The following is a 57,671-nucleotide window of genomic DNA, read 5'->3' on the forward strand; positions in this document are numbered from 1 at the left end:
TCGTAAAGATGCGTAATGAGAAGAAAGGAATTTTATCCGATTTATACAGTGATATCGAAACGGGAGAAACCATCCGGACCTTTTCATATCCCCTGAATGATAAGGAATATATTTTCTTTGATCTTTCTTATAGTTATTTATATGAAAATGAAGCCCTTTTATAGAAAAACGGTTCATGTATATAATCGCTTGAAGTGTGTAACGATAAGCAGAAATGATGCACTTGGAGGAGACATATTTTGAGCACGTACATCTGGATTTTAATCATAGTCGTTACAGTCATGGCGTTATATCTGCTCTTTTATACTTATTCTGTAGCAAGGGCACAGAAAGTGAAAGCCAGATATGATTCGACTATTGATGATTCGGTTAAAGAACATCCGTATTTAAAGAACCCAGTATTCGTTTCCCTTTTTGTCGGGACGGTTTTGGTTGCCGGTTTTATTTTTTACTATGCTTTTCAATAATTGTAAGAGGGAGATTTCGATTTCATGAAATCTTCTTTTTTTATTGTGAAGGAATGGGCAATGGTATCAAGGTATCCCGGAGAATTTGATTTTGTAGTTTGGCTTTGATTTTGACGGGTATTGAAAGGCATAGGCAAAAATCAGAACCATTAGGAGAAATTCTATAACTAGGAGATGATTGTAATGAGGAAATATCTAGTTGCATGTCTTGCCAGTGTCCTTCTTTTTTTAGGAGGAGGGTTAACAGCTTCAGCGGAGGGCTTACATAGAGAGGAAGTACTATCTTTAGTACAAGATGCCATGGAGAACCAAGGCTCGATCAGTGAGGAAGTACGTACTAAGGAAGCGATTGAAGGGAAGCTGGATAAACATTTCACAGGTGATTTCATCAAGAAGTTTGTCCAAGCGAATGTAGTGAAAGTCGATGGCGGTTATACCACATTTGGATCAGATTTCGCTCCGTATTATATCCCTTTTTTCAGTTATGACAAGAATACGGAAATTGTATATGGGAAAAACGGTGATGTCATTTATGTTCAGGAGGAATTCAAGGGCACTGGGGACGGACCGGTATCGATGGAAAAACATGTTGAATCAGTTACATTGAAAAAGGAGAATGACGTTTGGAAGGTAATGGACGTAAAGTATGAAAGCGAAAAAATGAGATGAAGTATTCAAAAGGAAAGTCTTCCTTCATCTGAAAAATATGGAGCCTGAAAAAGTCTAGAGGAGGGCAGTCTTCTCTAGACTTTTTGCTATATATTCAGTTCTTTTTTTATTTCGTCCAGTTCAAAACCGATAATGGCTTTCCCATCGATGACGACCGTGGGCGTGGAATAGGCGCCATATTTATTCGTTAGTTCTTTACGTGCATGTCCATCTGCATTAATATCCTTTTCTTTGTATACGACATTATTATCATCAAAGAACATTTTCATGATTTTGCAGGGAGGGCAATCAGGTTGGGTATAAAGCGTTACGTCTTTCATTTCATTCCTCCATGTATTCTATATGTAAGATGTACTTATTCATTATAGAGAATCGCAGGACATTTGAATAGGGAAAAACCTTGAAGGAACCTTTTTACTTAACCTTTTCCTGTTTTATAAGATAGTCTATCAGCCCCATGGAACAAACATTTACGTCCATGGCGATGATTTCAAAAACGGGATGATCAGTAATGATTCCTTTTTCACCTAAATGAACCGCGACTTCCGTGAAAATATTTTTACTGGTTGCCGCTACTTGTTCCTCAAAGCTATCATATTCCCTATATGCCGATTTGGCAGTCTCCACAAATTTGGGCAGCCAATAATGAAGTTGTTTATATACTTCCTTAGGGTTTTCCGATACCCCGTAATGACCAAAATATATACGCTCGACGCCGATGCTTTCGTACAATTCCGCTGCAGCAAGCATCGCATCGGGATTAAATTGGTTTGGTGATGTGGATGGTAAATAAAATTCCAAACCTTCTTCATCAAGTTCACGATAAAAAATGCCAACTGTGTCACCTGAAAACATGCCTTTTGATACGGAATCGAAAATGCTTAAATGATGGTTTGCATGCCCTGGGGTGTCATAAAAGGTCAAGGAGGAATTATCACTGGTCTTTAGGGCTTCTCTATCATGTATAGTCAGCATTCTATCAAATGGAATAGGTAAAATCGGATTGAAAAGCTCATTGAATTCTTCACCATAGACAGCTTTAGCCCCAGCGATCAAACGTGTTGGGTCTTCTAGATGCCGTGCACCTTTTGGATGGACGATCACTTTGGCGTTTGGACAATGCTGTAAAAAAAGTCCCGCTCCACCTGCATGGTCCAAATGTATATGGGTAAGAATGATATATGTAATATCCAAAGGGGAGATTCCCAGATCTTCAAGACCCTTCATTAAATGGGGGATGGAAGGGCTGGCGGAAGTTTCGACTAAAGTGATGTCTGTATCGGCAATTACATATGTTCCTGTTCGATTTCTTCTATTCAAATCAAAACCATCAATCAATGAAATGCGATAACCAAGTTCACTAATGTTTTGCAATAGAATCTACCTCCAGAAAATTTTTCATGTACAAAATCCATTCCTTATTTTATTCTGTTAATAGTACCATGTAAAGAATGAAGTTTTAAATTATTCTGAATTTATTTCAGCGTGGCTACTGGATAGAAAAGTATGGTATAGTGAAACCTATCGAAAAGGTTTTATTCAGAAAGGAGAGGGAGTATGTCTCAATTACAGGGCATTCTTACCAGATTGAAAAGTCTTCAAGAGCAAGCGAAGGAATCTGAATCTGCTCAACGTTTTTTTGAAATAGATGGTGTGAAAAAGTGCCAGGTTACATATTTCAGCAAAACAGAAATGTTCGAGCTTGAAGTATACAGTGATAAAGGGAAATCAGCAAAATATCAATTCGATAATATTGATATGATTACCATTGAAATCTTTGATCTTCTTCAATCTTAAAAAATCATTAAAAGTCGCCTTCCCATGGAAGCGGCTTTTTTTATTGTGCATGAAACCGTTCAATTATTACTTTTTGAATGAAGAAGTGATTTTTACGACATCTTATTAATTGGAGGGATAAAAATGAAAAATCCAATGGTAATTTGTCCTGTTTGCGGAGAAGAAAGGGAAATGGAAAATGTATTAACGGCACAATCAAACCAAAATGTGATTTATCAATGCCCGGAATGCGGTTTTAAACAGGTTAACATTAAAACTAGTAAGGGGTAAGGAGCTTTGTCAAAATCCCACAGTTTGGGATTTTATTGATCTAGGAATGAGCCTTTTCTGCTTACATATGTTAAACTGATGAAAGAGCTGTATATAAAAACATATGGTAAGGGGTTTTAACATGATCGGTACTCATGATGGGGATTTATTGGAATCCAGCGTTAAAGACTTAATGATTTCTTCTGAACGCGTGGCCCACGTGCAGGTAACCAATAATTTAGAACATGCACTTTTGGTATTAACAAAGAGCGGTTATACGGCCATTCCTGTGTTAGATCCGATGTATAAACTGCATGGCTTAATCAGCACACCAGTCATTCTTGATTCAATTTTGGGACTGGAACGAATTGAATTCGATAATCTTGAGAATAAAAAAGTTTCTGAAATAATGAATATAGAAATACCTCGCCTGCATATTGAAGATACTTTGACAAAGGGTGTGGAATTGTTAATCGATCATCCGTTTGTCTGTGTAGAGAATGACGAACATGTATTTGAAGGTATCTTAACTAGAAGAGCAATCTTGAAAAAAGTATTTAAACAAAATACAGCTGAATAAAAATGTAAGGCTGAATATGGTTAACCTTAAGACTCGCCAGTTGGCGAGTTTTCTTGTTTTTTACATATTTGTACCAGTTGATGGTAAAATCTAAAAACAGTTATTACTTATTAGGAAAGGATGGCGGAAATTGGGCCAAGCAGTGGATAGTGCAAAAGTGCAGAATAAAAAATTGAAACGTCCCTTCGTTTTAGGTGCCATCATGTTGGCTATGTTTATGAATGCTATTGAAGGAACGATCGTTTCGACGGCTATGCCAGCCATTGTAAGCGATTTAGGTGGTTTTTCACTTTACAGCTGGGTGTTTTCAGGCTATTTGTTAATGAACGCTGTGACAGTCTTGATATATGGAAAGCTCTCAGATATTCTCGGTAGAAAACCTGTCTTATTATTTGGGATCGTTGTTTTCTTAATTGGCTCCCTTCTTTGCGGCTTTGCCAATTCCATGACGGAACTCATCATTTATCGCTTTGTACAAGGTTTTGGGGCAGGGGCTGTAGCTCCAGTAGCTTCAACGATTGTTGGTGATATCTATAAAAATGAGGAGAGGGCACGCGTTCAAGGGTATCTATCGAGCGTTTGGGGCATTTCAGCGGTAATGGGGCCGGCTTTGGGCGGCATGCTCGTTGAATCCCTGACTTGGAAGCTTGTATTTTGGGTTAATATTCCTCTGGGCTTACTATCTTTTATAGGGATTTGGTTTTTCCTTCATGAAAAAATTGAAAAGAAAAAACGTGATATCGATTACCTTGGTGCAACCCTATTGACGTTATCCATATCCACTCTTATGGTGATACTCGTAGAAGGGGGAGTAAAATGGTCATGGGCTTCAGCTCCAGTCATTTCCCTGGCATTAGTGGCCATAATCACCTTTATCTTATTCATTCTTCAGGAAATGAAAGCAACCGAACCGATGATGCCATTTGAAATCTGGCAGGAGCGCTCCATCTTGATTGCGAATCTTGTATCTCTGACGACAGGGGTGATGATGATAGGATTATCAAGTTTCCTCCCAACATTCGTTCAGGGTGTGATGGAACGCTCTCCTACGGTAGCTGGGTTTACATTGACAGCCATGTCAATTGGCTGGCCGATCGCTTCAATGGTATCAGGCAAGTTATTGATGAAAATAGGCTTCAAAGCGACCTCCCTCCTTGGAGGGTGCTCGCTGATCCTTGGGAGTTTGATCCTAGTATGGATGAAGCCAGAAGCAGGGCCCCTTATTGCTGCCATGGGATCCTTCTTTGTCGGTGTAGGGATGGGTTTGACTTCTACCTCATTCATTGTCGTCATTCAAAAAACAGTCAGCTGGGAACGCAGGGGGATTGCGACAGCTTCTAATATGTTCATGCGTAATTTAGGAAATACGGTAGGTGCAGCATTACTTGGAGGAATCATGAATACGAGACTTCAAGCCTATTTAAACGAGCATGCACCATCCGGTTCGGGAGTGACGATAGATACGGCAAATAAACTGTTGAACAGTGAAGAACGTACGAAGCTTCCTGAAAATGTGGTAAAAGTTTTGCAGGAAGGACTTACATTGTCTTTACAAACGATTTATCTCATTGTTCTAGTCTTCTCAGTAATCAGTTTCATGTTACTTACAAGACTAAGAAAGAATAAGAAGGCATATGAGAATAAGGCAGACTCATAATTGGAGCTTGCCTTTAAGTGGAAGGGAAATGCGACTCGGATGATCAATGGAATCAATCATGCGATCGAGACCGTATGTTGAATTTCAGCTGTCGATGTGCCTGCATTGAATGCTGCAAAACTGATGACCAGCAATAATATGATCGTAAAAGGATATTCACTCCATTTCTTTTCCCTTGTAATATATGCGGACTTTGTTGATAATTAAATGTAAATAAATTAAGTCAGCATGATAAGAATTAATTATCAAGAGGTTGGTGTGTATGTCGTTTTCAGAATTTCATTTATTATCTGTACTTGCTCAGGAAATGAATATGAGAAAAGCAGCTGAGCGGTTGTTCGTTTCCCAGCCGGCTTTATCACAGCGTTTACAATCAATAGAAAAGGATTGGGGATCGAAACTGTTTCTGCGTTCACAAAAAGGGCTGTCTCTGACGCCTGCAGGGGAAGCGGTAATCCGTTTGGCCAATGAGGTAATAGAAAAAGAAGAAAAGGTCAGGGAAAGTATCCAAGCTATGGATCATGAAGTATATGGTACTTTGAAAATAGCCTGTGCCTCGATTGTCGGCCAAAATTGGCTTCCGCAAGTATTAAAAAAATTCGTCCAAAAATATCCCTATGCCAAAATTTCATTAATCACTGGCTGGAGCAGTGAGATTTTAAAGTCTTTGTATGAAGGACAAGTACATATTGGAATCATAAGGGGAGCCCCGGATTGGAAAGGGGTTAAACAGCATTTATTTACAGATATGCTTTATTTGGTGGATACTGAAATGAAGGAACTGAATCAAGTGTTTGAAACGGACCGGCCATTCATTCAGTTTAAAAGCGATTCGAATTATTACCAGGAAATTCAGGACTGGTGGCACCGGCAATTTAAAACGACACCCAAAAACACCATAGTCGTGGATCAAATCGAAACATGCAAACAAATGGTATTTAACGGCATTGGATATGCAATCCTGCCTGCCATCACTTTACATGATAAAGATACGAATGTTTTTAAAATCCCTCTTCTAGATGGGCATAATCACTCAATCGAACGGGATACATGGCTTTGCGGCTATGAATCTGCTTTCCAGTTAAAGCAAGTCCAAGCATTCACGGAAGTGGTAAAAGAGCATATTCGCCAACAAGGAATGTTATGAGTCCGATGACGAAAATGTCAATAGGGCAGAATAATATTTAAGAGTGACATTCAACTTGTCTTGCCGGCATTTGTCTGTTAAATTTAAGACGAGTAATGATACATATTTAGGAGGTTTTACCCGGAATGAATAAAATGGATGCAAATGAAATTATTTCTTTTATCTCAAATAGTAAAAAATCGACACCAGTAAAAGTATATGTCAAAGGTGATTTAGAAGGTATGGATTTTGGACCAGCTTCTAAAACCTTCATTACAGGAAATACAGGGGTTGTATTCGGTGAGTGGTCTGAGGTCGAAGAGGCAATCGAGGCAGCGGGGACAAAAATCGAGGATTATGTAGTTGAAAACGATCGCCGTAACTCTGCCATTCCTTTATTGGACCTAAAAGGCATCAAAGCCCGTATCGAGCCTGGAGCAATAATCCGTGACCAAGTATCGATCGGTGACAATGCAGTGATCATGATGGGAGCATCGATCAATATTGGCTCCGTCATTGGTGAAGGCACAATGATTGACATGAATGCAATACTGGGCGGACGTGCAACAGTGGGTAAAAACTGTCACGTTGGTGCAGGTGCAGTATTAGCAGGTGTCATCGAGCCTCCTTCTGCACAACCGGTCATTTTGGAAGACGATGTTTTAATCGGAGCTAATGCGGTGGTTCTTGAAGGTGTGAAAATCGGTCAAGGTTCAGTTGTAGCGGCTGGTGCAATTGTAACGAAAGACGTTCCGCCTTACTCAGTGGCTGCTGGTGTCCCGGCGAAGGTCATTAAACAAATTGATGAAAAAACTAAATCAAAAACAGAGATCATGCAAGAACTTCGCCAACTTTAATTTCTTAAGTGAATATTGCCTTACGCGTGGATATAATTATCCACGCTTTCTGTATAGGAGGGAATAATGTGAAAACAAATCCTTTTGCCGAGATCCGGCGTGATTTGCATCAAATACCGGAGATAGGATTTAAAGAATATAAGACGCAGCAATATCTATTGAATTACATAACGAATCTTGCCTCTGAGCGAATAGAAATAGAAACTTGGCGAACGGGGATATTCGTGAAAGTGAAGGGAAGGAACCCTCGGAAAATAATTGGCTATAGGGCAGATATAGACGGTCTGCCGATAAAAGAGGAAACTGGGCTGCCCTTCGCATCCAAACATGAGGAACATATGCATGCCTGCGGCCATGATTTTCATATGAGCATCGGTTTGGGATTATTGACGTATTTCGCCGAAAATCAAATCGATGATGACTTGCTATTCATTTTCCAACCGGCAGAAGAAGGCCCTGGTGGTGCGGAACCGATGCTTAAATCGGAGACCATGAAAAAATGGAAGCCTGACATGATCCTTGCTTTACATATTGCTCCAGAGTATCAAGTTGGAACGATTGCCGTTAAAGAAGGGCTTCTATTTGCCAATACATCTGAATTGTACATCGATTTGAAAGGTAAAGGAGGGCATGCAGCCTATCCACATGAAACAAAAGACATGGTCATCGCGGCCTGCTCGCTTGTAGGGCAACTGCAAACCATCGTTTCGCGGAATGTAAATCCACTTGATTCAGCTGTCATTACAGTTGGGAAGATTACTGGAGGAACCGTTCAAAATATTATTGCGGAGACAGCGCGGCTAGAAGGCACAATACGAACCCTTAACCCCGAATCGATGGTAAAGGTCAAGTCAAGAATTAAAGCGCTTGTGGATGGTATACAAGTTGGATTTGAGTGCTTGGCAGAAATCGACTATGGTGCGATGTATCACCAGGTGTATAATGAAGAAAGGCTGACCCGGGAATTCATGGAATTTACAGACAAGGCATCGGATGTTCATTTGCATCGCTGTACTGAAGCGATGACCGGTGAAGATTTTGGATATATGTTAAAGGAGATTCCAGGTTTCATGTTCTGGCTAGGGGTTTCATCAGAATACGGATTGCACCATGCTAAGTTGAGTCCGGATGAGAGTGCGATCGAACTCGCGATTAACCATTTGACGGATTATATAACGTTTAAAGGAAACAGAGCTTAAAAAACGCTTTTCAGGACGGAACATTAAAGAGAGAACGAATGATGTTGGAGGGCTTATTGTGAAAAAAGAATTTGCGGTGATTGGACTTGGCCGTTTTGGCGGCAGTATAGTCAAGACATTGGCTGAAGAGGGATTAGGAGTGCTGGCCATTGATGCAGACGAAGATCGAGTGAATGAATTTGCCAAAATAGCTTCTCATGCCGTAGTAGGGGATACGACAGATGAAAATGTGCTGAGAAACATAGGAATTCGTAATTTTGATCACGTAATCGTAGCGATTGGCGAGAATATTCAAGCAAGTATATTGACGACTCTCATGCTTAAGGAATTGGGTGTCGGAAATGTTACGGTAAAAGCGCAAAATGATTATCATGAGAAGGTTCTTCGTAAAATCGGGGCCGACTTCGTTGTGCACCCCGAACGAGATATGGGGAGAAGGATTGCACATAATATCGTCTCCAATAATATTCTCGATTATTTGGAGCTATCTGATGAACATTCCATCGTCGAAATTGTTGCAAGCCAAAAGATGAATGGAAATTCGATATTTGATCTTGATATCCGCGCTCACTATGGGCTGAATATCGTCGCGATTAAAAGAGGGAACGAAATAAATGTCTCCCCACAGGCAAGCGATTTAATACATAAAGGTGATATATTGATCGTCATCGGAGCGGATTCGGACATCAATCGATTCGAAAAAAAGATTGTAGAATAAGCAAGCGTCCTGCTAAATTAGTATCAGGCAGCGTTTCTTTTATCAAAGGAAAACAAAAAGGTTTCGGAATGGTCTCATTCCGAAACCTTTTTGTTGGTTTTGAAGCAGATACCGAGAATAGCCTGCAGCGAAAATTTTTTAAAGTTCCCTTAAAGTAGTCCAACGCATACAATACTTCTTTTGCGTCTTTCGAATACACGCTCTATCGTTTCTTTACGTTTCGCATCTTCATTATGACGCAGATGATCTGCTTCTTCCATAATTCTTGCCAAAAATAGCGTGTCGCCGCTTACTTTCGGAAGCTATCATTAATACCCGATAGAAAATCTGTTCAAACAGGTCAGTATCTTTAAAGCTCCGCCCATTTTTTTTCGCGATCGTAGAGAAGCGTGGCACTTTAACATGGAAACCGTAACCTAAACCAACGGCCATGTTGTTACGCAGACCTTTGAATAAATATCTTTCACCAAGTCATGCCCGGAAAGCAAGTGCCCTACGTTCCAATCACCGGTCAAATTTAGTAAACCTAAAAAAACTGTGGACAAACTCAATTATAATCAAGTTTGTCCACAGTCTGAAAACCCAGCCATCATATGGCTGGGTTTTTTTGTTTATTGGACTTCCATGATGATCGGTAGGATCATAGGACGGCGTTTAGTTTTTTCATATAGGAATGGAGATAAAGTGTCTGTAATTTCATTTTTAATTTCAGACCATTGAGTAGTTTTGCGATCCATCACTTTATTTAAATGCTTAGTGATCAAGGATTGAGCATCACTGATCAGGTCTCCCGATTCCCTCATATAAACAAATCCGCGTGAGATGATGTCAGGGCCGGACGCAATTTTGAATTCCTTCATATTTATGCTGACAACGACAACCACAAGACCTTCTTCGGAAAGAATCCGACGATCGCGTAAGACGATATTACCGATATCCCCGATGCCGCTTCCATCGATATAAACAGAGCCTGAAGGGATTTTACCAGCAATTTGTGCTGTGTTTTCACTTAAGGAAAGAACTTCACCATTATCCATGATAAAGCAATTTTCTTCCGGGACACCGCAATCGACTGCATGACGGGCATGAAGTTTTTGCATGCGATATTCACCATGGATTGGCATGAAGAATTTTGGCTTTATCAAACGAAGCATTAGTTTTTGTTCCTGCTGTCCGCCATGACCTGAAGTATGAATATCATTCAGTGGCCCTGAAATGACGTCTGCACCTGCACGATATAATTGATTAATCGTTCTGGAAACACTGATTGTATTACCAGGAATAGGTGAAGAAGAAAATACGACTGTATCACCAGGAATGATTTGAATTTGACGGTGAGTCCCATTTGCTATCCTTGACAGTGCTGCCATTGGTTCACCTTGGCTGCCTGTACAAAGGATGGTTACTTTGTTCGCAGGCATACGATTTAATTGCTGTACATCTATAAATGTATCTTTAGGCGCTACGATATAACCAAGGTCTTGGCCAATTGATATGGCGGAATCCATACTGCGGCCAAAAACAGCTATTTTACGGCCATTAGCCACGGCTGCTTCTACAACTTGCTGAAGGCGATGGATGTTCGATGCAAACGTTGCAAAAATGATCCGGCCGTCAACCTTACGGAAAATGTCTTGAATGGTATCGCCGACACGGCTTTCAGACATAGTGAAGTTCTGCACTTCACTATTTGTGCTATCCGAGAGTAAGCACAATACGCCTTCTTTGCCAATTTCGGCCATCTTGGTCAAGTTCGCTGGCTCGCCAACAGGTGTGAAGTCGAATTTAAAATCACCAGTATGGACAATTTGCCCAGGTGGCGTTTTTACAACGATTCCATAAGAATCAGGGATACTGTGAGTTGTGCGGAAGAATGAGACGGAAGTCTTCCGGAACTTGATCACTTCATCTTCACTGATTTCAATCATGGTTGTCTGACGTAAAAGGCCATGTTCTTCCAATTTATTCCGAAGTAATCCAAGTGCAAGCTTCCCGCCGTACACAGGGACATTCACTTTTCTAAGTAAATAAGGAATCCCGCCAATATGGTCTTCATGGCCATGCGTGATGAAAACACCTTTAATTTTATCTACATTTTTCTCTAAATAGCTGTAATCCGGAATCACATAGTCAATACCGAGAAGTTCATCTTCAGGAAATTTAATTCCAGCATCAATGACGATGATCTCATCTTGAAACTGAACAGCATATGTGTTCTTACCGATTTCGCCTAAACCGCCCAGGGCGAATACAGCTGTTTGATCATTTTTTACAAATTTCATAAATTATAGCTCCAATACTTTGTAATCTTCATTTTGTTTTTCATATTCTAAATATGCTCCGGTTACCGGTAGTACAATTTCTACGTTATAAGGTTCTTTTTTTAATTTTAAACGGACCTCACGAACAGATTCACCTTCAACAAACACTGTTTTAGTATTCTCCCTGATGGGAACCTCTGCTATGGTTACTTGATAGTATACCTTAAAAACCATTTTAATCTCTCCTCACTTGTTTGCATTGCTTTTTTCATTATATATAAAAACAACAATTTTTTCATGTTTTTCAACATCATGTAAAAATAAACCCAGCTCCGCCATAAAAACGGAAGGGGTTTTGATGAATTAAATATACCAATGTCTAAAAAAGTATATAAAAAAATAGATGGCAGATATCGGGTATCAATCCAATTATAGCTTCCTCTATCATATATCCTATCCGTTTTTACTATGTGTAAAACTTAAATCGCTAAGAAAAGTTTCTGCAAGCTTCTTTTCATGCGAAAATAGTTTACTCACTTTATCTTATTTGAATGGGATCCTTTTTCGCAAACGATTTCTTTCTTAATTATATAGTACCATTGGGTACAGCGTTTCATGAAAAGACAACGGCTAATAATTTGATGAATTATGTAATCACCTTGCATATCAATGCCAAGATAGAAAGAATGCTTAACAAGAACTTTACAACAAGGAAGAAGCCCTCCGCAAGTTTTTGAAGGGCTGTCCGAAAAAAATTCGCATATGGATGACGGCCATGGCAGGATATGAATGGCAAATCATGCGATAGATTTTTTTCTTAAAAGATCATTCCACTGTTTAACAAGCTTTTTACGAAGCTTTTTTAACATGGCGATCACGCTCCCTTAGTTATTATTGTATAGGATTATTCAATAATGTAAATATGTCTTTACAAGTACTTGGCCCATTTTTGAAAAAAAAGGCACATTCATACCGACAACTGTGATTTCAGAGGCAAGAAGGAGGGGAGAAGTGTAAGATGGAAAACCTGAGTTTTAGTTCTATTAAGAATAGTATATGCTCATTTTTGAATACAAACCGTAACTTTGAGTGGAATTCTGTAGAGTTACTTGACTTATCTTGATGACAATTATTAAATGGGTACATATTAAAAAAGGAAAAATGAATGAATTGGAAGTGAATCGTTAGTGAAAATCGTATTTTTTGATATTGACGGAACATTGCTTGATCATGAAAAAAAGTTACCTGCTTCAACGAAAAAAGCCATTAAGCAATTACAGGATAGCGGGGTTTTCGTAGCGATTGCCACTGGAAGGGCACCGTTTATGTTCGAGTCTTTAAGGGAAGAACTGGGCATCGATACATTCGTTAGTTTCAATGGACAATACGTTGTTTTTGAAGGGAAAGTCGTTTATAAAAACCCTTTGAGCATAACTGAGATAAAAAGGCTTCACGAACATGCTGAAAATAATAAAATCCCAATCGTTTTCATGAATGAGGAGACAATGAAATCGAGTGTCCCACATCATAGCAGAATTGAAGAAGCATTAAGCACCTTGAAGTTCCCACACCCTGAACATGTGGCAGACTTTTATGAGGACCATGAAATATACCAGGCCTTATTATTCTGCTCGGAAGATGAAGAAGGGAATTTTGTTGGGAAATATAATGACTTTCACTTTATTAGATGGCATGAATACTCGACGGATGTACTTCCATTCGGGGGTTCAAAAGCTGAAGGTATTAAAATACTAATGGATAAAGTCGGGTTTGCTCTTGAAGATGTTTACGCCTTTGGAGATGGCTTAAATGATATAGAAATGTTAAAAGTAGCGGGATATGGCGTGGCAATGGGGAATGCCGGTCAACTTGTGAAGCAAGAGGCCGACTTTGTAACGAAGGATGTCGATGATGATGGCATACTTTTTGGTTTGAAGGAACTTGAACTGATTTAAATAAAAACTCCCGTCAACCAAAAGACGGGAGTTTTTGTCGCTTATACGTTTACCTTTCCACCGCAATGGAATTTTCCGGAACGGCATAGGGTTCTTCCTGATTGATATGATCATAAAACATGATTCCATTAAGATGGTCGATTTCATGTTGAAAGCAAATGGCTGCGGTGCCTTTAAGGCGGAGCTGAACCGAATTTTCTTCCAGGTCCGTACCCACAACCGTTATTCGAGCATAACGTGGTACATAGCCAGAAACGGGGCGATTAACGGAAAGACAGCCTTCTCCGGATGTCAAGTATGCTTTCTCCACTGAATGACTAATGAGTTTTGGGTTGAAAAGTGCATAGCTATACAGTTGATCATCTTTTTCTTTCAAATGGACCGCAATCATCCTTTTTGAAACATTAACCTGTGGTGCAGCCAAGCCGATTCCTGCCCTTAACCCGTATAAAGCAGCAATATCGGGCTTTTGGCTGTTTTGGACGTATTCCATCAAGCTAGCTAAAAGTTGCTTATCTTCATCTGACGCCGGAAGTGGAACCTCCAGCGCGACTTTCCTTAATATCGGATCGTCTTCCTTAACAAAATCATCCATAGTAAGCATAATCTTTCACCCCATAGAAATTCTTATAATATGTATAGGTTATTTTAACAAAAAAAATGCTGAAAGTTAATGGGAGGGATGGAATCGGTCGACAAATTCCTATCCCAGCCATTATTTGTTGAGGTCTTTTAAAAAAAAATAGAAATTTTTTTGTGAATAGGGTAAATAGATAACATTTTCGGGTAAAGGTAAAAGTAATTATCGGTTTAGCAAAAGCAAGCGCCGACAATGATGAGCAGAATGAACAGGACGATGATTAGGGCGAAGCCGCTTCCAAAGCCGCAGCCTCCACCACATTGACCACCGTAACCAAAGCTGGGTTCAACGGAAACCGGATAACAACAATCCTGGTTGTAACCTCCATACATAATTTCATACCTCCGTTTTTGTATTATTAAAATGTTGACCACTCTGATTTGAAACGGTCCCTACAGCCTATGCAGTATGGTTTAAAGGGTGTAGGCTTGCGCCCAGTAATGAAAAATTCATGTTCGGAATATGATTAGTACAAGTGTCTGTGCTTAAACAGAAATTTAGAGAAATATGAATCTACAAAGAACTATCAGAAGGAGCTGTCTATGTTGAAGCGTTTTGGTCCATATGTTATTTTACTTCTTTTTTTAGCGATCTTGACCGGTTGTTTTAATGGTTCACCGGAAGAAAGAATCCACAAGATCCTAGAGAAAACTGCAGAAAAGGAAAGTGATTTCACCGAGAATCAGGAGCCACTTAATGATTTGGAGAAAAAAGAAAAAGAACAGTATGAGAAAATCATTAAACTTGGCTTGGAAGAGTATGAACAAATCGTCGAGCTTTCAGATGAAGCAACTAAAAATATTGACCAAAGGGAGGAAATAATTGAAAAGGAACAAAGCAGCATGCAATCCTCGAAAGAACAATTTAATAAGATAGATGAACAAATTGGGAAAATAGAGGATGAAGAGGTAAAAAAAGAAGCGACTGAAATGAAAAAGGTCATGAGTGAACGTTATAGCACCTACGACAACTTATATGATGCCTATCAGCAAAGTCTGGAAAATGATCGTGAATTATATGAACTGTTTAAAAAAGAGGATTTGAAAATGGATGAATTACAAGGACAAATCGAGAAAATCAATACTTCCTATACAAAAGTTTTGAAAGCGAATGAGCAATTTAATGCATTAACGGTAAAGTCCAATCAAAAAAAAGAAAGTTTTTATGACAGTTCGGGCATAGAAATGGCTGACTCAACAAAATAATATAAGTAATGATGGGCTGTGATCCTCACTCACAGCCCATTTTTTGTGGATCCAGTTTTCTATAAACTGAAAAATTCTAGAATGATTTTTAAATGCAGATAGCCGAGGGTAAATTTCAGTACCTGTACTAAAAAAAAATGAAAATAGAAAATCTAACAGCAGACTGATATGAAAGCGTTTGAATATTTTTTTAGAATATTATCTTAAAGGCTCAAATGCCTTTAGTTAAAGCGGTTTTTGAATCGATTGGATAGGCTGAGGGATTGAAATATTATCTTTATTCATCCATAAATTGAAAAATGGTGGGGGATTAATAGTACAGTTGTAAAACGAAAACTGATACAGAGAAGAAGTATGAGTATTGTAGATTCTCGTAAATCAAAAAAATAAGGAACTCCAAGTGATTGACTTGATGTTAATTCATCTTGTAAACTAAATCTGTAAAAGTTCTTGTATCATTTTCCTTGATTTTTTTTATGGTACAGAATAAGATTGAGACATATTAAGCATATCCACGTTTGAGGGATTGGTCTTAAGGAAAAAATAAAACAATGAATTGTTGAAGAAACTATAAAGCAAACTATTTTTGCTTTAGAGAATAATAATAGCAAACCTTTTTAATGAAAGGATGAGGTGCCAAATGGCTCAAAAAACTAAACAAGCTAAAATTAATGTTCAAGATCAGCTTAAGAAAGTGGAAGAACAATTTGAAACTTTCCAAATTTTAAATGAAGAGGGAGAAGTCGTTAACGAAGCGGCAATGCCTGATTTAAGTGATGAACAACTGCAGGAATTAATGCAACGTATGGTTTATACCCGCATTTTGGATCAACGTTCTATATCACTGAACCGCCAAGGCAGATTAGGGTTCTATGCACCGACTGCCGGTCAAGAAGCTTCTCAGATCGCTTCCCAGTATGCATTGGAAAAAGAGGATTTCATTCTTCCAGGTTACCGTGACGTGCCGCAAATCGTTTGGCATGGCCTGCCGCTTTGGCAAGCATTTTTATTCTCTCGGGGACATTTTAAAGGAAATCAAATTCCTGAAGATGTCAATGTGATTTCCCCTCAAATCATTATCGGTGCTCAATATATCCAAGCTGCCGGAGTGGCACTTGGTATGAAGAAACGCGGAAAAAAAGCTGTAGCAATCACTTATACCGGTGACGGTGGAACCTCACAAGGTGACTTCTATGAGGGAATTAACTTTGCAGGTGCATTTAAAGCGCCAGCTATCTTCATCGTGCAAAATAACCATTTCGCAATCTCAACTCCGGTTGATTTACAATCAGCATCGAAAACATTGGCCCAAAAGGGTGTGGCTGCAGGTATTCCTGGCATCCAAGTTGATGGTATGGATGCATTGGCTGTTTATACAGCAGTTAAAGAAGCGCGTGAACGTGCAATTAATGGTGAAGGCCCTACATTGATTGAAACATTAACTTACCGTTATGGACCACATACGATGGCTGGTGATGACCCGACACGTTACCGTACTTCAGATATGGATAATGAGTGGGAATTAAAAGATCCATTGGTTCGTTTCCGCAAGTTCTTGGAAAACAAAAAACTCTGGAATGAAGAATTAGAGAACGAAACAATAGAAAAAGCAAAAGACGATATTAAAGAAGCAATCAAAAAGGCTGATGCAGAACCTAAGCAAAAGGTTACAGACCTTATTGAAAACATGTATGAAGAAATGCCTTATAACTTAAAAGAACAATATGAAATTTATAAAGAGAAGGAGTCGAAGTAAGCCATGGCTCAATTGACGATGATTCAAGCAATTACAGAAGCATTACGTACAGAACTTAAAAATGACGAGAATGTACTCGTTTTTGGAGAAGATGTTGGTCTTAATGGAGGAGTTTTCCGTGCAACGGAAAATCTTCAAAAAGAATTCGGCGAAGATCGTGTATTTGATACACCTCTAGCTGAATCCGGAATCGGTGGATTAGCTGTCGGTCTTTCCTTGCAAGGTTTCCGTCCTGTTCCTGAAATACAATTCTTCGGTTTCATATATGAAGTAATGGACTCCGTAAGCGGTCAGCTTGCTCGTATGCGCTACCGTTCAGGCGGACGTTACAGTGCGCCGGTTACAATTCGCTCACCTTTTGGAGGCGGAGTGCATACTCCGGAAATGCACGCTGATAGCTTAGAAGGTTTAATGGCTCAGCAACCTGGGTTAAAGGTAGTTATCCCTTCCACTCCTTACGATGCTAAAGGCTTATTGATTTCGGCGATTCGTGATAATGACCCTGTCATTTTCCTTGAGCACATGAAATTGTACCGCTCTTTCCGTCAGGAAGTTCCTGAGGAAGAATATACAATTCCATTAGGAAAAGCGGATGTGAAAAGAGAAGGAACGGATTTATCCATTATTACGTATGGTGCGATGGTACAGGAATCAATCAAGGCAGCTGAAGAATTGGCTAAGGAAGGTCATTCCGTAGAAGTGGTCGACTTACGGACTGTATCTCCATTGGATATTGATACAATCATTGCTTCTGTAGAAAAAACAGGACGCGCAATCGTTGTTCAAGAAGCACAAAAGCAAGCTGGTATAGCAGCGAATGTTGTCGCGGAAATTAACGAACGTGCCATTTTGAGCTTGGATGCTCCAGTACTGCGAGTGGCGGCTGCTGATACGGTATTCGCGTTTTCACAAGCTGAAACAGTATGGCTCCCTAATTATAAAGACATTATTGAAACGGCGACTAAAGTCTTGAAGTTTTAACAATCTTAAGCAATGGAATGAATGTCCTGCTTGAGAAAGTAATTTCGCATTAACGGTAATGCAAGATAAAGGACTTTATTCAAAGCACTAAGTATGATTTAATATAGGAGGTTGAACTCAGTGGCATTCCAATTTAGACTCCCTGATATCGGAGAAGGTATACACGAAGGTGAAATAGTGAAATGGTTTGTAAAACCAGGAGATAAGATTCAAGAAGATGACGTGCTTTGCGAGGTTCAAAACGATAAGGCCGTTGTTGAAATCCCATCACCAGTGGAAGGTACCGTTGAAGAAATCCTTGTTCAAGAAGGAACGGTTGCCGTTGTAGGTGATGTACTTGTAACATTCGATGCTCCAGGATATGAAGATCTTCAGTTTAAAGGGGATCATGGAGAAGAAGCGAAGGCAGAAGGTGCTAAGAATACGGAGGCCCAGGTTCAAGCTACAGCTGAAGCTGGACAGGAAGTCAAGAAAGAGGCTGCTCCGGTTCAAGAAAATAGTGCAGAAACGGGCGCGGGATCACAACCACAAGTTGAGGCGGATCCTTCACGACGTATTATCGCCATGCCTTCTGTTAGAAAATATGCACGCGAACAAGGGGTAAATATTCGTGAGATTTCTGGTTCTGGGGATAACGGCCGCATCATGAAAGATGACATCGATGCTTTCAAAAACGGCAAAACGGCTCCACAGCAACCAGCAGCTCAAAGTGAAGCTTCACAACAAACTGATACGGAAAAAACCGAAAAACAAAAAGTTTCAATTCCAGAAGGGCAATATCCTGAAACTCGCGAGAAAATGAGCGGTATGAGAAAAGCGATCGCCAAAGCAATGGTTAAATCCAAACAGACAGCTCCACATGTAACATTAATGGATGAAATCGATGTGACGCTATTGGTTGCTCACCGTAAAAAATTCAAGGGAATTGCTGCAGAAAAAGGAATCAAGCTTACTTTCCTACCTTATGTTGTTAAAGCGTTAACAAGTGCATTGCGTGAATTCCCTATGCTAAACACATCATTTGATGATGAGGCTAGTGAGATTATCCATAAACACTATTACAATATCGGAATTGCTGCAGACACAGACAAAGGACTGCTCGTTCCAGTTGTAAAAGATGCAGATCGTAAATCAACTTTTGCTATTTCACAAGAAATTAATGAATTAGCGACGAAAGCCCGTGACGGCAAATTGGCTCCTAACGAAATGAAAGGTGCTTCTTGCTCCATTACGAATATCGGTTCCGCAGGCGGTCAATGGTTCACACCTGTAATCAATCATCCAGAAGTTGCCATTCTAGGGATTGGACGCATTGCCGAAAAAGCAATTGTACGCGACGGGGAAATTATCGCCGCTCCAGTTCTGGCATTATCACTGAGCTTTGATCACCGCATGATTGATGGGGCTACTGCTCAGCATGCATTGAATCATATCAAAAAGTTATTGAACGACCCAGAATTATTGTTAATGGAGGCGTAAACAATGGTAGTAGGAGATTTTCCAATCGAAACAGATACTTTAGTGATCGGTTCAGGCCCAGGGGGATATGTTGCCGCAATTCGCGCAGCGCAGCTTGGACAGAAAGTAACGGTCGTTGAAAAAGGAACAATCGGCGGAGTTTGTTTGAATGTAGGCTGTATCCCATCGAAAGCTTTAATTTCGGCAGGACACCGCTTCCATGAAGCTCAGCATTCAGAAGACATGGGTATCTTTGCAGAAAAAGTTACTGTTGATTTTTCTAAAGTACAAGCTTGGAAAGGTACTGTTGTAAAAAAATTAACTGGCGGTGTAAGCAGCCTGTTAAAAGGTAATAATGTTGATGTTGTAACTGGCGAAGCTTACTTCGTTGATGAAAACAGCATCCGTGTTATGAATGAAGACTCAGCGCAAACATATACATTTAAAAACGCAATCATCGCTACTGGTTCATCGCCAATCGAGATTCCGTCATTTAAATATACGAAACGTGTACTTAATTCCACTGGTGCTCTTGCTCTGGAAGAAGTTCCAAGTTCGATCGTGGTAATCGGCGGAGGTTATATTGGTACTGAGCTTGGCGGAGCGTTCGCAAGTTTTGGCACTAAAGTGACCATCCTTGAAGGTACAGAAGAAATTCTTTCTGCAGGCTTTGAAAAACAAATGGCAGCACTTGTTAAACGTAACCTTAAAAACAAGGGCGCTGAAATTGTTACTAAAGCAAATGCTAAAGGCGTGGAAGAAACTGAAACAGGTGTAACCGTTACTTATGAAGTAAAAGGCGAAGAGAAAAAAGTTGAAGCCGATTACGTTTTAGTAACAGTGGGACGTCGTCCTAATACTGCAGAAATCGGTTTGGAACAAGTCGGAATCAAAATGACTGACCGCGGTTTGGTCGAAACGGATAAACAATGCCGTACAAGCGTGAAAAACATTTATGCAATCGGAGATATCGTTTCTGGACCTCAGTTGGCTCATAAAGCTTCTTATGAAGGTAAAATTGCTGCTGAAGCCATTGCAGGACATTCATCTGAAATCGACTATCTTGCTATTCCGGCTGTTGTATTCTCTGAACCGGAACTTGCTTCTGTCGGTTATAATGAAAAAGAAGCGAAGGAAGCTGGAATCGAAGCTCTTGCTTCTAAATTCCCATTCGCTGCAAATGGACGTGCCCTTTCATTAAATAATACGGACGGATTTGTGAAGCTTATCACTCGCAAAGAAGACGGATTGGTTATAGGAGCACAAATTGCAGGACCAAACGCTTCTGATATGATTGCAGAACTTGGTTTAGCTATCGAAGCGGGAATGACTGCCGAAGATATCGCCATGACAATCCATGCACATCCAACATTAGGGGAAATCACAATGGAAGCTGCTGAAGTTGCCCTTGGAACTCCTATTCATATCATTAAGTAATTATTTTATAAAAGCGTACTGCAAATGCAGTACGCTTTTTCTTATTTGCCAGATAAAATGAAGGATTACCCCAATTCATAAATTTTTCTTTACACTAGTTAAATGAAAAGGACAAAAAGTGCATAAGCTATAAAAAGGACGTCTTACTTTTTTTCCTTGAAAAGGTTTGAATAAGGTAAAAGAGGATAAAAAATAAGAAGAGCGATTTGCTGAACGAATATTTTTTCCAATAAAAAGTTTATTGCTGATATATTCATATTAAAATGGGGTGGATCACTTGAAAAATTATCTGGTAATCCTCTTTCAACTAATCGTTTGGAGTGGGTATACATTAGTTGAATGGCTTTCCGTTAATGATCGATTTGTTTTCAAAGTATTCATGTTTCTGGTCTTCTCTTATTTAGCCATTTACATTGGTAAAATGATTTTAAAATCCAATAAGCGCACCTTGCTTGTTACCGTGATAAGTTTATTATGTTACGGTATTTTGCAAATCCTATTGGAAACGCTTGTACCGGTTTATTGAAATTTTCGTAAGGTAAACAACGACACAAGAATCCACGGGGGAACTATGATTAACAAAGTATTAGTATTATTTACATTTGTATCATTTTTATTTATGGGCTGCAATGAACCCAATCTCGATCAAACTGAACATGAGAATCAAAAAAGTGTGGAAACGACAACTACCGTCCAAGATGAAAGCCAGTACGAGAAAGATCTGAAAGTAGAAACATCAAAAACAAATGGGGAAATGAATGTTAAGGCAGAATATCGGTTGGACAAAGATGATTGGTCATTTAAACCCATTGGGAATGCAAATCCGAAAGTTGTTTTGTTAACCTTTGATGATGCACCTGATAAATATTCGCTAAAGATTGCCAAAACCCTTAAACGACATGAGGTACCTGCGATTTTTTTCGTGAATGGTCACTTTCTTGAAAATGATGAAAATAAAGCGATGCTAAAAGAAATTCATGAAATGGGTTTTCCTATAGGTAATCATACATATTCTCATGTGAATTTAAAAGAGTTGAGTGAAAAGGAACAAGAGAGGGAAATCGTAAAATTGAACAATTTGGTTGAGGGTATTATCGGAGAACGCCCTAAGTATTTCAGGGCGCCTTTTGGATCGAATACAGATCATTCAATAAAAGTCGCTGAGAAAGAAAAAATGTTGGTCATGAATTGGACATATGGATATGACTGGGAAAAAGAATATCAAGATAAAAAAGCTTTAACTGAAATCATGCGGAACAGCCCTTATTTAGGAAATGGCGCGAACTTACTGATGCATGACCGGAAATGGACGAGTGAAGCGATAGAGGATATCGTGAAAGGGTTACAAAAGAAAGGTTATAAGATCCTTGATCCAAAATTAATTGAAACGCCTGCATGAGCTGATTTTCGGCTTCAGCAGGTTTTTTATTTCCTAGAATAGTAATACATCACTCGATTATTGAAGAGATGGAGCTGCGCCCGTAATTTCTTTGCAAGGAACTTGCACAATTCATTTGCTTTTCCTTTATCACCGGAAGTTGCTGTTTCTGGGAGAGTGAATTGGATATAGGATTGAATCCGCTCTAATCCATCTTCATCCCTAACGACTTCTTGGTCAACGCCTATCAATATCATATGGTAACGATCCTCATTGGATTGAAGATATATTGCCTTATCTTTCATTCTTTCAGGTTCTTTCATTTCATAAGGAAATGCTTTCTTTTCATAGTCCCAATCCAGTTGCTTTCCGGTTTTCGCAGTGATCATTTGATAATAATTCAGTAATTCTTTAACGTCTTCGATGGTTACTGTCGCTTTCACGGACTCGGGAACAAGTTTGATATAGGCATTTTCAGTCATTTGGAACCCCCTTAGATCTATAGATGTAAGTATATATTAACATTTTATGTTCGTATTATATACTAATCTATATGTAAATTTATAGGTAAAATTCCATTTTCAATGTTGCTTGGCTGAGATTGGAATGGTGTAATATGTAAAAACAGCCCAGAGAACCCTGTATTGTTTGAACTCAAATGAATTAAATGGGAAAATATATATATGTTATACTTTTTGGCTTGAAATAATAAATGTGTTATATTATAATTCATATAAAGCGGTTACATTACGTTATTAATGCATACAATATAGAGGAAGGGGTTGTAAAAATGGGAACTATCGTATGTCAAACTTGCAATAGCACGATTGAACATTTTGAAGATGAAAAAGTAAGTGTACTTTATACACACAATCACAACTGCCAATGCTGTGATACAGCTGCCTCTGAAAAATAAATGGAAAAAGAACTTAAAGATTAATAGAATTTAAGGGTGTTTCAGGATTGCAACCTGGAGCACCCTTTTTATAGGAGTTAATAAGGGAGTATTCTTCCGTTTTCGACAAGTGCACTTTGCTCAATTACAATTGAAACAATAGAATGGGCAAAAAAACCAGAGCAGGTATCTGCTCCGGTTTGATGAAATTCAATCAGTTTTTAATGATGCGTAAATATTTTATCTCTGGATCCTCTGGACCTTGAACTGGTAGGCCTGCCTCGATGTTCTTCCGGATGTAATTGATATTATCTTCGGTTATCAGTTCACCGGGTATAAAGATCGGGATTCCCGGCGGGTAAACCATGATGAATTCAGCGCTGATTTTGCCAACGGATTCCTCGATGGGAACTACTTCGGTTTCTGCATAAAAAGCTTCCCTGGGAGATAAAGCCAGTGGAGGTGTATCAGGAAGCAGTACTTCAATTTTTTCATGTTCTGCAGCCATTTCCTTAAACTCATTCGATAAGTCTCTAAGGGCAGCAATCAGCAGGTCCGCTTCTGTTTTTGAGTCCCCCGGTGTTATCAGGCAAAGGATATTGTACAAGTCGGAAAGCTCCACTTCGATATTATGCTTTTCACGAAGCCATTTCTCAACGTCGTACCCGGTAATATTCAATTCCTTAATGGAAATGATCAGTTTAGTCGGATCATAACTAAAGGCTGCCTTACTGCTTAGGATTTCGCTGCCGACACATAATAGATAAGGAATCTCATTCACGGCCTCACGGATATATCCTGCAAGATTTATGGCTTCATCGATCATTTCCCTGCCTACCGTCGCAAGTTGTCTTCTAGCTGTATCCAGAGAAGCTAGAAGGATATAGGAGGTTGAGGTAGTAGTGAGCATGCTCAAAATTGATTGAACACGATTTGCAGAAACCAGTCCATTCTTAACATTTAATATGGAACTTCCCGTTAGTGAACCGCCCAGTTTATGAACACTCGTAGCAGCCATATCTGCTCCGGCTTGCATGGCTGACATCGGCAAGTCCTCATGGAAGTGAATATGGACACCGTGTGCTTCATCTACGAGTACTGGGATTTGGTAGGAATGAGCAACTTCCACTATTTTTTGCAAATCAGCCGAAATGCCGAAATAGGTGGGGTTGATTACAAGCAATCCTTTTGCATCACTATGTTCACTTAAAGTTTTTTCAACGGCATCGATGGTTATTCCGTGTGAAATGCCCAAGTCCTTATCTATTTCAGGATTGATGAAAACGGGAACCGCTCCGGAAAATACAATGGCAGACATTACGGATTTATGCACATTCCTCGGAACGATGATTTTGTCCCCAGGGCCGCAGACTGTCATGACCATAGTCATGATTGCTCCGCTTGTTCCTTGAACGGAAAAGAATGTGTGATCTGCACCAAAAGCTTCAGCGGCAAGATCCTGAGCTTGTTTAATGATGCCCTTTGGCTGATGGAGATCATCGAGTGGTGCTATATTGATTAAATCTATGGATAATGCATTTTCTCCAATAAAATCACGGAAATCAGCGTCCATTCCTTTTCCTTTTTTATGACCTGGAATATGAAATTGAACGGGATTTTTTTTTGCGTGCTGCAATAAGGCAGTGTATAAGGGTGTTTCATTCTGTGACAATTCTTTGTAGCCCCTTTTCAATATAATAGGTACGAAATATTGGGGAGATATACTCCCAATTATTAACGATCGCATGTTTCTCCGATTCCATTCAAATGGTCTTTTGGATAGACATAAAACAAATGAATTATAGCACGTCTTATAATAAATGCCTAGCGTGACTTTAATGTACTGACATAAACAATTTCTAAATTTCTTTGATATTATGGGGCCCAATAAAAATAACAGCCGGTTATAATTGTCTATATCCCTAGTATTAACTGGATTGACCCAAGAATTCTTCTTTTATAAATATTGAATGGGTATGAGTTTAAAAATTGAACGGGTAAATTATATTTGCCATAATAAAGCTGTGATATAAATTGCTTATAAGTAAAACAAACCATTAAAAAGGGAGATGAGGAGCTTGGAGTGGAATACGCGTGTGACCGATTTGTTAGGGATTCAATACCCAATCGTACAAGGGGGACTGGCTCATTTAGCATATGCAGACCTGGCTGCGGCAGTTTCGAATGCAGGGGGGCTAGGGCAGGTAACGGCCATGTCCTTGGACAACCCAGAGCAACTGGTAGATGAAATAAGAAAAACTAAATCAATGACGGATAAACCGTTTGGTGTGAACTTTGCAATCGGTCAGCATGGAAGGCCTTATGAACACATGCTTGAAGCAGCCTTGAAAGAGGATATCGCAGTTGTTTCCGTAACAGGCGGTAACCCTTCACCATTTCTTGATTACGTCAAAGGTACTCAGGTGAAAAAACTGGTGCTTGTTGCTGCAAGAAGACAGGCAGTGAAGGCTGAACAGCTTGGTGCAGATGCAGTGATGGTAGTTGGTCAGGAGGGCGGTGGACATTTAGGCCGTGATGATATTGGAACTTCCGTGTTAATTCCTCAAGTTGTGGATTCCGTTAAAATTCCAGTCATCGCCTCGGGTGGTTTTGGCGATGGGCGCGGTTTGATGTCAGCGTTGGCACTTGGTGCCGATGGAATCGAGATGGGAACACGATTCATAGCAGTCAAGGAGTGTGTTCACGCACATGAATTATATAAAAATGCCTTGGTTTCCGGCACAGAAAATGATACCGTTGTCATTAAGCGGTCCATTGGTGCCCCAGCCAGGGTAATTGCAAATAGCTGGACTGAAAAGATCCTTGAAATAGAAAAAGAAAATGGCGGATATGAGCAACTGAAGGATTACATAAGTGGAAAAGCGAACCAGCGTTATATCCATGATGGTGTTGAAGGTGAAGGGTATGCCTGGGCTGGACAAGTGATGGGGCTGATTCATGATGTACCATCGACTGCTGACCTAATCAGCCGGATTATCTACCAGGCGGAAGCAATTCGTTCAAAATGGGCAGACTGATGATGCATGGTCTGCCGGACAGCATGAAAAACTATCTAGAAGGAGCGTGTTTAGGGTATGGATTATCAATATCCAATGGATCTTGATTGGTCTACTGAAGAAATCGTAGATGTGATCAAATTCTTTGAAGCTGTAGAAAAGGCTTATGAAAATAAAATACAAAAGGAAGAATTTATGAAAGCCTACCGAAGGTTCAAGGAAATAGTCCCAGGTAAGGCGGATGAGAAAAAGTATACGGATGAGTTTGAGTCAGTCAGCAACTATTCATCATATCTTGTAATTAAGAAGGCAAAAGGAATAGAAGACGGAGAATGGATAAAAATGAAAAATTAAAAATATAATTTTTAGAGAACTCCATTGACTTACTGAAAAGATTGTTTTAACATAATAATCAAGAAAAAGATAAAGGCAGTGACGAAGAAGAGTACCTTAATGCTGTTCTGCAGAGAGCCAGTGGTTGCTGAAAACTGGTGAACGAATTTAAGCGAATGGACTTCCGAGCCCCAAACCGAAACGGATGGACGGAGTAGGCTTTGGCGATTATCTCATCGTTATTGGAGATAGGCATGTTAATGCCGTAAAGTGAGCTAATTTAGCTAATTAAGGTGGTACCACGGGTTCCTCGTCCTTTGGATGAGGGCCCTTTTTGCGTTTTTATGAAAATGATAATTAAATCTATGAATAAGAGTAGTAATCTTTTTAGATGCGTTACAGAGAGCCGGAATAGGTGGAAACCGGTACGATATAAGAAGATGAATGGACTTATGAGTGGTTTCTTGAAATAAGTAGGGAAACTCGGCTGCCACCGTTAAAGGGTATTGGCAAGAAATTTTGATTTCTTGCTTAAGAGGGAAAAATGATGAGTTTTTCCAACTTGAGGTGGCACCGCGGTATACCGTCCTCTGCAGACACATATTTGTGTTTGCAGGGGATTTTTTTATGGATTTTCAATATACCTTGGAGAACAAAAGGGTTTCATCGGCAGTTTACATGATCGTTTAAGAATCAGGAGGGAATTGGGATGAACAATTTGGATGAAAAAAAAATACTTCGCTTTAAAATGGAAACAATTGAAGGGGATATTCATACACCCATCGCAATATTTCAAAAATTAGATGATGAACAGAAATTTTTATTGGAAAGTTCAAATTCGCATCATGACAACGGCCGCTACTCTTATCTAGGTTCAAACCCATACCTGGAGGTGACTTCACTTGCTGATCAAGTAATTGTGAAAGACCCTGAAACAGGTGACGAATTCGTAAAGAGCATCAATATCATCGAGTTTCTAAAAAGTGAATTGTTAGTGGAGATAGGAGAGGCCCCCGTACATCTTCCTCCATTTAATGGAGGCGCGATCGGATATATGGGTTATGATATCATTCGCCTATATGAAAATATTGGCCCGGTGCCTCCTGATTCTCTGCAGATGCCTGATGCACATTTTCTTTTTTTAAAAGAACTGTATATATTCGACCATGTCCTGCAGAAGATTCATCTGTTGACCGCGGAAGAAGATGGTGAAAAAAGTTTATTGGGGATGAAGGAAAAAATCAATCAGGCAAGCAAACCGTCAAAAGAAATATCGTCGGAATATTTGGAATTCAAGTCGAATTTCAGTCAGGATGAATTCGAGAAAATGGTCCTTGAAATTAAAGCGGCGATTGTGGCTGGTGAGGTGTTCCAAGTTGTTTTATCACAACGATTTAAGGCGGACTTCGATGGGGAGCCTTTCGATGCCTACCGTCGTCTGCGATTAGCTAACCCATCTCCTTATATGTTTTATATTGAATTTGGTGAATATACCATTATAGGGTCGTCTCCAGAAAGTTTGATCAATGTTTCATCAGGAATGGTTCATGTTAATCCCATTGCCGGTACACGGCCGAGAGGGAAAACGGATGAAGAAGATAAAGGCTTCGAAAAAAGCCTGCTGATGGATGAAAAGGAACTTGCCGAGCATAAGATGCTTGTTGATTTGGGTAGGAATGATCTTGGCAGGGTTTGCGAAATCGGTTCAATTCACCTTACCGAGGAAATGGAAATTCAAAGATATCAGCATGTCATGCATATTGCTTCAAAGGTTAGCGGAAAGCTTAGGGAAGGGTTCACGAGTTTAGATGCGCTGACGGTCTGCCTCCCTGCTGGGACAGTTTCGGGTGCTCCTAAAATCAGGGCAATGGAGCTGATTAATGAACTGGAAAATTGTAAACGCGGGATGTATTCGGGATCGATAGGATTCATAGGTTTTGGAGGGGATCTTGATATGGCTTTAGCCATTCGGACGATGATCATAAAAGATGGCAAGGCATATGTACAGGCAGGAGCAGGTATTGTATATGATTCAGATCCAAAAACGGAATATGAAGAAACACAAAATAAAGCACGCGCTCTTATGGAGGTTCACACAAAATGATTTTATTAATTGATAACTATGACTCTTTTACTTACAACTTATACCAATATTTAGGAGAAGTAGAAAATGAAATCTTAGTAAAAAGGAATGACGAAATCACTCTTGCTGAAATTGAGGAATTGAATCCAATGGCAATCGTCATTTCTCCGGGACCTGGCCGGCCGGAAGATGCCGGTATCAGTATGGAGATCATCCGTAATTTTTATGAAAAGGTCCCGCTTTTAGGCATATGTTTGGGGCATCAAGCCATTGGTGCGGTTTTTGGTGCGAATGTGGTTGGGGCAAAACATATCATGCACGGGAAAACATCGGTTATCAAGCATGAGGGAACAGGGGTATTTGCCAAACAGGACTTAGAATTCCCGGTAATGCGATATCATTCCCTCGTAGTTGAAAGGGCGAGTTTGCCAAAGGAACTGACTGTGACGGCAGTAGCATTGGATGATGGGGAAATCATGGCTCTAAAACATCAAGATTACCCGCTATACGGTTTACAATTCCACCCTGAATCAATAGGGACGAAAATCGGCAAGGAATTATTACATCAATTTTATAAGATTGCCGGAACCTTCCAATCAGGGAAGGAAAAATCCGTTTTATAAAAAACGACTGGGGGAGTTAGCGGTGAAGGAGTATTTAGCGAAGTTAGCAGAGCGTCAAACATTGACGGAAGAAGAGATGAGCAGAGCAGCCCAAGCGTTATTTTCTAAAGATATCACCGAAAGCGAAATTTCAGCTTTCATCATAGCCCTAAAATCCAAAGGGGAAACGGCAGGTGAAATAGCAAGCCTTGTCCGAGTCATGAGAAAAGAAGCAAGAAGTGTGCAAACAAGCTCCCTTAATGTAATGGATAATTGCGGGACGGGAGGAGATGGATCACAAAGCTTCAATATAAGTACCGCATCGGCTTTTGTACTGGCAGGGGCAGGTGTCAAGGTTGCCAAACATGGAAACCGGAGCATTTCAAGTAAAACGGGCAGTGCGGATGTATTGGAAGAGCTAGGTGTTAATTTGTACTTGGAGCCTTACATGTTAAAAGAACTGTTGGAGGAAAATGGGATCACATTCCTATTTGCACCATCCGTCCACCCTAATATTGCACGAATCATGAAAGTCAGAAAAGAATTGAAAATCCCGACAATATTTAATCTTATCGGACCTTTGACAAACCCAGTCCAACTTGACACTCAATTATTGGGAATTAATCGACGCGATATGCTCGAGCTATTTGCGGAAGTCCTGCATAAATTAGGCAGGACACGTGCGGTCGTGATCAATGGTGCCGGTTTTATGGATGAAGCAAGCCTCCAGGGTGAAAATTCACTTGTGCTGTTGGAACAAGGGGACATTATCCCATTTACGCTGCATCCTGAAGAAGTGGATCTGCCGGTTTACGGAAATGATGCCATCCGTGGCGGTGACGCCAAACAAAATGCCGATATTATGCTCCGCCTTCTTAAAGGGGAAAAAGGGGCATATCGTGATACCGTTTTATTGAATGCTGGATTGGGATTATACGCACATGGTACGGCAGCAACGATCAAAAAAGGAATCTCCATGGCCAAAGAAAGCATTGATAGCGGATCGGCTCTTGAAAAGTTAGAAAATATAATTGCTTATGGCAAAAGAAATAAGGTGGTCATGTAAATGGAAAATATTTTAACGAAAATCATCGAACAGAAAAAGGTCGAAGTAGCAAAATTAAAAAAAGAAATGGATTTAGATGATTCGGTCATGATCAACATAGTCAGACCATCTCTGGTAGAAAATTTGAAAATGGCAAAATCAATGGCGGTTATCGCTGAAATAAAACGGGCGTCCCCTTCAAAAGGGGACATTAAAATCAATGTAAATCCAATCGAGCAGGCTCTTTCATATGAAAGGGGAGGAGCGGCAGCGATATCCGTATTGACGGATGAGGTTTTCTTTAAAGGATCCATTGCCGATTTGAGAAACGTAAGCGAAGCCATACGGATTCCCAGGTTGTGCAAAGATTTCATCATCGATGAAATCCAAATCGATCGTGCCTATCAAAGTGGTGCAACCATCATTCTATTAATTGTCGCAGCACTTTCTAAAGGACGCCTTCATGAATTATATCAATATGCAAAAAATAAAGGGCTTGAAGTATTAACAGAAGTCCATGATGAAGCCGAACTGGAACGAGCGCTCGAACTAAACGCAGAGCTCATAGGGATCAACAATCGGAATCTAAAGACCTTCAAAGTGGATTTGGCTGTAACGGAACGACTGGCGAATTTACTTGATCCAAAAAGCCACATCATTATCAGTGAAAGTGGAATCAAGACAAAAGAAGACGTAATGCGTGTGAAGGAAGCTGGGGCAAAAGGGATTTTAGTCGGGGAGACGCTTATGACTTCATCAAATCTTCCACATACGATGGCAGAACTGCAAATGAGTATATAAGGAGATTAATATGTTAGTGAAAATCTGTGGGATTAAGACATTGGCAGCTGCTCAGACTGCTGTTAAATCCGGGGCAGACTTTATTGGATTCATTTTTGCCGAGAGTAGCAGGAAAGTCGAGCCAGATTTAGTGGGTGAATTCGGAGCTAATCTACCTGGACATGTGAAAAAAGTCGGAGTGTTTGCCAATCAAACTGAACAAGAAGTGATAAAAAGTGCTGAAATTGCAGGGTTGGATTATATTCAGCTTCATGGCAACGAGTCTGCCAGTTTCGCCCGCAGAATGCCCCTACCGGTGATAAAGGCCTTTGCAATCGAATCAGAGCAAGACCTTGAAAACCTTCATGAGTACCCAGCGGATTTTATTTTAGTGGATCTACCTAAAGGTTCATCTGGTAAGGGGCTGACTTTGGACTGGGAAATGATCCGAAAAGCGGATCTGCCACGGGGAAAGGTGATTCTAGCGGGTGGGCTGACTCCTGGAAATGTCGGAAAAGCGATCAGTGCCGTTTCACCATTCGCAGTTGACGTAGCTAGTGGTGTTGAAACAAACGGATTAAAAGATGCTGTAAAAATAAAAGCATTTATAAATGAGGCGAAATATACAGCCGGAAAAGAGGAATGAATAGATGAGTACTTATACACAGCCTGATAAAACTGGACATTTTGGAGCGTATGGAGGCCGTTTCGTTCCGGAAACTTTAATGTCGGCGATTATGGAGCTTGAAGATGCATATGAACAATCTAAAAAGGATCCGGAATTCCAAAAACAGCTAAGCTATTACCTGAAACAATATATTGGTCGTGAAACACCACTTTATTTTGCGGAGAACTTAACGAAACTAGCGGGTGGTGCAGATATTTATCTGAAGCGTGAGGACTTGAATCATACCGGAGCCCACAAAATTAATAATACGATCGGTCAGGCTTTGCTGACTCAGAAAATGGGCAAGAAAAAGGTGATTGCCGAAACGGGTGCAGGTCAGCATGGCGTTGCAACTGCGACTGTGTGTGCTTTGCTGAAGTTGGAATGCATCATTTTTATGGGAGAAGAAGATATCAGGAGACAGAAATTGAATGTGTTCAGGATGGAGCTTTTGGGAGCCAAGGTCATATCTGTATCACAAGGAAGCGGGACACTGAAGGATGCAGTGAATGAGGCGTTACGTTATTGGGTTGCGAACGTGGATGACACCCATTATATAATGGGATCAGTACTTGGACCGCATCCATTCCCCGTTATTGTACGAGATTTTCAAAGTGTGATAGGGAATGAAACAAAGCGCCAGTATTCGGAGACTGTTCATTCCCTTCCGGATGCAGTAGTCGCTTGCATAGGTGGAGGCAGTAATGCCATGGGGATGTTCTATCCCTTCATTGAGGATGAAACGGTAAAATTATATGGAGTGGAAGCGGCAGGTCATGGACTGGAAACACCATTACATGCTTCAAGTTTGACGAAGGGGAAACCTGGGGTGCTCCACGGGGCATTCATGTATGTATTGCAGAACGAGGACGGTCAGATCCAGGAGGCACATTCAATTTCAGCAGGGTTGGATTATCCGGGGGTAGGGCCTGAACATAGTTATTTAAAGGATACCAATCGGGTGGTGTATACTTCCGTAACCGATGATGAAGCATTGGAAGCTCTAGTGATGCTTTCAAGGGAAGAAGGGATCATCCCTGCTTTGGAAAGTTCACATGCCATTTCCTATGGTTTAAAACTTGCTAAACAAATGGAGAAAGGAACAGGACTGGTGATTTGCCTGTCTGGCCGTGGTGATAAGGATGTAGAAACAGTCCAATCATTAATAGGGGGTAGTGAACATGAATAAATTGACAAAAGCGCTTGAAGAATGTCAAATAAAGCAGGAAAAAGCATTCATTCCTTATATTATGGCAGGTGATGGCGGTCTTGAACGCTTAAGGAGCCAGCTTCTTTTCCTTGAAAGCAACGGGGCGACAGCTGTTGAACTAGGAATACCATTCTCTGACCCTGTCGCAGATGGACCGGTTATCCAACAGGCTGGCATCCGTTCTTTGAATAATGGAACAACGTTAAAAGATGTCCTGAAAAAAGTTATGGAAATCAAAGATGATGTGAACATTCCAATTATTTTAATGGGTTATTCGAATTCAATCCTGGCATATGGACTTAAAGAGTTTACGGATGATTGTCTTCAAGCAGGAATTTCCGGGTGCATCATCCCCGATTTACCGATTGAAGAAGAAGCCATCTTTTCATCAATCAAAACTGCAGGGATCGTTCTTATTCGACTTGTGACACTCACGTCTTCGAAAGAACGTATCACCGAGATTACCGCAGGGGCTGAGGGTTTTATCTACGCAGTTACAGTCAAAGGCATTACAGGCACCCGTGAAGCCTTCGGGGAAGAAGTTGGAGGCTATTTAAAGAAGGTAAAAGAGCTAAGTCCCGTTCCCGTTCTTGCTGGGTTCGGCATATCGACGCCAGATCATGTCCGTGATGCAATGCAATACTGCGATGGTGTCATTGTAGGCAGCAGGATCATCGAATGCTTTGAAACAGGTAAAGAAGATCAAATTAGTGACTTGATACAAGCTAGCAAAGGGTTAGTGCGTAAATAAGGAAAGGAGGGCCTTCAGGGCTCTCCTTTTTTCTTAATCAGTTTAATTCCGATAATTCAATCTGAATACTGCTCAAAGGTGTTTAATTTAATTTATATAAGGGTAAAAGATGTTCAAACGCATCTTGAATGGTTTGAATGAAATCATTATCATTTAACTTAATCGCGTCATCACGGGAAATTCTTATGCCGCATAGGATTTCGGCTTTCTTTACAGTTTGCAGGCGAGTGAACATTGAATTTAAATCATCGACTCCAAGACCATCGTGAGGAATGACATCAGGTTTTGTATGGTCCATTGACCAAACATAATGGGTGGGAATGCTATTCACTAACCGGTCCGCCTGCTGCTCAAGATGCTTTCCGATTTCAATTTTATTAGGTGCTTCATAAATGACGGCGTACCAAATGAACATATGTGTCTCCCACAACCCAATTTGGAAATGCGGCATCATTTTATAACCTCTGTTGTTGGCAGCGAAAGCAACCCATGTATCATTAGGAGGATTCACTTTCCGTCTGGCATGCTTTGCGACGTGAGGGTACATTTCTTCGCCCGTCAAAACTGACAGTTGTTGTGAAAATTGCTCTCCAAGAGCTTGTAGTTTAGGCTGGATATGTTCTTTTAAAGCATCCATTCGGGGTTCCAAACCATCAATTTTAAAAACATTAAAATCATCAGCTGTAAAACTAGCTATATTCATAATCATCTCTCCTACCGTAATATCTGCACATATTGTAGCATAAGTAAAAGTGAAATTTAAAAAATATGATTTGGATGGGCACTTCAAAATTCCTTATAGGTTAAAGCACAAATTAGTTGCTATTTGTGGTAGGAAGTCATATGATAAAATAAAATAAATTCAGAAGATTAAGTTAATTGATGAAGGGAGAATGTTAATTATGAAACAAGTCATGAACCAAGCATTAAAAGCTAAAGAAGTTGAAAGACATAGAGCTGCAGTGTTAAGAATGGAAATGGACTATGAATTAGCAACCCTTTTTGAAGCAATTGGTGAAGAGAATGACCAAAAGAGGTCACAATGTAAGCAAAGGCTTGAACGCATCCGGTTGGAACTGTTGAAACTGAAAGCCTTGTAAATGATTGGCTGCATAGATCTTGAAGGAGAATGAGTGAAAGAAATGAATCAATTTCAATACAAGGAATTTTATTATAGATGAACGGACACTTATTTTATTTAAAAAATAATGTGTCCGTTTTTCATTAAATGTCCAATATATATAAGGCCGCGTATTTTTAATCAAGCATCATTGGGGCGGCTCCATTTAATAAGGAAGGGAACCGGTAGAGTTATTTGAAAGTATTTGTACTGGCTTATTCATGATTGGGAAATCGTAATGGATGGGTGAGGAAGATAACCATCATTCCTCATTTTTGTTTTAATAATGGAAAATTTAAGATGTTAAAAACTTGAAGACAAGCTCTATTTGCTTTAATCTTTAGTAGAGGATCATTTTAATGTAGTTTCTGATCATAAAAGGACGGGGATATTATAATGGTATCGATTAGTGAAATGGATACATATGCTAAGTTATGGATGAAAGAAGCGGGTACGAGGCTAAGGGCGTCCTTTAAAACCAAGTTGAATATTGAAATGAAAACGAATCCCAATGATTTAGTTACAAATATGGATAAAGCGATAGAAAAATTTTTTTGTGAAAAGATTAGCGAAGTCTTTCCTGAACACCGGATTTTTGGTGAAGAGGGAATGGGTAATGATATTAAAGACCTAAAAGGAACTGTATGGATTATTGATCCGATTGATGGAACTTTGAATTTCATTCATCAACAGCGGAATTTTGCAATTTCTCTTGGGGTTTATGAGGATGGCATCGGAAAAATTGGTATGGTTTATGATGTGGTTACCGATGAATTATATCATGCGATTAAGGGGCAGGGAGCATTCATGAATGATCAAAGGCTTCCATCCCTTGAAGAGGCATCAGTAAGCAAAGCCATCGTTTCCATTAATGCAAGCTGGGTAACGGAAAACCGTAGGATTGATCCGAGCCTTCTTGCACCACTTGTTCGGGATGCAAGAGGGACCCGTTCCTATGGCTCGGCAGCATTGGAGCTTGCATTCGTGGCAGCTGGAAGGATCGATGCATACATAACCATGAGACTCATGCCCTGGGACTTTGCCGGGGGAGTTATCCTGGTTGAGGAAGTGGGCGGGGAAGTTAGTAATATTAAGGGTGACAAATTGGATTTTTTAGAAGGTGACTCACTTTTCGTTTCTAAACCAAGGCTGCATAAAGAAGTATTCGATAAATACTTATCAGGTACTTCCGGCAATTAGTGCCATGGCCAAAGTTAATGGTAAGCCGAAAAGGTTATGGTTTTTCCAGGTTCCGGCAAGTATGGGGTGAAAAACTAAATTTCAAATAATTAACAAAAAAAACTCGCTGTCCGACAGCGAGTTTTAATATTATAACTTTCCTGCTTCGCGTAATTTCTTCTTTTGAGTGAAACCGAACCCCATAACTCCGCAAAGTATAACGATTGCAGCTAATATTCCAAGCAAGCTTTTTTCAGCAATGAAGATGCCAATGGAGCCAATGCTGGATGCTGCCAATACCGCTAATATTAAGAAATTCCATTTAATATTCATTAATATCACCCCTAATATATCTATTGTACATAATTTCTGTATTTGTTTCTAGTATGTTTGTGATATAATATGTAAGTTAATACTAGTGATACGTTAAACACAAACTTTTTTAGGAGTGAATTTTTTGAAATTAAGAGAAAATATTCGTAATATAGCCATCATTGCCCACGTTGACCATGGTAAAACGACATTAGTGGATCAGTTGCTTAAGCAATCTGGTACTTTCCGTGAAAATGAACATGTGGAAGAACGTGCGATGGATTCTAATGCTATTGAAAAAGAACGCGGAATTACGATTCTTGCGAAAAATACAGCAGTTCAATACCAAGATACAAGAATCAATATTTTGGATACACCTGGTCATGCCGACTTTGGTGGTGAAGTAGAACGGATCATGAAAATGGTTGATGGTGTTTTACTTGTTGTTGATGCATATGAAGGATGTATGCCGCAAACTCGTTTCGTGTTGAAAAAAGCATTGGAACAAAAGATCACGCCAATCGTTGTCGTGAATAAAATTGATAAAGACTCTGCCCGTCCAAACGAAGTTGTAGATGAAGTAATTGACTTATTCATCGAACTTGGAGCTGAAGAAGAACAATTAGAATTCCCTGTTGTCTTTACTTCAGGTATTGCTGGTACAGCAAGCTTGGATTCAGATCCTGCCAAACAAGAAAAAGACATGACCCCATTATTCGAAACAATCGTCGAAACGATTCCTGCACCAATTGATAACACTGATGAACCACTTCAATTCCAAGTGGCTTTACTTGATTACAATGATTATGTAGGACGTATTGGTGTTGGCCGTGTATTCCGTGGGAAAATGCATGTAGGTCAACAAGTTTCATTAATGAAACTTGATGGATCGGTTAAGCAATTCCGTGTAACGAAAATCTTTGGTTATATTGGCTTGAAAAAAGTTGAAATCCAAGAAGCTGTTGCCGGTGATTTAATTGCTGTTTCTGGTATGGAAGATATTAACGTTGGGGAAACAGTTTGTCCTATTGAACATCCTGATGCCCTTCCAATTCTACGTATCGATGAGCCAACATTACAAATGACTTTCCTTGTAAACAACAGCCCATTCGCAGGCCGTGAAGGTAAATTTGTAACAGCTCGTAAAATTGAAGAGCGTTTGAAAAGCCAATTGCAAACTGATGTTAGCTTAAGAGTTGAAAATACAGATTCTCCAGATGTCTGGATTGTTTCAGGTCGTGGAGAGCTTCACCTTTCTATCTTAATTGAAAACATGAGACGTGAAGGTTATGAACTGCAAGTTTCTAAACCTGAAGTTATCGTTCGTTTGATTGATGGAGTGCGTTGTGAGCCAGTTGAACGTGTTCAAATCGATGTTCCTGAAGAGCACACTGGTTCCATCATGGAATCCATGGGAGCACGTAAAGGTGAATTGTTGGATATGATTAATAGCGGAAGCGGTCAAGTTCGTTTACTATTCACGATCCCAGCTCGCGGACTTATTGGTTATTCTACTGAGTTCTTAACAATCACACGTGGTTATGGTATCATGAACCACTCATTTGACAGCTACCAACCAATGGCCCAAGGTCAAGTCGGCGGAAGACGTCAAGGTGTACTTGTTTCAATGGAATCTGGAAAAACTACACAATATGGTACGATGCAAGTAGAAGACCGCGGCGTCATTTTCATTGAGCCAGGTACTGATATTTATGAAGGTATGATTGTCGGGGAACATAACCGTGATAGCGATTTGACTGTTAATATCGTAAAAGCGAAACAAATGACAAATATGCGTTCAGCTAATAAAGACCAAACTTCTTCAATGAAGAAACCAAGAATTTTGTCTCTTGAAGAAGCTCTAGAGTATTTGAACGACGATGAGTACTGTGAAGTAACTCCGGAGTCAATCCGTCTTCGTAAAAAAATTCTTGATAAAAACGAACGTGAAAGAGCAGCTAAAAGAAAAAAAGTTGCTGTTGAAGAAAAATAAATAGCAAGAGGAGGAGAAAAGATTGGATATCCAAGAGCGATTATCATTTTTTGCAGCATTGTACAGAGTGGATGAAAATCCTGAAGCAGGAATGTGGTATCTATATTTGACGATCTTTGGATTATGCATCCTTGTCTATCAGTTAGGTTTTGCCAAAAAGTTACCTTTGCTAAAAAATGTGATCATTTATGCGGTAATGGCACTTGGATGTACCCTTCTTTCTTTCTTTGCGGTGTTTCTTCCTATGGGGGAAGCATTAGTCATCGCTTCACTTGTTCTTGGGATTTATAGAATCCGTCTTCATAATTCGAGAAAAGAAGAACAGGCTTAAGACGATGAAATCATTACAGGATGCTTTATACAATTGGTTGACAATCAAAGTTGTCTGTGATGCAAGGCCTGATGATACAGCTGCCCGCGATACAGAAATGTTTTTCATGCAGATGTTGAAAGCCCATCATCAGGTAATCATCGATTCAGTTTCAAAAACGGAACCTTTTTATTTCGTCGAGTATCTATTGGGAGACGAAATGAAAAAGCAGCGTTTTCCGATCGAATTGATTGATATCATGCTAGACCAAATTCAGCTTGAGCCAGAAAAGTATAAAAATATCGAGTGATGATAAAAAGAACCGTGCGATTTCCCGCACGGTTCTTTTTATATTGCTTTAGGGAGGAATAGTCCATAAAAAAGATGTAAGAGTGACCACAAAAAGAAGGCTGTCAAATCAGAAGGAAGGACAACTTCTGTTATGGACAGCGCCGATAATGGAAAGTAAAGCATGATGGCAGGAATAATCGTGAGAAAAGCAAGTGTGTATTTGTTCCATTCCCTGAAAAATTTCAAGGGATGAAGGATATAAACGTAACTAAACGTAATTGCCAGTGAGAATAGAAGATGGAAAAAGTACAATGATGCCTCACTCCAGGGAACAGCTCCGATTACAGGAAGGAAATCCACATTCAATAACAGTTTATAGACTTGTTTACCAGAAAACATTTCAACCAACTTCATTGCAAATCCAAGCATGATTCCATTTATGAGACCAATCAGGGAAACTTTATAAAATGTTTTACCATTCATCTTCATTTTTGATTGTCCGGTAAAGACGGAAGTTCCCAGTTGCAATCCGTTCGTTCGTACGCTTTTCTATGCGTTGATTGCATGCATTGCACATATAGGTATGTATAGGACGGTTACGAAGTTTCTTTGCTTCTGGGCTATCGTCAGGTATAGATTCGATTTGATCGCATATTACACATTTAACCTTCATATAATTTGAACCCCACTTCAATTTGAATATGCTTTTAAGTATACCAATAATTTTATGGTAAAACGAGGATAAAGTGAAACTACATTTTATCGTAGACAAAAACCCGAAGATTCACTTCGGGTTGGGAAAATTCATTCTTTATAGTGATTGGATTGATCATCTTGCTCTTTATCAAGTTTTTTCCTTTCCGAATTATCAAGTTTATTTTTTTCCTTATCGATGGCCTTTGAAGGCGTTGGGGTTAAAATATCACCAGGAACCTCAGGAATGACTCGACTTGTGATATCAGCCAATTCATTTAGTATCCCTGTTACCGGTTTACCGTCTTTAATATCTTTGGCTACCTCCCTGATCCGTTCATTTAAATCCGGGTCCGCAACGATGATGGCATTTGCACCGTTAGGATCGTGTTTTAAAGTTTCTCCAACTGAATACTTAATCGTTCCTACCTGTGAACGCTCAATATCTTGGTCAATATCTATTCCGACAATGGCATATTTGCCAAGTACGACTGCCGTGGCATCGTTCACCTCCGGAATGGATTTAGCCAAACCTGTGAGTCTCTGTGCTGTTTCCTGACCTGTAGTTCTGTCTGTTTCCTGGATGGTCGAGTTATTGACTTTTGTTATATTATTTTTAGCATTATTTTCAGACGCTCCATTTTTATTATTCATTGAGCAACCTGTCATCAGCAGAAAAGCAGCGAGTGACAATATGATTTTTTGCAATGTACAACCTCCTTAATGTTTATCATTAGTTACAGCCTGTCCACACCGGCTAAGTCTGATGCATATAAGTATAAAATGAAGCGAAGCAGGATGTAATCCATGTTGAGTAAAGCATTCTTTGCTGGAAGTTTTCTTTATAGTCTGTAAATGTTCTTCTATCTTTATGCAAAGGAACATATATTTTATCAACAGTCTCGTCCGCTACATAACTGCTTAGTGTAGTAAATGGTAAGGCATATCCTAAAGAGCAGGCAGGAGGCGTCATATTGGGGAAAAAAATCTATGTTTTAGATACGAATGTCCTGTTGCAGGATCCATATTCGATTTATTCATTCGGAGATAATGAAGTTGTCATTCCAGCAGTCGTACTAGAAGAATTGGATTCGAAGAAAAGGTATATGGATGAAATCGGAAGGAATGCCAGGCAAGTATCGAAATTGATCGACAGCTTCCGTGAAAAAGGGAAGCTTCATCAAAGCATTCCGCTTCATAATGGGGGCAGCCTAAGAATTGAACTCAATCACCGTTCATTTCATAAGCTTCAGGAAATTTTCGTGGAGAAAACGAATGATAACAGAATATTGGCTGTCGCAAAAAATTTATCTTTGGAAGAAGAGACAAAGGAAAATGGGAAAACGGTCATTTTGGTTAGCAAAGATACTCTCGTCAGGGTAAAAGCCGATGCAATCGGACTCGAGGCAGAGGACTTTTTAAATGATCGTGTCGTAGAAATGGATCATATATACGGTGGCCATAAAGAAGTATTTGTATCAATTGATAATCTGAATAAGTTTTATGAGAAAAGTTTTTTGGCACTTGAAGAACTTACAAAAGATTCCTATTATCCAAATCAATTCCTTTTGATGAAGGACACGCTGGGCAGTTCAGCTTCTGCGATTGGGATTGTGGATGAGAATTGCAGGTTGGTTAAGAAATTGATGTATGAAGGGGAACATATTTGGGGAATTAAACCGAGAAACGTCCAGCAGACGATGGCCCTCGATTTGCTGCTTCGTTCGGATATTCAACTTGTGACGCTTATTGGTAAGGCAGGGACAGGTAAGACTTTATTGGCATTGGCAACAGGATTAATGCAAACTGAAGATTTGTCACAATATAAGAAACTTCTGGTCGCCAGGCCAATTGTGCCGGTTGGTAAGGATATTGGTTATCTGCCAGGGGAAAAAGAAGAAAAGTTAAGACCGTGGATGCAGCCTATTTTTGATAATCTTCAATTTTTGTTCAATACGAAAAAACCAGGGGAATTGGATGCCATTTTAGCTGGCATGAGTTCGATTGAAGTGGAAGCCCTGACATATATCAGGGGAAGGAGCATCCCAGATCAGTTCATCATCATCGATGAAGCCCAGAATTTAACAAAACATGAGGTTAAGACCATATTGACGAGAGTCGGGGAGCGGAGCAAAATTGTATTAATGGGAGATCCTGAGCAAATAGATCATCCTTATTTAGATGAATATAATAATGGGTTGACCTATGTGGTTGAAAAATTCAAGACCGAGCGTATTGCAGGCCATGTTAAATTGATAAAAGGGGAAAGATCGGGATTGGCCCAACTCGCTGCAACACTTTTATAATACAATCGGCAAGGGAGTCCCCCTTGCCGATTGCCTTAAAGTTTTGTGATCATTATGGGCTAAGTCTTATTTAACAGTGAAAGACCGTACATTTTTTATCGGATCATTGATGTTGGAAGCATCTCCGAAATAAATTTCCAAAGGACCACCCTCGGATACTTTAAGCGGCTTTCCATTCTTTGAAAAGCCAAGGAAAAATTCAAGTGCAACTTCCAACGGGAATGTAAGTTCCTTATCATCGGTCGTAACGATGACTTCAGTTACCCCATTTTCAAGTTCCGCATTTTTTAAAAAAGGTTCAAACGGAATGCCGAAGGTCCCTTCCAGCAATCTTTGCTTCTCGAATTTTCGTTCCGTTTTTAATGTGGGTGGCATTGTTGCGCCTTCCTGTATTTCTTTTTGCCAGTGTTTGGAGGCGGCAATCGTATATTCTTCTAATTCATTGACTTGGACTCTTTCAGCGTGGAAATATGTATCAATTTCAACTTTACGATCATCAAAAATCCACACTCCAGGATCTAGCGTAATTGGATATTTCACTTTTCCATTAATAAATACGATGGGTTCCAAATATCTCATTCCTTTCTGTTGCTCTTTAATAATTATAATCAATTATAATTGAAATGTCACATCTGCACGATGGTGAACAATTTCTATATCTGGCTATTTTCAGCTGAGGGGTGTGTGTGCTATCTCGATGGTAAATTGTTTGTCAATGTCCTTGCTTTTTCATAAAACTAAAGGTAGAATTTAAGGATAAGATTTAATCGCTCTGAGCGGGGGGATTTAACATGGCATCTGATATGCTTGTCAATCATCGAGAAAAAGCTTATGCTTTATTAAAAGCAGATGCTGACAAGATTCTAAAACTGATAAAAGTTCAAATGGAAAATCTCACTATGCCTCAATGTCCTTTATATGAAGAGGTACTTGATACACAAATGTTCGGCCTATCACGAGAAATTGATTTTGCCGTACGCTTAGGCTTGGTAGAGGAAACCGAGGGCAAATCTCTTTTGGAAACCCTTGAACAGGAATTGTCAGTTTTGCATGAAGCATCATTAAAAAAATAATAAATAAAACATACTAACTCAAACAAATCTCGATGATTGTTTGAGTTTTTTATTTATGTACATCTATTAGTTGAAAGTGTTATACTATATTAAATAATGTCATACTAATTAAATGTGCATATGTTTAATGGGGCTTTTTTATTTTTTGTTTTTTGAATTTTCAATGTACGGTTTAATCCCATCGACTCTTTCATTCTAGCATTTAAACCTGGTGGTGGCATTGTTGAATTAACAATCGATCCGTTAGGCGGAAGAACAGCGAATTCCTTGTGTTTACCTACGAATGTTCGTAATTTTTCATTTTTTTATTGTATTCAGTTTATTTTAGTATTATGGTTATATTAATTGTATTTTAAATCCAACTGATTACCTTTTGATAATATATTATAATAACTAAATTTTCTTTTGCTAATTTGGTAAGGTTCCTATTTTGTATTTATGGATGAAAAAACGAAAATATTAATATATATCGAAATAATTACATTAGCAAGAAAAAGAGCCTTATCAGATCGGTCTCCCTTTTGGGGAAATAAACTTATGAATAAAAAGTGGTGAATCTATCACGCTTTTTTTCTATATATTCAATAAAAATACATATTGATTAGGGTGGTAGCAATGGGGAAACGTATAGAAAAAGTACTTGCGGCAAATCGTGGAGAAATAGCGATACGAATTTTTCGGGCATGTACGGAATTAGACATTCATACAGTTGCAATCTATTCGAAGGAAGATTATGGTTCTTATCACCGATATAAAGCGGATGAGGCATATTTGGTTGGGGAAGGCAAAAAGCCGATTGATGCATACCTGGATATTGAAGGCATAATCGCGATTGCCAAAATGAGCGGAGTTGATGCGATTCATCCCGGTTATGGTTTCCTTTCAGAAAATATTGACTTTGCGAAACGTTGTGAGGAAGAAGGAATCATCTTCATCGGACCAGAATCAAGACACCTAGATATGTTTGGTGACAAAGTGAAAGCTAGAACACAAGCTGAACTAGCTGATATTCCGGTCATCCCTGGTAGCGAGGGACCGGTGACCAATGTTGAAGAAGTAAAGGAATTTGGAAAACAATACGGTTTTCCAATTATTATAAAAGCATCTTTGGGCGGCGGCGGACGTGGAATGCGGATTGTCGAAAAAATCGAAGAAGTTGAAGAGGCATATGATCGCGCAAAATCAGAAGCTAAAGCAGCCTTTGGTAACGATGAAGTCTATGTAGAGAGATTCATACAGAATCCAAAGCATATCGAAGTTCAGATTTTGGCTGATACTCATGGGAATATCGTCCATCTGTATGAACGTGACTGTTCTGTTCAAAGAAGGCATCAAAAAGTTGTGGAAGTGGCACCTTCCGTATCCCTTTCCGAGGATTTAAGGGAAAGGATTTGTGAGGCAGCGGTCAAGTTGGCGAAGAATATTGATTATGTAAATGCTGGTACGGTCGAGTTCCTTGTGGCAAATGGCGAATTTTACTTTATTGAAGTCAATCCACGGGTGCAGGTTGAACATACCATTACTGAAATGATTACGGGCATTGATATCGTTCAATCTCAAATCATGGTAGCCGAAGGGCATGAGCTCCATGGCAAAAAGATCGGGATCCCCGAACAAGCAGGGATTAAAACGCATGGATACGCAATTCAATCACGGGTGACCACTGAGGACCCGTTGAATAATTTCATGCCTGATACCGGGAAAATGATGGTATATCGTTCCGGTGGAGGATTTGGTGTCCGTCTGGACGCTGGGAATGGATTCCAAGGTGCAGTCATCACACCATATTATGATTCCCTTCTCGTTAAACTTTCTACTCATGCACTTTCATTTGAGCAGGCAGCTTCTAAAATGGTTCGTAACCTTAAGGAATTCAGGATTCGTGGAATTAAAACAAATATCCCCTTCCTTGAAAATGTTGTTAAACATGAAAAATTCATAAATGGGGAATACGATACATCATTCATCGATTCAACACCGGAATTATTTAGCTTCCCAATCAGAAAAGACCGTGGGACCAAAATGCTTTCATATATCGGAAATGTAACTGTGAATGGTTTCCCAGGCGTCGAGAAAAAGAAAAAACCTGTTTTCGATCCAGCTCCAATTCCGAATGTTGGTGGCCTGCCGCTTATCTCGGGTACAAAAAATATACTTGAACAGCAAGGTGCAGAGGGACTGATCAATTGGATTAAAGAACAGAAAGAGGTATTGATCACAGATACGACTTTCCGTGATGCACATCAATCTTTACTGGCGACGAGAATTAGATCGAAGGATATCCTTGATATCGCTGAGCCTACAGCAAAACTCCTTCCTGATTTATTTTCAATGGAAATGTGGGGCGGGGCAACTTTTGATGTCGCTTATCGATTCTTGAAAGAAGATCCATGGGACAGGCTGTTAAGTTTCAGGAAAAAAGCACCGAATGTCCTTTTACAAATGCTTTTAAGGGCTTCAAATGCAGTTGGTTATAAAAATTACCCTGATAATGTCATTCGTGAATTCGTCGAGAAATCAGCGGATGCTGGCATTGATGTTTTCCGGATTTTCGATAGTTTAAACTGGGTTAAAGGGATGGAAGTGGCTATTGATGCAGTCCGTCAATCCGGCAAAATTGCGGAAGCGGCCATTTGTTATACCGGGGATTTGAATGATCCATCACGCAGTAAATATAATATCGGATACTATAAAAATATGGCGGTGGAATTAGAAAATGCCGGTGCCCATATTTTAGCGATCAAGGATATGGCTGGCCTCTTGAAACCGGATGCTGCTTACCGACTTGTATCGGAACTGAAAGAAACTACATCCCTTCCTATCCATTTGCATACTCATGATACAAGCGGAAATGGAATTTTCATGTATTCAAAAGCGATTGAAGCTGGTGTGGATATCGTTGATACGGCGATTGGGTCTTTAGCTGGCCTTACTTCGCAGCCAAGTGTACAAACGCTTCATTATGCTCTGGAGGGGTCAAGCAGACAGCCTAAATTGGAAGTCGATTCACTAGAGCGGTTAGGCGAATACTGGGGAGAGGTAAGAAAATTCTACCATGACTTCGAAAGTGGCATGAATGCACCTCATACAGAAGTGTACAAACACGAGATGCCTGGCGGTCAATATAGTAATCTGCAGCAGCAAGCTAAAGCTGTGGGGCTGGGAGATCGCTGGAATGAAGTGAAAGAAATGTACCAGCGCGTCAATGCAATGTTCGGAGATATCGTAAAAGTAACGCCTTCATCCAAAGTTGTAGGAGACATGGCCCTATTCATGGTGCAAAATAACCTTTCTGAAGAAGATGTTCTGACAAAAGGCAAATCCATCGATTTCCCTGATTCAGTCATAGAGTTATTCGAAGGTTATCTGGGTCAGCCTGTTGGTGGATTCCCTGAAGAGCTTCAGGAGGTTATCCTGAAAGGGAAAAAACCTATAACAGTAAGACCGGGTGAATTATTGGAGGAAGTGGACTTTACTTCCCTTAAAGAAGAATTATTCAAGGAATTGGGACGGGCTGTCACTGATTTCGATGCGCTTGCATACGCCCTATATCCAAAAGTGTTCTTGGACTACAATAAAACAATTGAGCTGTTTGGAGATGTTTCCAACCTTGATACCGCGACTTTCTTATATGGTATGAGGCTAGGTGAAGAAATCGAAGTTGAAATTGAAAAGGGTAAAACGCTCATCGTTAAATTAGTTTCAATCGGTCAACCATTGGCTGATGGAACACGGGTCGTGTATTTTGAGTTGAATGGTCAATCACGTGAAGTGATCATCAAGGATGAAAACATTAAATCTTCCGTTATATCAAAAATGAAAGCTGACCCTAAAAATAAAGAACAAATCGGTGCGACAATGCCAGGTACGGTTATTCGTGTAGTAGTAGAGAAAGGCGATCAGGTCAAACAGGGTGATCACCTGATCATTACGGAAGCGATGAAAATGGAAACTACCGTACAAGCGCCATTCTCTGGGACCATTAAAGACATCTATGTAAAAGATGGAGAAGCGATCAGTACTGGTGATTTATTGATTGAAATAACTAAGTAATATCGTGACTGTGAGCTTGTAAATGATTTCGGGTATAAATGGTATGCTTGAGGTTTCAAGCTGCTCTGTACCCTCTTTTAGGCAATGTAGGGTCACTCGAGTCTCTCTTTAAGGTAAAACAAAAACCACCATAATGGTGGTTTTTGTTTTACCTTATTATCTTATTGATTGAACAATCAGACATTAACGGGCGGGTATCGTTGGCGTTATATCGTGTTCACCCTGCCTTTTGACCGTGTGGGTGGGGCTCCCTTTTTGCTTGGCCAGGGCATTTTTTTTGCTTCTTGAAGTCAGTAGCATCAAATAGCTCATTACACCAAAAAAGCAGGCAATGAATAAAGCGTGTGCCAATGCGATATATAAGTTCTGCCTTGAGAAAATTATAAAGGCCCCAGCGGTAACCTGTAAAAAAACGAGAATGAATGCAGCAATCCAACCGCCATACAACACTTTTTGATCCCTGTAATATTTTTTTGCAATATAAGCCACATAGGAAACCCAAATGAAAATAGCGCCAGCAATTGCACGGTGCCCCATCTGAATCCACTCATAAAGGTTGGAGGGGAGCGCGAGGCTGTCATTTACACATAAAGGCCAATCCTTACAGATTAGACTGGATTCCGTATGCCTTACAAGAGCACCCGTATATACGACTACCAGACAAAAAATCAATACGCCAATAATATGGAATTTCATTCGTTTATCAACTATAAGTTTTTCGGCTTCGAACTTCTTGTCGACTTCAAAAATCAATAGTGTCAGTAAAAAGACGGCAGCAAAGGAAATGAGTGATATGCCAAAATGAAGGGCAAGGACGAAATCAGATTGAGACCAAAGGACGGCAGCAGCTCCAATCAACCCTTGTAATAACAGAAAACCAAAAGAAAGGACGGATAAGAAACGTGCTTCACGGATATGGCCGATTTTTCGCCAGGACAAATACGATAAAATTAAAACCAAGAAACCCCCGGCACCTGATACGAGTCGATGTGAAAGCTCAATGACCAATTCTAACGTGATTTTGTCTGGGATCAATTGGCCATTGCATAATGGCCAGGACCTGCCGCATCCCATGCCGGAATCCGTCTTCGTGACTAAAGCTCCACCCAGTAAGATGAAAAGCATTACAATCGTAGTTAAAACAGCAAACCATTTAAGAGACGATTTCACTAGTAGTCCCACCTTTTTCTCTGTAGCCAAATTAGGTTGTTCAATAAAATTAATAATAGCATAAGATTTTTCATAATATTTGTCGAACTTCCTCGATATTACACAATTTAGAATGATTTTACAAGTTCAGTTAATAACATTGCTATTAATTAAAATGCCGGAAATAGTTGAAAGTTACAAAAGACTTTGATAGAAATAAAGGGAGTGTAAACCTTCAAGTAGGACCAAAATAGGGACAGAGCCTAGGGGATGATGATAACAGCATACTATTCATGTTCTTGATGAACATCTAACAAGTGAATTGAAAGTATTGAGACACAAATTGGTCAAAAAATAACCGAAAAATTTTCACAAAACCTTCCAAAAATGTGTTTTAATATATTGAAGAAATGATTTTACTAAATTTTACTGTTTTTAAGCATGATATTAAGAATGATAGCTCTCGATGGATTCCATTTACAACGGCCATTGGTAAATAATTTACTTTTTGTGTACGCTTCCTTGGTTACAAATATCAAAAAGTATGAAATAATGTTCTATAGCATATGTAAGTAAGTATTTTTTGCATTTGCGTCTGTGCTGAATGATTTAAAGGAGGAAAACAAATGTCAGAAACAAGGGGTTTGTCAGATGCTGTCATGAAGGACAGTAAAGCCGCCCTTCAATCGGATATACCGGAAACAACAGCTTGGAAGGATTTTCTCGCACTTATAAAAGTGGGGATTGTCAATTCAAATATAATTACAGCTTTTACCGGCGTATGGTTAGCCCTTCATTTTTCGGGGCTTAGCTTCTTAAGTAATCTTGATGTAGTGTTTTATACACTTGCAGGTTCGGCGCTCATAATGGCAGGTTCCTGCAGTTTCAATAATTATTATGACCGTGATATCGATCATTTAATGGAAAGAACGAAAAACCGGCCAACGGTAACTGGTAAAGTACAGCCTTCAAAGGTATTGGCGTTAAGCTTTGGCTTAATTGCTGCAGGACTGGTATTGCTTGCTTTGACTAATATGACAACTGCTATACTTGGTGCATTCGGCGTCTTCGCCTATGTTGTCTTATATACCATGGTTTTTAAACGGAGATATGTCTCGAATACGATAATAGGCAGTATATCAGGAGCGGTACCTCCACTTATCGGGTGGGCTGCCGTCGACCCGAGCCTTGATACGATCGCTTGGGTCCTGTTCGCGATCATGTTCTTGTGGCAGCCTCCTCATTTTTATGCACTTGCAATGAGGCGTGTCGAAGAATATCGTGCAGCGGGGGTACCAATGCTTCCGGTTGTAAAAGGGTTCAAGGCCGCAAAAAGATCAATCATGTTATGGATCGTCTGTTTAATGTTCGTTCCATTCTTTTTAACTCCATTAGGAACTCCACTGGTTATTCTTGCTGCATTATTGAGCACAGGTTGGCTTATTTTGGGGATTAAGGGGTATAGGAAGAAAGATGATGTTAAATGGGCTACATCCATGTTTGTTTATTCTTTAAATTATATGACCATTTTATTTGTAGCCATGGTTATAGTCACACTCATCTAGTTTTTGTTAAATAAAAGTTGCTGCGCGGCCTGTTTTTTTACAGGCTGCAGCTTCCTTATATATAATGCATTGACCGCCATTCATACATATTAACGGAGAACTTCAACAGGATCATTCATAAGGGTGGTTACATGAATCATCATAATAATTCCTTAAATTAGGGATTCTTTCTTTTTTAGAAATTGACATAGAGAGAATATTCGCAATTGCGCCCATTTTTATTTTTGTGAGAAAATTTTGACGAAAGAGGGGTTTCTGAAGCTATGAAAAAAAGGCTGCACAAATGGCGCCTAATTGCTTTGCTGGGAATTGTAGGACTTGTCCTTTCGGGCTGTGGCGAACCATTTCTATCCGCACTGAAGCCAGCAGGCAATGTTGCGCAATCTCAGTATGACTTACTGATATTGAGTACACTAATCATGGTTCTGGTAATTATTGTTGTGATTATTTTGTTCGTTGTAGTTTTACTGCGCTTCCGTCGGAAGAAAGGCGACGAAACAATACCGAAACAAATTGAAGGAAGTCATAAACTTGAAATTATCTGGACTGTTATTCCTATCCTTCTTTTAATTGTTCTGGCTGTTCCAACCGTCGTCACTACATTCGACCTAGCTGACACAAAGGCAATGGATAAGAAAGATAAGGATGGAAAAACGAAGGATGCCCTTGTCGTGAATGTTAGGGCAAATCTTTATTGGTGGGAGTTTGAATATCCTGACCTTGGCGTTGTCACAAGTCAAGATTTGGTTGTGCCTACCGATCAAAAAGTGTACTTCAATCTTACTGCTTCTGATGTTAAGCATTCATTCTGGATACCGGCTGCCGGAGGAAAGATGGATACAAATACAGATGGGGTCAATCAGTTTTTCTTAGAATTCGATAGTGAAAAGGCAGAAGATTCGAACAACTTATTTTACGGGAAATGTGCTGAACTTTGCGGTCCTTCCCATGCCTTGATGGATTTTAAGGTCGTACCGAAGTCTAAAAGCGACTTTATAGCTTGGACTAAAGATATGAAAGCCGCGAAAGAACCTGTCGTGGAAGGTGATCTAGCAAAACAGGGTGAAGATGTCTTTAATCAAAGTTGTATAGGTTGTCATGCGGTGACACCAAATGACAGCAGGCCTGAGGCTGCTCGTCAGGCACCGAATCTGGCTACATTCGGTGAACGTCAAAAAATAGCTGGCGTATTGGATCACACGGAAGAAAATGTGAAAAAATGGATCAAGGATCCTGAGAAGTATAAACCGGGTAACACAATGACCGGTACTTACGGCCAACTTTCAGATTCAGATATTAATGCACTGGCTGCCTATCTTTTAGAGCTTAAGGTGGAAGAAAAATAGAACATTGATTAAGGAGGTTAAATCGTGAGTACGTACGCTAATAAAAAAGGATTTGGCGCTACGATTTGGGATTATCTGACGACGGTAGACCATAAGAAAATCGCCATTTTATATCTTATCTCTGGCGGGTTATTCTTTGTAATCGGCGGTTTGGAAGCGATGTTTATCCGTATCCAGCTTGCAATCCCAAATAATGACTTCGTAAGTGCCGGATTTTATAATGAAATTTTGACCATGCACGGTACGACAATGATATTTCTGGCGGCCATGCCATTAGTATTTGCTGTTATGAATGCGGTTGTACCATTACAGATAGGGGCACGTGATGTTGCGTTCCCATATTTGAACTCATTAGGTTTTTGGTTATTTTTCTTTGGGGGAATCTTTTTAAATCTTTCATGGTTTTTAGGGGGCGCTCCTGATGCAGGCTGGACATCGTATGCATCACTTTCCCTGCATTCCGAAGGCCATGGCATTGACTTTTATGTCCTCGGACTACAAATATCGGGTTTTGGAACACTAATTGCAGGGATCAATTTCCTTGTAACCATTATTAATATGCGTGCGCCTGGTATGACATATATGCGTATGCCGCTGTTTACATGGTCAACTTTCGTTGTTTCTGCATTGATATTATTCGCTTTTCCTCCGCTTACCGTGGGATTGGTGTTAATGATGTTCGATCGGATGTTTGGCGCGAATTTCTTTGATGTAGCAGCTGGAGGAAATACGATTATTTGGGAGCATTTATTCTGGATATTCGGTCACCCGGAAGTATATATTCTTATTCTTCCAGCGTTCGGTATTTTTTCAGAAATTTTTGCTACATTCTCCAGAAAAAGATTATTTGGTTATTCATCGATGGTTTTTGCAACCGTATTAATCGGTTTCTTAGGTTTCATGGTTTGGGCCCATCATATGTTTACCACAGGTCTAGGTCCTATTGCCAATGCAATCTTTGCCGTAGCGACTATGGCTATCGCTGTACCAACTGGTATTAAGATATTCAACTGGATCTTTACGATGTGGGGAGGAAGCGTTAAGTTCACGGTCCCGATGCTTTATGCAGTTGCCTTTATTCCTACTTTTACAATGGGTGGCGTGACAGGTATCATGCTTGCATCAGCACCTGCTGATTATCAATACCATGATAGTTATTTCGTTGTTGCCCATTTCCACTATGTAATCGTCGGTGGGGTTGTATTAGGTTTACTGGCTGGAATCAATTTCTATTGGCCGAAAATGTTTGGAACTATGTTAAGCGAAAAATTGGGGAAAATCACATTTTGGACGTTTTTGATTGGTTTCCATTTAACATTCTTCATCCAACATTTCTTAGGTCTGATGGGGATGCCTCGTCGCGTATTTACATTCTTGGATAATCAAGGTCTCAATACAGGTAATATGATTAGTACTGTTGGAGCCTTTTTGATGGCATTTGGTGTCTTGGTTATGGTCATAAATATAATCATTACATCTGTGAAAAATGAAAAAGTCGGAAATGATCCATGGGGAGATGGCCGTACGCTTGAATGGGCCATTCCATCACCACCGCCTTTTTATAATTTTAAACAATTGCCGCTAGTCCGCGGATTAGATCCTTATTGGGTTGAAAAAATGGAAGGTAAAAAGGAAATGACTCCTGCAGAACCACTTGGGGATATCCATATGCCAAATTCATCCATTCTTCCTCTGACGACTGCTTCCGGTTTATTTATAGCCGCATTCGGTGCTTTATACCATATGGATGATAAGTCGTGGACACTGCCTATTATCATTGTTGGACTTTTGGTGACATTTGGTTCAATGTTTATCCGTTCCGTTAAAGACGATCATGGATACCATATTCATAAAGAAGAGCTTATGGACGATAAAGACAAGGGAGGTAAGGCATAATGCAAGCAGATGAAAGATTCACGGATGCTACTTGGCCTGCTTCTCCCGAGAAAGCGACTTTAGAAGGTAAAAATAAGTATTTGGGATTCTGGTTGTTTCTTGGTGGAGAGACGGTATTATTCGCCTCACTATTTGCAACTTACCTTGCATTGAAGGATAAAGTTCCAAATGGTGACGCAGCCCTAGCGAAAGACTTATTCGAGCTACCGCTTACTTTTGTTGCAACCATGCTATTATTGATCAGTTCATTGACTAGTGTGTATGCGATGTATCATATGAAAAATAACCACTTTAAACAAATGCAGGCATGGCTTGTTATTACGGTTGCCCTTGGTTTTGGTTTCTTAGTCCTCGAGATTTATGAATTTAATCACTATGTTCATGAATTCCATCATACATTTACGAGTAGTGCCTTCGGCTCTGCGTTTTATACTTTAGTTGGTTTTCACGGAGGACACGTTGCTTTCGGTTTGCTTTGGATCATAACTCTAATGGTACGTAATGCAGGAAGGGGTTTGAATTTATATAACGCTCCTAAATTTTTTGTTGCGAGTCTTTATTGGCATTTCATTGACGTAGTCTGGGTGTTTATCTTTACAGTCGTATACTTAATGGGAATGGTGGGATAACTGATGGCGAATGAACAATCAAATTCAGCGAACCCGAATGTCGATTTAAAATATCGCCGTAAGAAAAATGCTGAAGAGATGAAACATCAAGTGATAACATTTATACTAATGATTTTCTTTACATTACTTGCTTTTGCTGCAGTAGGAATCGAAGGGTTTTCACATTGGTTCATTAAACCAGTCATTTTGTTACTGGCAGTCATACAAGTGGTTTTCCAATTGTATTATTTTATGCACATGAAGCACAAAGGGCATGGTACCATTGCATTGTTTTTATTTTCTGGCCTTGCAGTCGGCTTAATAACTGTCCTTGTTTTCACAACGATCGTTTGGTTATAAACCATAAGAAAATCGGCTATTGAATGATAGCCGGTTTTCTTTATGTGTTGATTTACTAGAAAAAGAATCCAAGTTTATCTATATTTGTTATCATGTATCATTTTAGTTATAATGAAAGTAAGAAAATTGTTTTGAACGAGGTGATTTTTTTGTCTATTGATATTTTCGGATTTCGCGCTTTGTGGAGTCCTTATTATTTTGCCGCCCTCGTACTTATAACCCTTGGCTATTTTTTGTTTGTGACAAAAAAAGGGAAGGCGTTTTCAGGCAGTTCACCGCTTTCCGTTAAACAGACAACTTATTTTTTAACAGCCATGTTCCTGCTTTATGTGGTAAAGGGTTCGCCACTGGATTTATTGAGTCACATTATGTTCAGTGCCCACATGTTTCAAATGGCATTGCTCTATCTTGTGATTCCGCCTTTATTTATCATTGCGATTCCGGATTGGCTATTGAGAACTTTCATAAATTCAAGGGGAGTGAAGGCGTTATTTCAATTTTTCACGAGACCGCTTGTCGCCCTTTTACTATTTAATGTTCTTTTCTCGTTGTACCATATCCCGTTAGTGTTCGACTTTATCAAAACGGGGATGTGGATACATGCCGGATATACGGTGCTATTATTTACGACTGCAGTTTTGATGTGGTTCCCACTTGTCAATCAATTGCCAGAACACGAAAGTCTAACAGGTGTAAAAAAAGTAGCTTATATTTTCGGGAGTGGCATTTTAATGACCCCAGCTTGCGCTTTAATCATTTTTGCTAATGATCCGATGTATGATACGTTTACCAATGCGGAATCTTGGGCAAGTGCCATGGAACTTTGCGTTCCCGCTTCAGCACTGTCGAGTTTGACACTCAGCGGTCCAGAAATGTTCAATGGACTGCCATTGCTTGAGGATCAACAGCTTGGTGGGGTTCTTATGAAGGTGATCCAAGAAATCGTATTAGGCTATGTATTAGGTATCATTTTCTTTGCTTGGTTCAAAAAGGAGAATGGCGGACAAAATGAAATCGATCCGATACCTTCGGAATTTCAGCATGTGGAATAGGTGTACCATAAAAGACTTGTCTTGGGGGGGAGGCAAGTTTTTTATATGTTGTCATTGCCTGCTAGGTTTTACCGGTGACGATTGTAAATGGTTATCGAATTATCAATTTCTAAGCAAATAGCCAGTGTTTTGTCTTGGATATCACCATAAAAGTGAGCATTCTGTTAAAAATACTTGATTTTATTGAAATTTATGATTACCTTTTATAAAATGGTAGTTGATTAATAAATAAAGAGAGGACTACAATTCATATGTCTTTACCAATCCTTCCAACTATAAGTACAGCCTTCATTGTATTAAGTGCCATCACTGTTGCAATAGGCTGGTATCAAATTAAACAACGCAAAATCGAGACTCATAAAAAAACCATGATGGTAGCTGCGGTTTTTGCGGTAATCTTTTTCACTATATATCTTACTCGTACGGTCTTTATTGGCAGTACGTCATTTGGTGGACCGGATGACATTAAAATTTATTATACGATTTTTTTAATCTTCCATATAACACTTGCTACAACTGGAGCTGTTTTGGGGATCATCATGCTTACCACTGGGTTTAAAGGTAAATTCGCCATTCATAAAAAAATCGGACCTACGACAAGCATCATTTGGTTTTTCACTGGGATTACTGGAGTAGCCGTTTACATCCTGCTTTATGTCATTTATCATGGCGGCGAAACAACATCTTTAATAAAGGCGATCCTAGGATTTTAAAATGATGAAGAAGCCTGATGCAAAAAAAAGCATCAGGCTTTTGTAATGGAAAAAAAGAGAGCATCACTCATGATCCGCTCCCTTGTACCGCACTTTTTACTAACGGCTTTTACAGGCCGGTGAATTGTGTAAGTTCTTCTTTGATCTGAGCGAGGATTTTTTCACTTTGTTTAACTAATGATGCAGGGAAGTCCTCCCCTTCGCCATATTCAACCCCGTGTGGATAATAATGTTTTCCTAATAGAGGAACCATTAGTTTGATGACGGCTCTGTGAGCGCCTACATCGCCCTCTGTAGCATAGCCAAGTATTCGCAGGTAAAACGTTCCTTCTTTTAATTCGAACTTACGATCGTAACTGACTCTTTCGTAATCCCATTGTTCGGCACGTATTAAACCATATTGCGGCATTAGGTCATCTAATCGGTTTAAGTCGGCTGTGATGTTTTCGATTCCAAAGCTTTCAAATTTCACGAGTAGTACCTCCTATGTTTCTATTGGGAATTAAAATGACATACCGGAAAAAATATTATGTACATGAATATATTAAAAATCTCCAAGTATGTTTATAATATACCATTTTATCCTATATTTTATAATAGTACGAAATGGTGGAAGTTGCAATGAACTCAACCACGGTATTTTAATGATTCACAAAAGTTCCACTTTAAAATAAATTTAATGAAGGGGCAGTCTATCGTAAATTAGAAAATTATGATTGAACAGTGATATAATCAGGACAGAATGGTTTTTGCATTGGATACATAAATTAGATTAGAGAGAGGGAGTGTTCCTCTGCGCAGATTAGGAAAGGTTTTGGTGTTAATCGTTATTTTTTTCGTAATCGGTATTTATCTTAATATCGGCGATGAAAATGAAGGTAACCCTCTTATTGATGGTAACAAAGGCGTTAACCCCAATGGACATATAAATGAAAAAAGTACTTCTTCCGAAAAAGAAGGGGTGACTAAAGTGACAGAAGGTCTGGGAGTAACAATTGGAAAAAAGGCAAAAGAAATAGAAAAGGAATACGGTAAGCCGGATCGAATTGATATGTCCGCCTATGGATATGAATGGTGGGTTTATAAAAAGGACTATAACAATTATTTTCAACTGGCCGTAGAGAATGGAAAAGTGGTATCTGCTTATGGAATCGGTGATAAGGTTAATGTCGCTCCTTTTAAAATTGGACAATCGATTGATGCCATCTATTCCAGCTTATATGTAGAACCTACTGTTGATATTGAAGTTGGCGACAGTTCCTATCGTTTTGAATTGTCGGAGGAAGATATGAACATGAGGCCTTTGATTGATCTAGGGAACATTTATGTTCAGCTTTATTTGGATAAATTCACAGGGACTGTTTCAAGCGTCCGATTTTTGAATGATTCCGCCCTATTAAAACAAAAGCCGTATGAATTGACCTATCATGGTAAACTTGTGACCGTCAAGGAACTTTCTAAAGAAGACTTGGCGAAAGTGGAAGGTGGCAATGAGCAGCAAATTTTCGATATTACAAATATAATGCGCAGCAGGTTTAAACTTAATCCTTTAGAATGGGATGGTCCAACTGCTGAGGTTGCCTACCTTCATAGCCGGGAAATGACGGACGCTCCTGAAGGAACCCATGTTTCTGAAACAAAAGGGGATTTGGAAAAACGTCTCGATGCAGGTCATGTTAAATACAAGGCAGCAGGTGAAAATATTGCGGCTAATTATGTGGACGCGGCTGCAGTCATGGAGGGCTGGCTAAATAGTAAAGGGCATCGGGATGCGATGCTGAACGAGGAATTTACAGGTCTGGGTGTTGGGGTTTATAAAAGGTATTACACCCAGAATTTTATAAAAAAATAAAAAAACGGATCCGTTTGGGGTCCGTTT

60 protein-coding genes, 3 pseudogenes and 2 other annotated features (1 of these 65 only partly in view) are annotated in these 57,671 nt (G+C 39.7%); of the genes and pseudogenes, 46 read left to right on the forward strand and 17 right to left on the reverse strand.

Annotated features, from left to right (window positions below):
- The 3 genes from ACFX4X_RS06840 to ACFX4X_RS06850 all read left to right on the forward strand — a co-directional run.
- A protein-coding gene (locus ACFX4X_RS06840) for an EAL domain-containing protein (RefSeq protein ID WP_284471353.1) crosses the window boundary here: on the forward strand, positions 1-164 show its 3' end. It extends 1,042 nt beyond the left edge of the window; the window shows 164 of its 1,206 coding nt (coding positions 1,043-1,206); its start codon lies off the left edge, out of view; the stop codon is at positions 162-164.
- A gap of 75 nt (positions 165-239) precedes the next feature.
- Positions 240-467, forward strand: a complete 228-nt coding sequence (locus ACFX4X_RS06845) for a hypothetical protein (RefSeq protein WP_284471352.1) — start codon at positions 240-242, stop codon at positions 465-467.
- Between the two features lie 183 nt (positions 468-650).
- Positions 651-1,136 carry a DUF3993 domain-containing protein gene (locus ACFX4X_RS06850; protein WP_284471351.1) on the forward strand — a complete coding sequence of 162 codons (486 nt, stop codon included), beginning with the start codon at positions 651-653 and terminating at the stop codon, positions 1,134-1,136.
- An 86-nt stretch (positions 1,137-1,222) separates the two neighbouring features.
- On the opposite strand, the gene ACFX4X_RS06855 is transcribed toward ACFX4X_RS06850, so the two are convergent.
- The gene (locus ACFX4X_RS06855; protein WP_284471350.1) at positions 1,223-1,456 is read right to left on the reverse strand and encodes a glutaredoxin family protein; all 234 of its coding nucleotides are present in this window, start codon (positions 1,454-1,456) and stop codon (positions 1,223-1,225) included.
- Between the two features lie 94 nt (positions 1,457-1,550).
- Positions 1,551-2,510, reverse strand: a complete 960-nt coding sequence (locus tag ACFX4X_RS06860) for an MBL fold metallo-hydrolase (protein WP_377382641.1) — start codon at positions 2,508-2,510, stop codon at positions 1,551-1,553.
- A gap of 183 nt (positions 2,511-2,693) precedes the next feature.
- On the opposite strand from ACFX4X_RS06860, the gene ACFX4X_RS06865 reads away from it, so the two are divergent.
- From ACFX4X_RS06865 to ACFX4X_RS06900, 8 genes are all read left to right on the forward strand, one after another.
- Positions 2,694-2,933 carry a YkuJ family protein gene (locus ACFX4X_RS06865; RefSeq protein ID WP_061462253.1) on the forward strand — a complete coding sequence of 80 codons (240 nt, stop codon included), beginning with the start codon at positions 2,694-2,696 and terminating at the stop codon, positions 2,931-2,933.
- A 123-nt stretch (positions 2,934-3,056) separates the two neighbouring features.
- Entirely contained in the window at positions 3,057-3,203 is a 147-nt protein-coding gene (locus ACFX4X_RS06870) for a hypothetical protein (protein ID WP_089362373.1), read from the forward strand.
- A 121-nt stretch (positions 3,204-3,324) separates the two neighbouring features.
- Entirely contained in the window at positions 3,325-3,762 is a 438-nt protein-coding gene (gene cbpB, locus ACFX4X_RS06875) for a cyclic-di-AMP-binding protein CbpB (protein ID WP_061462254.1), read from the forward strand.
- Positions 3,763-3,892: 130 nt separating this feature from the next.
- Positions 3,893-5,419: an MDR family MFS transporter gene (locus ACFX4X_RS06880; protein WP_377382643.1), complete on the forward strand. Its 1,527-nt coding sequence runs from the start codon at positions 3,893-3,895 to the stop codon at positions 5,417-5,419.
- 262 nt (positions 5,420-5,681) lie between these two features.
- Positions 5,682-6,566: a transcriptional regulator CcpC gene (locus ACFX4X_RS06885; RefSeq protein WP_061462256.1), complete on the forward strand. Its 885-nt coding sequence runs from the start codon at positions 5,682-5,684 to the stop codon at positions 6,564-6,566.
- Positions 6,567-6,691: 125 nt separating this feature from the next.
- The gene (dapD, locus tag ACFX4X_RS06890; protein WP_377382645.1) at positions 6,692-7,402 is read left to right on the forward strand and encodes a 2,3,4,5-tetrahydropyridine-2,6-dicarboxylate N-acetyltransferase; all 711 of its coding nucleotides are present in this window, start codon (positions 6,692-6,694) and stop codon (positions 7,400-7,402) included.
- A gap of 68 nt (positions 7,403-7,470) precedes the next feature.
- Positions 7,471-8,601 (forward strand): N-acetyldiaminopimelate deacetylase, encoded by a 1,131-nt coding sequence (locus tag ACFX4X_RS06895; protein WP_284471346.1) that lies wholly within the window; start codon positions 7,471-7,473, stop codon positions 8,599-8,601.
- A gap of 58 nt (positions 8,602-8,659) precedes the next feature.
- Entirely contained in the window at positions 8,660-9,319 is a 660-nt protein-coding gene (locus ACFX4X_RS06900) for a potassium channel family protein (protein WP_089362376.1), read from the forward strand.
- Between the two features lie 149 nt (positions 9,320-9,468).
- Here the strand turns inward: ACFX4X_RS06900 and ACFX4X_RS06905 are convergent, their stop codons facing one another.
- The 3 genes from ACFX4X_RS06905 to ACFX4X_RS06915 all read right to left on the reverse strand — a co-directional run bounded on the left by ACFX4X_RS06905 (position 9,469) and on the right by ACFX4X_RS06915 (position 11,814).
- Positions 9,469-9,591 carry a hypothetical protein gene (locus ACFX4X_RS06905; protein WP_377382647.1) on the reverse strand — a complete coding sequence of 41 codons (123 nt, stop codon included), beginning with the start codon at positions 9,589-9,591 and terminating at the stop codon, positions 9,469-9,471.
- Between the two features lie 339 nt (positions 9,592-9,930).
- Complete coding sequence (rnjA, locus tag ACFX4X_RS06910) at positions 9,931-11,601, reverse strand: ribonuclease J1 (RefSeq protein WP_061462260.1); 1,671 nt, start codon at positions 11,599-11,601, stop codon at positions 9,931-9,933.
- Between the two features lie 3 nt (positions 11,602-11,604).
- Complete coding sequence (locus tag ACFX4X_RS06915) at positions 11,605-11,814, reverse strand: DNA-dependent RNA polymerase subunit epsilon (protein WP_377382649.1); 210 nt, start codon at positions 11,812-11,814, stop codon at positions 11,605-11,607.
- A 953-nt stretch (positions 11,815-12,767) separates the two neighbouring features.
- On the opposite strand from ACFX4X_RS06915, the gene ACFX4X_RS06920 reads away from it, so the two are divergent.
- Entirely contained in the window at positions 12,768-13,535 is a 768-nt protein-coding gene (locus ACFX4X_RS06920; protein ID WP_377382651.1) for a Cof-type HAD-IIB family hydrolase, read from the forward strand.
- Between the two features lie 49 nt (positions 13,536-13,584).
- Here ACFX4X_RS06920 and def read toward each other — a convergent pair whose 3' ends face one another.
- Positions 13,585-14,139 (reverse strand): peptide deformylase, encoded by a 555-nt coding sequence (def, locus tag ACFX4X_RS06925; RefSeq protein ID WP_061462263.1) that lies wholly within the window; start codon positions 14,137-14,139, stop codon positions 13,585-13,587.
- Between the two features lie 206 nt (positions 14,140-14,345).
- Positions 14,346-14,450 (reverse strand): annotated as a pseudogene (locus ACFX4X_RS06930) (YjcZ family sporulation protein); the annotation flags it as partial.
- A gap of 267 nt (positions 14,451-14,717) precedes the next feature.
- Here ACFX4X_RS06930 and ACFX4X_RS06935 point away from each other — a divergent pair.
- The 8 genes and pseudogenes from ACFX4X_RS06935 to ACFX4X_RS06970 all read left to right on the forward strand — a co-directional run bounded on the left by ACFX4X_RS06935 (position 14,718) and on the right by ACFX4X_RS06970 (position 22,411).
- On the forward strand, positions 14,718-15,380 hold the full coding sequence (locus ACFX4X_RS06935) for a YkyA family protein (RefSeq protein WP_377382653.1): 663 nt from the start codon (positions 14,718-14,720) through the stop codon (positions 15,378-15,380).
- 640 nt (positions 15,381-16,020) lie between these two features.
- Positions 16,021-17,136 carry a pyruvate dehydrogenase (acetyl-transferring) E1 component subunit alpha gene (gene pdhA, locus ACFX4X_RS06940; RefSeq protein WP_061462265.1) on the forward strand — a complete coding sequence of 372 codons (1,116 nt, stop codon included), beginning with the start codon at positions 16,021-16,023 and terminating at the stop codon, positions 17,134-17,136.
- Between the two features lie 3 nt (positions 17,137-17,139).
- Positions 17,140-18,117, forward strand: coding sequence for an alpha-ketoacid dehydrogenase subunit beta (locus tag ACFX4X_RS06945; protein ID WP_061462266.1), 978 nt, complete (start codon positions 17,140-17,142; stop codon positions 18,115-18,117).
- 177 nt (positions 18,118-18,294) lie between these two features.
- Positions 18,295-18,402, forward strand: a pseudogene (locus ACFX4X_RS06950) (biotin/lipoyl-containing protein); the annotation flags it as partial.
- A gap of 243 nt (positions 18,403-18,645) precedes the next feature.
- Positions 18,646-19,596 (forward strand): annotated as a pseudogene (locus tag ACFX4X_RS06955) (dihydrolipoamide acetyltransferase family protein); the annotation flags it as partial.
- A gap of 3 nt (positions 19,597-19,599) precedes the next feature.
- Complete coding sequence (gene lpdA, locus ACFX4X_RS06960) at positions 19,600-21,012, forward strand: dihydrolipoyl dehydrogenase (RefSeq protein ID WP_061462268.1); 1,413 nt, start codon at positions 19,600-19,602, stop codon at positions 21,010-21,012.
- Between the two features lie 268 nt (positions 21,013-21,280).
- Positions 21,281-21,538, forward strand: coding sequence for a hypothetical protein (locus tag ACFX4X_RS06965; protein ID WP_309145510.1), 258 nt, complete (start codon positions 21,281-21,283; stop codon positions 21,536-21,538).
- 45 nt (positions 21,539-21,583) lie between these two features.
- A complete protein-coding gene (locus tag ACFX4X_RS06970; RefSeq protein WP_377382656.1) occupies positions 21,584-22,411 on the forward strand; it encodes a polysaccharide deacetylase family protein in 828 nt (275 codons plus the stop codon).
- A gap of 26 nt (positions 22,412-22,437) precedes the next feature.
- Here the strand turns inward: ACFX4X_RS06970 and ACFX4X_RS06975 are convergent, their stop codons facing one another.
- Positions 22,438-22,872, reverse strand: coding sequence for a DUF1885 family protein (locus ACFX4X_RS06975; RefSeq protein WP_377382658.1), 435 nt, complete (start codon positions 22,870-22,872; stop codon positions 22,438-22,440).
- A gap of 308 nt (positions 22,873-23,180) precedes the next feature.
- Between ACFX4X_RS06975 and ACFX4X_RS06980 the strand changes: the two genes are divergently transcribed.
- Positions 23,181-23,306 (forward strand): GapA-binding peptide SR1P, encoded by a 126-nt coding sequence (locus ACFX4X_RS06980; RefSeq protein ID WP_081108747.1) that lies wholly within the window; start codon positions 23,181-23,183, stop codon positions 23,304-23,306.
- Positions 23,307-23,499: 193 nt separating this feature from the next.
- Here the strand turns inward: ACFX4X_RS06980 and ACFX4X_RS06985 are convergent, their stop codons facing one another.
- Positions 23,500-24,957 carry an aminotransferase class I/II-fold pyridoxal phosphate-dependent enzyme gene (locus ACFX4X_RS06985; RefSeq protein ID WP_125162545.1) on the reverse strand — a complete coding sequence of 486 codons (1,458 nt, stop codon included), beginning with the start codon at positions 24,955-24,957 and terminating at the stop codon, positions 23,500-23,502.
- 406 nt (positions 24,958-25,363) lie between these two features.
- Between ACFX4X_RS06985 and ACFX4X_RS06990 the strand changes: the two genes are divergently transcribed.
- The 9 genes from ACFX4X_RS06990 to trpA all read left to right on the forward strand — a co-directional run bounded on the left by ACFX4X_RS06990 (position 25,364) and on the right by trpA (position 33,773).
- The gene (locus ACFX4X_RS06990; protein WP_284471339.1) at positions 25,364-26,323 is read left to right on the forward strand and encodes an NAD(P)H-dependent flavin oxidoreductase; all 960 of its coding nucleotides are present in this window, start codon (positions 25,364-25,366) and stop codon (positions 26,321-26,323) included.
- A 57-nt stretch (positions 26,324-26,380) separates the two neighbouring features.
- Positions 26,381-26,656 (forward strand): UPF0223 family protein, encoded by a 276-nt coding sequence (locus ACFX4X_RS06995; RefSeq protein WP_061462273.1) that lies wholly within the window; start codon positions 26,381-26,383, stop codon positions 26,654-26,656.
- 69 nt (positions 26,657-26,725) lie between these two features.
- Positions 26,726-26,956 (forward strand) — a binding site (T-box leader).
- A gap of 35 nt (positions 26,957-26,991) precedes the next feature.
- Positions 26,992-27,229, forward strand: a binding site (T-box leader).
- A 115-nt stretch (positions 27,230-27,344) separates the two neighbouring features.
- Positions 27,345-28,739 carry an anthranilate synthase component I gene (trpE, locus tag ACFX4X_RS07000; protein ID WP_377382661.1) on the forward strand — a complete coding sequence of 465 codons (1,395 nt, stop codon included), beginning with the start codon at positions 27,345-27,347 and terminating at the stop codon, positions 28,737-28,739.
- Complete coding sequence (locus ACFX4X_RS07005; protein WP_061462275.1) at positions 28,736-29,341, forward strand: anthranilate synthase component II; 606 nt, start codon at positions 28,736-28,738, stop codon at positions 29,339-29,341. The genes trpE and ACFX4X_RS07005 overlap by 4 nt, the downstream gene beginning before the upstream one ends.
- A 22-nt stretch (positions 29,342-29,363) precedes the next feature.
- On the forward strand, positions 29,364-30,386 hold the full coding sequence (gene trpD / locus ACFX4X_RS07010) for an anthranilate phosphoribosyltransferase (RefSeq protein WP_061462276.1): 1,023 nt from the start codon (positions 29,364-29,366) through the stop codon (positions 30,384-30,386).
- A complete protein-coding gene (gene trpC, locus ACFX4X_RS07015; RefSeq protein WP_061462277.1) occupies positions 30,387-31,166 on the forward strand; it encodes an indole-3-glycerol phosphate synthase TrpC in 780 nt (259 codons plus the stop codon). It begins immediately after the preceding gene.
- A gap of 10 nt (positions 31,167-31,176) precedes the next feature.
- Positions 31,177-31,791 (forward strand): phosphoribosylanthranilate isomerase, encoded by a 615-nt coding sequence (locus ACFX4X_RS07020; RefSeq protein WP_377382663.1) that lies wholly within the window; start codon positions 31,177-31,179, stop codon positions 31,789-31,791.
- Between the two features lie 4 nt (positions 31,792-31,795).
- Positions 31,796-33,001: a tryptophan synthase subunit beta gene (gene trpB / locus ACFX4X_RS07025; protein ID WP_061462279.1), complete on the forward strand. Its 1,206-nt coding sequence runs from the start codon at positions 31,796-31,798 to the stop codon at positions 32,999-33,001.
- Positions 32,994-33,773, forward strand: a complete 780-nt coding sequence (gene trpA / locus ACFX4X_RS07030) for a tryptophan synthase subunit alpha (protein ID WP_284471335.1) — start codon at positions 32,994-32,996, stop codon at positions 33,771-33,773. Before trpB ends, trpA begins: the two co-directional genes overlap by 8 nt.
- A gap of 82 nt (positions 33,774-33,855) precedes the next feature.
- On the opposite strand, the gene ACFX4X_RS07035 is transcribed toward trpA, so the two are convergent.
- Complete coding sequence (locus ACFX4X_RS07035; protein WP_377382666.1) at positions 33,856-34,476, reverse strand: YktB family protein; 621 nt, start codon at positions 34,474-34,476, stop codon at positions 33,856-33,858.
- A 199-nt stretch (positions 34,477-34,675) separates the two neighbouring features.
- Between ACFX4X_RS07035 and ACFX4X_RS07040 the strand changes: the two genes are divergently transcribed.
- Both ACFX4X_RS07040 and ACFX4X_RS07045 read left to right on the forward strand, forming a co-directional pair.
- On the forward strand, positions 34,676-34,873 hold the full coding sequence (locus ACFX4X_RS07040; RefSeq protein ID WP_034314018.1) for a hypothetical protein: 198 nt from the start codon (positions 34,676-34,678) through the stop codon (positions 34,871-34,873).
- 416 nt (positions 34,874-35,289) lie between these two features.
- Positions 35,290-36,093 (forward strand): inositol monophosphatase family protein, encoded by an 804-nt coding sequence (locus tag ACFX4X_RS07045; RefSeq protein WP_089362386.1) that lies wholly within the window; start codon positions 35,290-35,292, stop codon positions 36,091-36,093.
- A gap of 129 nt (positions 36,094-36,222) precedes the next feature.
- Here ACFX4X_RS07045 and ACFX4X_RS07050 read toward each other — a convergent pair whose 3' ends face one another.
- On the reverse strand, positions 36,223-36,405 hold the full coding sequence (locus ACFX4X_RS07050) for a YlaF family protein (protein ID WP_061462283.1): 183 nt from the start codon (positions 36,403-36,405) through the stop codon (positions 36,223-36,225).
- Between the two features lie 124 nt (positions 36,406-36,529).
- On the opposite strand from ACFX4X_RS07050, the gene typA reads away from it, so the two are divergent.
- Genes typA through ACFX4X_RS07065 form a run of 3 tightly spaced genes read left to right on the forward strand, consistent with a single transcriptional unit; the run spans position 36,530 to position 38,997 of the window.
- Positions 36,530-38,377 (forward strand): translational GTPase TypA, encoded by a 1,848-nt coding sequence (gene typA, locus ACFX4X_RS07055; RefSeq protein ID WP_061462284.1) that lies wholly within the window; start codon positions 36,530-36,532, stop codon positions 38,375-38,377.
- A 22-nt stretch (positions 38,378-38,399) separates the two neighbouring features.
- A complete protein-coding gene (locus ACFX4X_RS07060) occupies positions 38,400-38,708 on the forward strand; it encodes a YlaH-like family protein (RefSeq protein ID WP_053345193.1) in 309 nt (102 codons plus the stop codon).
- Positions 38,709-38,712: 4 nt separating this feature from the next.
- The gene (locus tag ACFX4X_RS07065; protein ID WP_377382668.1) at positions 38,713-38,997 is read left to right on the forward strand and encodes a hypothetical protein; all 285 of its coding nucleotides are present in this window, start codon (positions 38,713-38,715) and stop codon (positions 38,995-38,997) included.
- A gap of 38 nt (positions 38,998-39,035) precedes the next feature.
- On the opposite strand, the gene ACFX4X_RS07070 is transcribed toward ACFX4X_RS07065, so the two are convergent.
- From ACFX4X_RS07070 to ACFX4X_RS07080, 3 genes are all read right to left on the reverse strand, one after another.
- Positions 39,036-39,467: a hypothetical protein gene (locus ACFX4X_RS07070; RefSeq protein WP_284471333.1), complete on the reverse strand. Its 432-nt coding sequence runs from the start codon at positions 39,465-39,467 to the stop codon at positions 39,036-39,038.
- The gene (locus tag ACFX4X_RS07075) at positions 39,451-39,651 is read right to left on the reverse strand and encodes a YlaI family protein (protein ID WP_061462287.1); all 201 of its coding nucleotides are present in this window, start codon (positions 39,649-39,651) and stop codon (positions 39,451-39,453) included. Before ACFX4X_RS07075 ends, ACFX4X_RS07070 begins: the two co-directional genes overlap by 17 nt.
- A gap of 131 nt (positions 39,652-39,782) precedes the next feature.
- Positions 39,783-40,379 (reverse strand): YhcN/YlaJ family sporulation lipoprotein, encoded by a 597-nt coding sequence (locus tag ACFX4X_RS07080; protein WP_284471332.1) that lies wholly within the window; start codon positions 40,377-40,379, stop codon positions 39,783-39,785.
- Between the two features lie 266 nt (positions 40,380-40,645).
- Between ACFX4X_RS07080 and ACFX4X_RS07085 the strand changes: the two genes are divergently transcribed.
- Entirely contained in the window at positions 40,646-41,977 is a 1,332-nt protein-coding gene (locus ACFX4X_RS07085; RefSeq protein ID WP_061462288.1) for a PhoH family protein, read from the forward strand.
- 66 nt (positions 41,978-42,043) lie between these two features.
- On the opposite strand, the gene ACFX4X_RS07090 is transcribed toward ACFX4X_RS07085, so the two are convergent.
- Positions 42,044-42,547, reverse strand: coding sequence for a peptidyl-prolyl cis-trans isomerase (locus ACFX4X_RS07090; protein ID WP_284471331.1), 504 nt, complete (start codon positions 42,545-42,547; stop codon positions 42,044-42,046).
- Between the two features lie 221 nt (positions 42,548-42,768).
- Here ACFX4X_RS07090 and ACFX4X_RS07095 point away from each other — a divergent pair, with 221 nt between their 5' ends.
- Together ACFX4X_RS07095 and pyc are read left to right on the forward strand one after the other, a co-directional pair.
- On the forward strand, positions 42,769-43,050 hold the full coding sequence (locus tag ACFX4X_RS07095; RefSeq protein ID WP_034313996.1) for an Fpa/YlaN family protein: 282 nt from the start codon (positions 42,769-42,771) through the stop codon (positions 43,048-43,050).
- A gap of 615 nt (positions 43,051-43,665) precedes the next feature.
- A complete protein-coding gene (gene pyc, locus ACFX4X_RS07100) occupies positions 43,666-47,103 on the forward strand; it encodes a pyruvate carboxylase (RefSeq protein WP_377382670.1) in 3,438 nt (1,145 codons plus the stop codon).
- A gap of 183 nt (positions 47,104-47,286) precedes the next feature.
- Here pyc and ACFX4X_RS07105 read toward each other — a convergent pair whose 3' ends face one another.
- Positions 47,287-48,273, reverse strand: coding sequence for a COX15/CtaA family protein (locus ACFX4X_RS07105; protein ID WP_089362391.1), 987 nt, complete (start codon positions 48,271-48,273; stop codon positions 47,287-47,289).
- Between the two features lie 605 nt (positions 48,274-48,878).
- Between ACFX4X_RS07105 and cyoE the strand changes: the two genes are divergently transcribed.
- The 7 genes from cyoE (at position 48,879) to ACFX4X_RS07140 (ending at position 55,792) form a co-directional block, all read left to right on the forward strand.
- Entirely contained in the window at positions 48,879-49,817 is a 939-nt protein-coding gene (cyoE, locus tag ACFX4X_RS07110; RefSeq protein WP_284471329.1) for a heme o synthase, read from the forward strand.
- Positions 49,818-50,080: 263 nt separating this feature from the next.
- Positions 50,081-51,163 (forward strand): cytochrome c oxidase subunit II, encoded by a 1,083-nt coding sequence (gene coxB / locus ACFX4X_RS07115; protein WP_284471328.1) that lies wholly within the window; start codon positions 50,081-50,083, stop codon positions 51,161-51,163.
- A 24-nt stretch (positions 51,164-51,187) separates the two neighbouring features.
- Positions 51,188-53,059: a cytochrome c oxidase subunit I gene (gene ctaD, locus ACFX4X_RS07120; protein ID WP_284471327.1), complete on the forward strand. Its 1,872-nt coding sequence runs from the start codon at positions 51,188-51,190 to the stop codon at positions 53,057-53,059.
- The gene (locus ACFX4X_RS07125) at positions 53,059-53,688 is read left to right on the forward strand and encodes a cytochrome (ubi)quinol oxidase subunit III (protein ID WP_061462295.1); all 630 of its coding nucleotides are present in this window, start codon (positions 53,059-53,061) and stop codon (positions 53,686-53,688) included. The genes ctaD and ACFX4X_RS07125 overlap by 1 nt, the downstream gene beginning before the upstream one ends.
- 3 nt (positions 53,689-53,691) lie before the next feature.
- Entirely contained in the window at positions 53,692-54,027 is a 336-nt protein-coding gene (gene ctaF, locus ACFX4X_RS07130) for a cytochrome c oxidase subunit IVB (protein WP_061462296.1), read from the forward strand.
- A 149-nt stretch (positions 54,028-54,176) separates the two neighbouring features.
- Positions 54,177-55,079 (forward strand): cytochrome c oxidase assembly factor CtaG, encoded by a 903-nt coding sequence (gene ctaG, locus ACFX4X_RS07135; protein ID WP_284471326.1) that lies wholly within the window; start codon positions 54,177-54,179, stop codon positions 55,077-55,079.
- A 251-nt stretch (positions 55,080-55,330) separates the two neighbouring features.
- A complete protein-coding gene (locus tag ACFX4X_RS07140; RefSeq protein WP_061462298.1) occupies positions 55,331-55,792 on the forward strand; it encodes a DUF420 domain-containing protein in 462 nt (153 codons plus the stop codon).
- A 109-nt stretch (positions 55,793-55,901) separates the two neighbouring features.
- Here the strand turns inward: ACFX4X_RS07140 and ACFX4X_RS07145 are convergent, their stop codons facing one another.
- On the reverse strand, positions 55,902-56,264 hold the full coding sequence (locus tag ACFX4X_RS07145; RefSeq protein WP_061462299.1) for a YugN family protein: 363 nt from the start codon (positions 56,262-56,264) through the stop codon (positions 55,902-55,904).
- A 345-nt stretch (positions 56,265-56,609) separates the two neighbouring features.
- Here ACFX4X_RS07145 and ACFX4X_RS07150 point away from each other — a divergent pair, with 345 nt between their 5' ends.
- Positions 56,610-57,644 (forward strand): CAP domain-containing protein, encoded by a 1,035-nt coding sequence (locus ACFX4X_RS07150; protein ID WP_284471325.1) that lies wholly within the window; start codon positions 56,610-56,612, stop codon positions 57,642-57,644.
- Positions 57,645-57,671 lie beyond the last annotated feature (27 nt).

The organism is Peribacillus sp. YIM B13481 (genome assembly GCF_042787985.1).
In the GTDB taxonomy this organism is placed as follows: domain Bacteria; phylum Bacillota; class Bacilli; order Bacillales; family DSM-1321; genus Peribacillus; species Peribacillus simplex_A.

Coding starts and splice junctions, on each gene's coding strand:
- ACFX4X_RS06850 (WP_284471351.1), top strand. CDS start 651: ATGAGGAAATATCTAGTTGCATGTCTTGCCAGTGTCCTTCTTTTTTTA.
- ACFX4X_RS06855 (WP_284471350.1), bottom strand. CDS start 1,456: ATGAAAGACGTAACGCTTTATACCCAACCTGATTGCCCTCCCTGCAAA.
- ACFX4X_RS06865 (WP_061462253.1), top strand. CDS start 2,694: ATGTCTCAATTACAGGGCATTCTTACCAGATTGAAAAGTCTTCAAGAG.
- ACFX4X_RS06870 (WP_089362373.1), top strand. CDS start 3,057: ATGAAAAATCCAATGGTAATTTGTCCTGTTTGCGGAGAAGAAAGGGAA.
- cbpB (WP_061462254.1), top strand. CDS start 3,325: ATGATCGGTACTCATGATGGGGATTTATTGGAATCCAGCGTTAAAGAC.
- ACFX4X_RS06885 (WP_061462256.1), top strand. CDS start 5,682: ATGTCGTTTTCAGAATTTCATTTATTATCTGTACTTGCTCAGGAAATG.
- dapD (WP_377382645.1), top strand. CDS start 6,692: ATGAATAAAATGGATGCAAATGAAATTATTTCTTTTATCTCAAATAGT.
- rnjA (WP_061462260.1), bottom strand. CDS start 11,601: ATGAAATTTGTAAAAAATGATCAAACAGCTGTATTCGCCCTGGGCGGT.
- ACFX4X_RS06915 (WP_377382649.1), bottom strand. CDS start 11,814: ATGGTTTTTAAGGTATACTATCAAGTAACCATAGCAGAGGTTCCCATC.
- def (WP_061462263.1), bottom strand. CDS start 14,139: ATGCTTACTATGGATGATTTTGTTAAGGAAGACGATCCGATATTAAGG.
- ACFX4X_RS06935 (WP_377382653.1), top strand. CDS start 14,718: ATGTTGAAGCGTTTTGGTCCATATGTTATTTTACTTCTTTTTTTAGCG.
- pdhA (WP_061462265.1), top strand. CDS start 16,021: ATGGCTCAAAAAACTAAACAAGCTAAAATTAATGTTCAAGATCAGCTT.
- ACFX4X_RS06945 (WP_061462266.1), top strand. CDS start 17,140: ATGGCTCAATTGACGATGATTCAAGCAATTACAGAAGCATTACGTACA.
- lpdA (WP_061462268.1), top strand. CDS start 19,600: ATGGTAGTAGGAGATTTTCCAATCGAAACAGATACTTTAGTGATCGGT.
- ACFX4X_RS06970 (WP_377382656.1), top strand. CDS start 21,584: ATGATTAACAAAGTATTAGTATTATTTACATTTGTATCATTTTTATTT.
- ACFX4X_RS06975 (WP_377382658.1), bottom strand. CDS start 22,872: ATGACTGAAAATGCCTATATCAAACTTGTTCCCGAGTCCGTGAAAGCG.
- ACFX4X_RS06980 (WP_081108747.1), top strand. CDS start 23,181: ATGGGAACTATCGTATGTCAAACTTGCAATAGCACGATTGAACATTTT.
- ACFX4X_RS06995 (WP_061462273.1), top strand. CDS start 26,381: ATGGATTATCAATATCCAATGGATCTTGATTGGTCTACTGAAGAAATC.
- trpE (WP_377382661.1), top strand. CDS start 27,345: ATGAACAATTTGGATGAAAAAAAAATACTTCGCTTTAAAATGGAAACA.
- ACFX4X_RS07005 (WP_061462275.1), top strand. CDS start 28,736: ATGATTTTATTAATTGATAACTATGACTCTTTTACTTACAACTTATAC.
- trpC (WP_061462277.1), top strand. CDS start 30,387: ATGGAAAATATTTTAACGAAAATCATCGAACAGAAAAAGGTCGAAGTA.
- ACFX4X_RS07020 (WP_377382663.1), top strand. CDS start 31,177: ATGTTAGTGAAAATCTGTGGGATTAAGACATTGGCAGCTGCTCAGACT.
- trpB (WP_061462279.1), top strand. CDS start 31,796: ATGAGTACTTATACACAGCCTGATAAAACTGGACATTTTGGAGCGTAT.
- trpA (WP_284471335.1), top strand. CDS start 32,994: ATGAATAAATTGACAAAAGCGCTTGAAGAATGTCAAATAAAGCAGGAA.
- ACFX4X_RS07035 (WP_377382666.1), bottom strand. CDS start 34,476: ATGAATATAGCTAGTTTTACAGCTGATGATTTTAATGTTTTTAAAATT.
- ACFX4X_RS07040 (WP_034314018.1), top strand. CDS start 34,676: ATGAAACAAGTCATGAACCAAGCATTAAAAGCTAAAGAAGTTGAAAGA.
- ACFX4X_RS07045 (WP_089362386.1), top strand. CDS start 35,290: ATGGTATCGATTAGTGAAATGGATACATATGCTAAGTTATGGATGAAA.
- ACFX4X_RS07050 (WP_061462283.1), bottom strand. CDS start 36,405: ATGAATATTAAATGGAATTTCTTAATATTAGCGGTATTGGCAGCATCC.
- ACFX4X_RS07065 (WP_377382668.1), top strand. CDS start 38,713: ATGAAATCATTACAGGATGCTTTATACAATTGGTTGACAATCAAAGTT.
- ACFX4X_RS07070 (WP_284471333.1), bottom strand. CDS start 39,467: ATGAAGATGAATGGTAAAACATTTTATAAAGTTTCCCTGATTGGTCTC.
- ACFX4X_RS07075 (WP_061462287.1), bottom strand. CDS start 39,651: ATGAAGGTTAAATGTGTAATATGCGATCAAATCGAATCTATACCTGAC.
- ACFX4X_RS07095 (WP_034313996.1), top strand. CDS start 42,769: ATGGCATCTGATATGCTTGTCAATCATCGAGAAAAAGCTTATGCTTTA.
- pyc (WP_377382670.1), top strand. CDS start 43,666: ATGGGGAAACGTATAGAAAAAGTACTTGCGGCAAATCGTGGAGAAATA.
- cyoE (WP_284471329.1), top strand. CDS start 48,879: ATGTCAGAAACAAGGGGTTTGTCAGATGCTGTCATGAAGGACAGTAAA.
- coxB (WP_284471328.1), top strand. CDS start 50,081: ATGAAAAAAAGGCTGCACAAATGGCGCCTAATTGCTTTGCTGGGAATT.
- ACFX4X_RS07125 (WP_061462295.1), top strand. CDS start 53,059: ATGCAAGCAGATGAAAGATTCACGGATGCTACTTGGCCTGCTTCTCCC.
- ctaF (WP_061462296.1), top strand. CDS start 53,692: ATGGCGAATGAACAATCAAATTCAGCGAACCCGAATGTCGATTTAAAA.
- ACFX4X_RS07140 (WP_061462298.1), top strand. CDS start 55,331: ATGTCTTTACCAATCCTTCCAACTATAAGTACAGCCTTCATTGTATTA.